The sequence below is a fragment of the Streptomyces sp. NPDC005151 genome (assembly GCF_053599875.1).
This window is the reverse complement of the sequence record NZ_JBSFYR010000041.1, coordinates 1-54,990: the sequence shown is the minus strand read 5'-3', so window position 1 is coordinate 54,990 and position 54,990 is coordinate 1. Positions and strand designations below refer to the sequence as shown.

56 protein-coding genes, 2 tRNA genes, 1 pseudogene and 1 riboswitch (1 of these 60 only partly in view) are annotated in these 54,990 nt (G+C 69.4%); of the genes and pseudogenes, 22 read left to right on the top strand and 37 right to left on the bottom strand.

Features of this window, described 5'->3' with window-relative positions; genetic code table 11:
• On the bottom strand, window positions 1-609 hold the 5' portion of the coding sequence (locus ACWD6R_RS22280; protein ID WP_451820282.1) for an ABC transporter permease. It extends 192 nt beyond the left edge of the window; 609 of the gene's 801 nt are visible here — the first part of the coding sequence; it begins with the start codon at window positions 607-609; its stop codon lies beyond the left edge, outside the window.
• Between the two features lie 212 nt (window positions 610-821).
• On the opposite strand from ACWD6R_RS22280, the gene ACWD6R_RS22275 reads away from it, so the two are divergent.
• A complete protein-coding gene (locus ACWD6R_RS22275) occupies window positions 822-3,149 on the top strand; it encodes a transglycosylase domain-containing protein (RefSeq protein ID WP_451820281.1) in 2,328 nt (775 codons plus the stop codon).
• Window positions 3,150-3,159: 10 nt separating this feature from the next.
• On the opposite strand, the gene ACWD6R_RS22270 is transcribed toward ACWD6R_RS22275, so the two are convergent.
• The 3 genes from ACWD6R_RS22270 to ACWD6R_RS22260 all read right to left on the bottom strand — a co-directional run bounded on the left by ACWD6R_RS22270 (window position 3,160) and on the right by ACWD6R_RS22260 (window position 4,372).
• Entirely contained in the window at window positions 3,160-3,480 is a 321-nt protein-coding gene (locus tag ACWD6R_RS22270; RefSeq protein ID WP_451820280.1) for a DMT family transporter, read from the bottom strand.
• A 39-nt stretch (window positions 3,481-3,519) separates the two neighbouring features.
• Window positions 3,520-3,585, bottom strand: a riboswitch (guanidine-III (ykkC-III) riboswitch).
• A 73-nt stretch (window positions 3,586-3,658) separates the two neighbouring features.
• Window positions 3,659-3,997, bottom strand: coding sequence for a GroES family chaperonin (locus ACWD6R_RS22265; protein ID WP_030923137.1), 339 nt, complete (start codon window positions 3,995-3,997; stop codon window positions 3,659-3,661).
• Window positions 3,998-4,051: 54 nt separating this feature from the next.
• The gene (locus ACWD6R_RS22260; protein ID WP_406419861.1) at window positions 4,052-4,372 is read right to left on the bottom strand and encodes a DUF3618 domain-containing protein; all 321 of its coding nucleotides are present in this window, start codon (window positions 4,370-4,372) and stop codon (window positions 4,052-4,054) included.
• 127 nt (window positions 4,373-4,499) lie between these two features.
• Here ACWD6R_RS22260 and bcp point away from each other — a divergent pair, with 127 nt between their 5' ends.
• From bcp to ACWD6R_RS22240, 4 genes are all read left to right on the top strand, one after another.
• On the top strand, window positions 4,500-4,967 hold the full coding sequence (gene bcp, locus ACWD6R_RS22255; protein WP_451820279.1) for a thioredoxin-dependent thiol peroxidase: 468 nt from the start codon (window positions 4,500-4,502) through the stop codon (window positions 4,965-4,967).
• Window positions 4,968-5,190: 223 nt separating this feature from the next.
• Window positions 5,191-5,811, top strand: coding sequence for an HNH endonuclease (locus tag ACWD6R_RS22250; RefSeq protein WP_451820278.1), 621 nt, complete (start codon window positions 5,191-5,193; stop codon window positions 5,809-5,811).
• A gap of 56 nt (window positions 5,812-5,867) precedes the next feature.
• Window positions 5,868-6,653, top strand: coding sequence for an HNH endonuclease signature motif containing protein (locus ACWD6R_RS22245; protein WP_451820293.1), 786 nt, complete (start codon window positions 5,868-5,870; stop codon window positions 6,651-6,653).
• 14 nt (window positions 6,654-6,667) lie between these two features.
• A tRNA-Leu gene (locus tag ACWD6R_RS22240) sits at window positions 6,668-6,746 on the top strand.
• Between the two features lie 47 nt (window positions 6,747-6,793).
• Here the strand turns inward: ACWD6R_RS22240 and rdgB are convergent.
• The 4 genes from rdgB to ACWD6R_RS22220 form a co-directional block, all read right to left on the bottom strand.
• Window positions 6,794-7,396 (bottom strand): RdgB/HAM1 family non-canonical purine NTP pyrophosphatase, encoded by a 603-nt coding sequence (rdgB, locus tag ACWD6R_RS22235; RefSeq protein ID WP_451820277.1) that lies wholly within the window; start codon window positions 7,394-7,396, stop codon window positions 6,794-6,796.
• A 34-nt stretch (window positions 7,397-7,430) separates the two neighbouring features.
• A complete protein-coding gene (locus tag ACWD6R_RS22230; protein WP_451820276.1) occupies window positions 7,431-7,823 on the bottom strand; it encodes a hypothetical protein in 393 nt (130 codons plus the stop codon).
• Window positions 7,824-7,925: 102 nt separating this feature from the next.
• Window positions 7,926-8,663 carry a ribonuclease PH gene (gene rph / locus ACWD6R_RS22225; RefSeq protein ID WP_451820275.1) on the bottom strand — a complete coding sequence of 246 codons (738 nt, stop codon included), beginning with the start codon at window positions 8,661-8,663 and terminating at the stop codon, window positions 7,926-7,928.
• 157 nt (window positions 8,664-8,820) lie between these two features.
• On the bottom strand, window positions 8,821-9,096 hold the full coding sequence (locus ACWD6R_RS22220; protein ID WP_451820274.1) for a glucose PTS transporter subunit EIIB: 276 nt from the start codon (window positions 9,094-9,096) through the stop codon (window positions 8,821-8,823).
• A gap of 179 nt (window positions 9,097-9,275) precedes the next feature.
• On the opposite strand from ACWD6R_RS22220, the gene ACWD6R_RS22215 reads away from it, so the two are divergent.
• The gene (locus tag ACWD6R_RS22215) at window positions 9,276-10,586 is read left to right on the top strand and encodes a PTS transporter subunit EIIC (protein ID WP_451820273.1); all 1,311 of its coding nucleotides are present in this window, start codon (window positions 9,276-9,278) and stop codon (window positions 10,584-10,586) included.
• A gap of 74 nt (window positions 10,587-10,660) precedes the next feature.
• Here the strand turns inward: ACWD6R_RS22215 and ACWD6R_RS22210 are convergent, their stop codons facing one another.
• Window positions 10,661-11,413, bottom strand: a complete 753-nt coding sequence (locus tag ACWD6R_RS22210; protein WP_451820272.1) for an MBL fold metallo-hydrolase — start codon at window positions 11,411-11,413, stop codon at window positions 10,661-10,663.
• A gap of 261 nt (window positions 11,414-11,674) precedes the next feature.
• Between ACWD6R_RS22210 and ACWD6R_RS22205 the strand changes: the two genes are divergently transcribed.
• Window positions 11,675-12,154 (top strand): type II toxin-antitoxin system PemK/MazF family toxin, encoded by a 480-nt coding sequence (locus ACWD6R_RS22205; RefSeq protein ID WP_451820271.1) that lies wholly within the window; start codon window positions 11,675-11,677, stop codon window positions 12,152-12,154.
• A gap of 88 nt (window positions 12,155-12,242) precedes the next feature.
• Here ACWD6R_RS22205 and ACWD6R_RS22200 read toward each other — a convergent pair whose 3' ends face one another.
• The 7 genes from ACWD6R_RS22200 to clpS all read right to left on the bottom strand — a co-directional run bounded on the left by ACWD6R_RS22200 (window position 12,243) and on the right by clpS (window position 17,446).
• Window positions 12,243-13,193: a PLP-dependent cysteine synthase family protein gene (locus tag ACWD6R_RS22200; protein ID WP_451820270.1), complete on the bottom strand. Its 951-nt coding sequence runs from the start codon at window positions 13,191-13,193 to the stop codon at window positions 12,243-12,245.
• On the bottom strand, window positions 13,193-13,471 hold the full coding sequence (locus tag ACWD6R_RS22195) for a MoaD/ThiS family protein (protein ID WP_037692508.1): 279 nt from the start codon (window positions 13,469-13,471) through the stop codon (window positions 13,193-13,195). Before ACWD6R_RS22195 ends, ACWD6R_RS22200 begins: the two co-directional genes overlap by 1 nt.
• A 98-nt stretch (window positions 13,472-13,569) precedes the next feature.
• On the bottom strand, window positions 13,570-13,695 hold the full coding sequence (locus ACWD6R_RS22190) for a putative leader peptide (RefSeq protein ID WP_268250412.1): 126 nt from the start codon (window positions 13,693-13,695) through the stop codon (window positions 13,570-13,572).
• Window positions 13,696-13,837: 142 nt separating this feature from the next.
• Window positions 13,838-14,269 (bottom strand): Mov34/MPN/PAD-1 family protein, encoded by a 432-nt coding sequence (locus ACWD6R_RS22185; protein ID WP_451820269.1) that lies wholly within the window; start codon window positions 14,267-14,269, stop codon window positions 13,838-13,840.
• A gap of 78 nt (window positions 14,270-14,347) precedes the next feature.
• Window positions 14,348-15,790 carry an amino acid permease gene (locus ACWD6R_RS22180; RefSeq protein WP_451820268.1) on the bottom strand — a complete coding sequence of 481 codons (1,443 nt, stop codon included), beginning with the start codon at window positions 15,788-15,790 and terminating at the stop codon, window positions 14,348-14,350.
• Window positions 15,791-16,516: 726 nt separating this feature from the next.
• Window positions 16,517-17,098, bottom strand: a complete 582-nt coding sequence (locus tag ACWD6R_RS22175; RefSeq protein WP_451820267.1) for a DUF2017 domain-containing protein — start codon at window positions 17,096-17,098, stop codon at window positions 16,517-16,519.
• A 42-nt stretch (window positions 17,099-17,140) separates the two neighbouring features.
• Complete coding sequence (clpS, locus tag ACWD6R_RS22170; protein WP_451820266.1) at window positions 17,141-17,446, bottom strand: ATP-dependent Clp protease adapter ClpS; 306 nt, start codon at window positions 17,444-17,446, stop codon at window positions 17,141-17,143.
• An 86-nt stretch (window positions 17,447-17,532) separates the two neighbouring features.
• Between clpS and ACWD6R_RS22165 the strand changes: the two genes are divergently transcribed.
• Together ACWD6R_RS22165 and ACWD6R_RS22160 are read left to right on the top strand one after the other, a co-directional pair.
• Window positions 17,533-18,861, top strand: a complete 1,329-nt coding sequence (locus ACWD6R_RS22165) for a nicotinate phosphoribosyltransferase (RefSeq protein WP_451820265.1) — start codon at window positions 17,533-17,535, stop codon at window positions 18,859-18,861.
• 153 nt (window positions 18,862-19,014) lie between these two features.
• Entirely contained in the window at window positions 19,015-19,599 is a 585-nt protein-coding gene (locus ACWD6R_RS22160; protein WP_451820264.1) for an isochorismatase family protein, read from the top strand.
• A 168-nt stretch (window positions 19,600-19,767) separates the two neighbouring features.
• Here ACWD6R_RS22160 and ACWD6R_RS22155 read toward each other — a convergent pair whose 3' ends face one another.
• Window positions 19,768-20,100: a hypothetical protein gene (locus tag ACWD6R_RS22155; protein WP_451820263.1), complete on the bottom strand. Its 333-nt coding sequence runs from the start codon at window positions 20,098-20,100 to the stop codon at window positions 19,768-19,770.
• Between the two features lie 124 nt (window positions 20,101-20,224).
• Window positions 20,225-22,624 (bottom strand): immune inhibitor A domain-containing protein, encoded by a 2,400-nt coding sequence (locus ACWD6R_RS22150; RefSeq protein WP_451820262.1) that lies wholly within the window; start codon window positions 22,622-22,624, stop codon window positions 20,225-20,227.
• Between the two features lie 370 nt (window positions 22,625-22,994).
• Here ACWD6R_RS22150 and ACWD6R_RS22145 point away from each other — a divergent pair, with 370 nt between their 5' ends.
• Complete coding sequence (locus ACWD6R_RS22145) at window positions 22,995-23,345, top strand: hypothetical protein (protein WP_451820261.1); 351 nt, start codon at window positions 22,995-22,997, stop codon at window positions 23,343-23,345.
• A gap of 49 nt (window positions 23,346-23,394) precedes the next feature.
• Here the strand turns inward: ACWD6R_RS22145 and ACWD6R_RS22140 are convergent, their stop codons facing one another.
• From ACWD6R_RS22140 to ACWD6R_RS22130, 3 genes are all read right to left on the bottom strand, one after another.
• Window positions 23,395-24,063, bottom strand: a complete 669-nt coding sequence (locus ACWD6R_RS22140; protein WP_451820260.1) for an RDD family protein — start codon at window positions 24,061-24,063, stop codon at window positions 23,395-23,397.
• A gap of 342 nt (window positions 24,064-24,405) precedes the next feature.
• Window positions 24,406-25,998 (bottom strand): RDD family protein, encoded by a 1,593-nt coding sequence (locus tag ACWD6R_RS22135; protein WP_451820259.1) that lies wholly within the window; start codon window positions 25,996-25,998, stop codon window positions 24,406-24,408.
• 645 nt (window positions 25,999-26,643) lie between these two features.
• Window positions 26,644-28,011, bottom strand: a complete 1,368-nt coding sequence (locus ACWD6R_RS22130) for an FAD-binding oxidoreductase (RefSeq protein ID WP_451820258.1) — start codon at window positions 28,009-28,011, stop codon at window positions 26,644-26,646.
• A 97-nt stretch (window positions 28,012-28,108) separates the two neighbouring features.
• Between ACWD6R_RS22130 and ACWD6R_RS22125 the strand changes: the two genes are divergently transcribed.
• A complete protein-coding gene (locus ACWD6R_RS22125) occupies window positions 28,109-29,737 on the top strand; it encodes a tetratricopeptide repeat protein (RefSeq protein WP_451820257.1) in 1,629 nt (542 codons plus the stop codon).
• Between the two features lie 366 nt (window positions 29,738-30,103).
• On the opposite strand, the gene hppD is transcribed toward ACWD6R_RS22125, so the two are convergent.
• Window positions 30,104-31,249 (bottom strand): 4-hydroxyphenylpyruvate dioxygenase, encoded by a 1,146-nt coding sequence (gene hppD / locus ACWD6R_RS22120; RefSeq protein WP_451820256.1) that lies wholly within the window; start codon window positions 31,247-31,249, stop codon window positions 30,104-30,106.
• A gap of 121 nt (window positions 31,250-31,370) precedes the next feature.
• On the opposite strand from hppD, the gene ACWD6R_RS22115 reads away from it, so the two are divergent.
• From ACWD6R_RS22115 to ACWD6R_RS22080, 8 genes are all read left to right on the top strand, one after another.
• On the top strand, window positions 31,371-31,844 hold the full coding sequence (locus tag ACWD6R_RS22115; protein ID WP_266985129.1) for an Lrp/AsnC family transcriptional regulator: 474 nt from the start codon (window positions 31,371-31,373) through the stop codon (window positions 31,842-31,844).
• Window positions 31,845-31,859: 15 nt separating this feature from the next.
• Window positions 31,860-32,507, top strand: a complete 648-nt coding sequence (locus ACWD6R_RS22110; protein ID WP_451820255.1) for an ABC transporter permease — start codon at window positions 31,860-31,862, stop codon at window positions 32,505-32,507.
• Window positions 32,500-33,756, top strand: coding sequence for an ABC transporter ATP-binding protein (locus tag ACWD6R_RS22105; RefSeq protein WP_451820254.1), 1,257 nt, complete (start codon window positions 32,500-32,502; stop codon window positions 33,754-33,756). Before ACWD6R_RS22110 ends, ACWD6R_RS22105 begins: the two co-directional genes overlap by 8 nt.
• On the top strand, window positions 33,753-34,631 hold the full coding sequence (locus ACWD6R_RS22100; RefSeq protein WP_451820253.1) for an ABC transporter permease: 879 nt from the start codon (window positions 33,753-33,755) through the stop codon (window positions 34,629-34,631). The genes ACWD6R_RS22105 and ACWD6R_RS22100 overlap by 4 nt, the downstream gene beginning before the upstream one ends.
• 53 nt (window positions 34,632-34,684) lie before the next feature.
• Complete coding sequence (locus ACWD6R_RS22095; protein ID WP_451820292.1) at window positions 34,685-35,629, top strand: glycine betaine ABC transporter substrate-binding protein; 945 nt, start codon at window positions 34,685-34,687, stop codon at window positions 35,627-35,629.
• Window positions 35,630-35,720: 91 nt separating this feature from the next.
• Window positions 35,721-36,329 carry an ArsR/SmtB family transcription factor gene (locus ACWD6R_RS22090; RefSeq protein WP_451820252.1) on the top strand — a complete coding sequence of 203 codons (609 nt, stop codon included), beginning with the start codon at window positions 35,721-35,723 and terminating at the stop codon, window positions 36,327-36,329.
• 11 nt (window positions 36,330-36,340) lie between these two features.
• A complete protein-coding gene (locus ACWD6R_RS22085) occupies window positions 36,341-36,562 on the top strand; it encodes a hypothetical protein (RefSeq protein ID WP_451820251.1) in 222 nt (73 codons plus the stop codon).
• A gap of 2 nt (window positions 36,563-36,564) precedes the next feature.
• Window positions 36,565-37,842: an MFS transporter gene (locus ACWD6R_RS22080; protein WP_451820250.1), complete on the top strand. Its 1,278-nt coding sequence runs from the start codon at window positions 36,565-36,567 to the stop codon at window positions 37,840-37,842.
• 111 nt (window positions 37,843-37,953) lie between these two features.
• Here the strand turns inward: ACWD6R_RS22080 and ACWD6R_RS22075 are convergent, their stop codons facing one another.
• The 7 genes from ACWD6R_RS22075 to ACWD6R_RS22045 all read right to left on the bottom strand — a co-directional run bounded on the left by ACWD6R_RS22075 (window position 37,954) and on the right by ACWD6R_RS22045 (window position 44,306).
• Entirely contained in the window at window positions 37,954-38,742 is a 789-nt protein-coding gene (locus ACWD6R_RS22075; RefSeq protein WP_451820249.1) for a S16 family serine protease, read from the bottom strand.
• Window positions 38,743-38,970: 228 nt separating this feature from the next.
• A complete protein-coding gene (locus tag ACWD6R_RS22070) occupies window positions 38,971-39,612 on the bottom strand; it encodes an IclR family transcriptional regulator (protein ID WP_451820248.1) in 642 nt (213 codons plus the stop codon).
• Window positions 39,613-39,982: 370 nt separating this feature from the next.
• Window positions 39,983-40,171: a hypothetical protein gene (locus ACWD6R_RS22065; RefSeq protein ID WP_451820247.1), complete on the bottom strand. Its 189-nt coding sequence runs from the start codon at window positions 40,169-40,171 to the stop codon at window positions 39,983-39,985.
• A gap of 115 nt (window positions 40,172-40,286) precedes the next feature.
• The gene (locus ACWD6R_RS22060; RefSeq protein ID WP_451820246.1) at window positions 40,287-42,068 is read right to left on the bottom strand and encodes a DEAD/DEAH box helicase; all 1,782 of its coding nucleotides are present in this window, start codon (window positions 42,066-42,068) and stop codon (window positions 40,287-40,289) included.
• A gap of 151 nt (window positions 42,069-42,219) precedes the next feature.
• Window positions 42,220-42,609: a type II toxin-antitoxin system death-on-curing family toxin gene (locus tag ACWD6R_RS22055; protein WP_451820245.1), complete on the bottom strand. Its 390-nt coding sequence runs from the start codon at window positions 42,607-42,609 to the stop codon at window positions 42,220-42,222.
• Window positions 42,606-42,806 (bottom strand): ribbon-helix-helix protein, CopG family, encoded by a 201-nt coding sequence (locus ACWD6R_RS22050; protein WP_026290595.1) that lies wholly within the window; start codon window positions 42,804-42,806, stop codon window positions 42,606-42,608. The genes ACWD6R_RS22055 and ACWD6R_RS22050 overlap by 4 nt, the downstream gene beginning before the upstream one ends.
• A gap of 36 nt (window positions 42,807-42,842) precedes the next feature.
• On the bottom strand, window positions 42,843-44,306 hold the full coding sequence (locus ACWD6R_RS22045; protein ID WP_451820244.1) for an MFS transporter: 1,464 nt from the start codon (window positions 44,304-44,306) through the stop codon (window positions 42,843-42,845).
• A gap of 191 nt (window positions 44,307-44,497) precedes the next feature.
• Here ACWD6R_RS22045 and ACWD6R_RS22040 point away from each other — a divergent pair.
• Window positions 44,498-44,569 (top strand) — tRNA-Cys (locus tag ACWD6R_RS22040).
• 144 nt (window positions 44,570-44,713) lie between these two features.
• On the opposite strand, the gene ACWD6R_RS22035 is transcribed toward ACWD6R_RS22040, so the two are convergent.
• Window positions 44,714-44,962 (bottom strand): DUF397 domain-containing protein, encoded by a 249-nt coding sequence (locus tag ACWD6R_RS22035; protein ID WP_451820243.1) that lies wholly within the window; start codon window positions 44,960-44,962, stop codon window positions 44,714-44,716.
• Window positions 44,959-45,735: a helix-turn-helix domain-containing protein gene (locus ACWD6R_RS22030; protein WP_451820242.1), complete on the bottom strand. Its 777-nt coding sequence runs from the start codon at window positions 45,733-45,735 to the stop codon at window positions 44,959-44,961. Before ACWD6R_RS22030 ends, ACWD6R_RS22035 begins: the two co-directional genes overlap by 4 nt.
• 123 nt (window positions 45,736-45,858) lie before the next feature.
• Between ACWD6R_RS22030 and ACWD6R_RS22025 the strand changes: the two genes are divergently transcribed.
• A complete protein-coding gene (locus ACWD6R_RS22025) occupies window positions 45,859-46,266 on the top strand; it encodes a hypothetical protein (RefSeq protein ID WP_451820241.1) in 408 nt (135 codons plus the stop codon).
• A gap of 184 nt (window positions 46,267-46,450) precedes the next feature.
• Here the strand turns inward: ACWD6R_RS22025 and ACWD6R_RS22020 are convergent, their stop codons facing one another.
• The 6 genes and pseudogenes from ACWD6R_RS22020 to ACWD6R_RS21995 all read right to left on the bottom strand — a co-directional run bounded on the left by ACWD6R_RS22020 (window position 46,451) and on the right by ACWD6R_RS21995 (window position 53,256).
• Window positions 46,451-48,778 carry a xanthine dehydrogenase family protein molybdopterin-binding subunit gene (locus tag ACWD6R_RS22020; protein WP_451820240.1) on the bottom strand — a complete coding sequence of 776 codons (2,328 nt, stop codon included), beginning with the start codon at window positions 48,776-48,778 and terminating at the stop codon, window positions 46,451-46,453.
• Window positions 48,775-50,256: a 2Fe-2S iron-sulfur cluster-binding protein gene (locus ACWD6R_RS22015; RefSeq protein ID WP_451820239.1), complete on the bottom strand. Its 1,482-nt coding sequence runs from the start codon at window positions 50,254-50,256 to the stop codon at window positions 48,775-48,777. Before ACWD6R_RS22015 ends, ACWD6R_RS22020 begins: the two co-directional genes overlap by 4 nt.
• Complete coding sequence (locus tag ACWD6R_RS22010) at window positions 50,253-51,149, bottom strand: FAD binding domain-containing protein (RefSeq protein WP_451820238.1); 897 nt, start codon at window positions 51,147-51,149, stop codon at window positions 50,253-50,255. Before ACWD6R_RS22010 ends, ACWD6R_RS22015 begins: the two co-directional genes overlap by 4 nt.
• Before the next feature lie 318 nt (window positions 51,150-51,467).
• Window positions 51,468-51,949, bottom strand: a pseudogene (locus ACWD6R_RS22005) (family 20 glycosylhydrolase); the annotation flags it as partial.
• A gap of 423 nt (window positions 51,950-52,372) precedes the next feature.
• Window positions 52,373-52,666 carry a DUF3039 domain-containing protein gene (locus tag ACWD6R_RS22000; protein ID WP_063756076.1) on the bottom strand — a complete coding sequence of 98 codons (294 nt, stop codon included), beginning with the start codon at window positions 52,664-52,666 and terminating at the stop codon, window positions 52,373-52,375.
• Between the two features lie 29 nt (window positions 52,667-52,695).
• Window positions 52,696-53,256, bottom strand: a complete 561-nt coding sequence (locus tag ACWD6R_RS21995) for a YqgE/AlgH family protein (protein ID WP_037692425.1) — start codon at window positions 53,254-53,256, stop codon at window positions 52,696-52,698.
• Window positions 53,257-53,533: 277 nt separating this feature from the next.
• Between ACWD6R_RS21995 and murA the strand changes: the two genes are divergently transcribed.
• Entirely contained in the window at window positions 53,534-54,874 is a 1,341-nt protein-coding gene (murA, locus tag ACWD6R_RS21990) for a UDP-N-acetylglucosamine 1-carboxyvinyltransferase (RefSeq protein ID WP_037692423.1), read from the top strand.
• Window positions 54,875-54,990: the final 116 nt, after the last annotated feature.

Sequence of the window (54,990 nt, the reverse complement as noted above, 5' to 3'; positions counted from 1 at the left end):
CAGCACCCCCGGGAACAACGTCAGCGGAAGCAGCAGCCCCGAGAAGAACAGCCCCGCCAGGAACGCGATCTGCGCCGCACCCGCCCCGTCCATCAGCCAGAACGCGGAGAGCGCCACCAGATAGCGCAGAGCGAAACTGACCACGACCCCGAGCGTCACCGAAACCAGGAACGCCAACCAGACCCCCGGCGAGCCGGGCAGAGCCAGTGGGAACGCCAGCGCCCCCAGCACCATCGGCACGACGCCGCGCGCCAGCAGCTGGAACACAGCCCGCCCCAAGTCACCGGCCAGCCACCACAGTTGAAGATCGACCGGCCGGTAGAGGTCGACCGCCACATCACCGGTACGGATCCGCTCGACCAACTCGTCCTCGAAACCGCCGCCCATCATCGCGGAGGTCGCCAGCAGCGCCTGCCCCAGCCACACATACGTGAGCGCCTGGGACATGTCGTAGCCGCCGAGCTGCGGACGCTCGTCCCACAGCGCCGTATAGGTGTACGCCAGGATGAAACCGAAGACGGTGTTGGTGAACACCCCCGCCGCCGTCGCGATTCGATAGGTGGCATGGCGCCGGAACCCGCCCGCCGCAACCACCGCGTACAACCGCATCCCCATCACCCTCGCGCTCGTTCGCACTCGTGCACCCAACCGCGTTGGACACCAAAGCGCACGACCTTAGTGCAGCGGGAACAGCCACCGCGACCGCTTTTCGGCGGCCGATCCGGGAGCGATCACAGGTCGGCCCGGGGTCGATCCGGGGCTTATTCCACAGAAAAGGGCACTATGGGGGAATTGACCGCAGTCGAGGAGTCTCCACTGATATGAGCGACGAGCCACAGCAGCAGAGCGGGGGGCCCGGCAACGGGAACTGGGCCCCGAGGGACCCCTCTGCCGGCACCGGCGCCCCCGCAGGCCCAGCCGCCCCCGGCGGGAAGAAAAAGGGAAGCAGGAACCGCCCCGGACGCACCGGCCGGCGCCGGGCCGTCCCCACCTGGCGGGTGACGCTCGCCACGCTCCTCGTCATCGCCCTGGTCCTGATCGGCGGATTCATCGCCGGATACCAGCTCGTCGGCATTCCGCCCGCCAACCCCACCGCCACCGCGCAGTCCAACGTCTACCTCTACAAGGACGGCAGCTTCATCGCCCGCGACGGCGAGATCAACCGGCAGAACATCCAGCTCGCCCAGGTCCCCCTCAGCGTCCAGCACGCCGTCCTCGCCGCCGAGGACCGGAACTTCTACTCCGAACGCGCCGTCGACATCAAGGCAATGGCCCGCGCCGGCTGGAACACCCTCACCGGCAAGGGCAAACAGGGCGGCTCCACCATCACCCAGCAGTTCGTGAAGAACTACTACCTCGGCCAGGAACAGACCGTCATGCGCAAGGCCAAGGAGTTCTTCATCGCGATCAAACTCAACCGCGAAGTGAGCAAGGACCAGATCTTCGAGGGCTACCTCAACACCAGCTACTTCGGCCGCAACGCCTACGGCATCCAGGCTGCGGCCCAGGCGTACTACGGCAAGGACATCGGCGACATCACCACCGCCGAAGGCGCGTACCTCGCCTCCCTGCTCAACGCCCCCAGCGTGTACGACGTCGTCGTCCACCCCGAGAACAAGGCCGCGGCCGTCGCCCGCTGGAACTACGTACTCGACGGCATGGTCAAGAAGAACTGGCTCGGCGCATCCGAACGCGCCACCATGCGGTTCCCCGTGCCCGACAAGGTGAAGCCCGCCACCGGACTCTCCGGACAGCGCGGCTACATCGTCCAGGCCGTCAAGGACTACCTCACCACCCACAAGATCATCGACGAGAACACGCTCGCCACCGGCGGCTACCGCATCACCACCACACTGGAGAAGAAGAAACAGAACGCCCTGGTCAAAGCCGTCAACGACAACGTGATGTCGATGACGAGCAAGGAGCGCCCGGCCGACCGCAACGTCCGCGTCGGCGGCGCCTCCATCGACCCCTCGAACGGCCGGGTCGTCGCCATGTACGGCGGCATCGACTACACCAAGCAGTACGTCAACAACGCCACCCGCCGCGACTACCAGGTCGGCTCCACCTTCAAACCGTTCGTCTTCACCTCCGCCGTCGCCAACCGGTCCACCACCCAGGACGGCCGGCGCATCACCCCCAACACCCTCTACGACGGCACCAACAGACGCATGGTGCAGGGCCCGAACGGACCTACCGGATACGCCCCCGCCAACGAGGACGACAACAGCTACGGACCCATCACCGTCCGAGAGGCCACCGACAAGTCCGTCAACGCCGTCTACGCGCAGATGGCCGAGGACGTCGGCCCCGGCAACGTCGAAGACACCGCCATCTCCCTCGGCATCCCCAAGAACACCCCCGACCTGACCGCCTCGCCGTCCATCGCACTCGGCACCGCCACCGCCAGCGTCCTCGACATGACCCAGGCGTACGCGACACTCGCCAACCACGGCAGGCACGGCACCTACACCCTCGTCGACAAGATCAGCAAGGACGCCGAGGAACTCGCACTCCCCGGCCGTGACACCAAGCGAACCGTCAGCCGCGAAGCCGCCGACACCACCACCTCGATCCTGCAGAGCGTCGTCGAAAACGGATCGGGAACCGCCGCCCAGGGCGCCGGCCGCCCCGCCGCCGGCAAGACCGGCACCGCCGAGGAGGACAAGGCCGCCTGGTTCGCCGGCTACACCCCGAACCTCGCGACCGTCATCGCCGTCATGGGCCAGGACCCCGACACCGGCGTACAGAAACCGCTCTACGGAGCACTCGGCCTGTCCCGCGTCAACGGCGGCGGCGCCCCCGCCCAGACCTGGGCCCAGTACACCGGCGCCGCACTCAGCGGCAGCAGCATCGAAGAATTCGCCCTCGAACTCGAAAGGGGCGCCGAGGAATCCGCCCTGCCCACCGACGAAGGCACCGGCCCCACCGACACCGGTACCCCGTCCGAGACACCGTCCGGCCAACCGCCGAGCAGCCCGCCCAGCACCCCGCCCACCAGCCCCGCCAGCAGCGGCGCCGCCACCTCGGCACCGCCCACCGGCCCCCCGCTCGGCGGCAGCGCGGACATCCTCGGCAGCGACAACGGCGGCATCGAAGAACTCTTGCCCCAGGACGCCGACGGCGCCCGCCCGACCCCGGACGAGTGACCTACGGGGCTCAGTGCCCCGACGTCGCCTTCAGCCCCACCACAGCCACCAGCAACAGAGACACGAAGAATATCCGGGCGGCGGTCACCGGCTCATGCAGTACCACCATGCCGAGCACCGCCGCCCCCGCCGCACCGATACCGACCCACACGCCGTACGCCGTACCGATCGGCAACGACTTCGCCGCCTGCGACAACAGCACCATGCTGGCCACGATCCCGAACCCGGTGAACACACTCGGCCACAACCGGGTGAACCCATCCGTGTACTTCATCCCGATCGACCAGCCCACTTCCAGCAGACCGGCAACAACCAGCAGAACCCACGCCACGACGGCACCTCCGAACACCACAGACACACGGACATCACGGGTGCGTCGTCTTTGCGGAAACCCGGTACGGCGCGTCTCGTCGGGGTCCCACCAACATAGCAAAGAGCATGCGTAAGGCCTGGTGACACCGGTCACCAGGCCTTACGCCACACATCTCGCAGACAACAGAGCTACAGGGCTACAGATACAGCCCGGTCGAATCCACCGAACCCTCGAACCGGTCCGCCGCCACCGCATGCAGATCCCGCTCCCGCATCAGCACGTACGCCACACCCCGCACCTCGACCTCGGCACGGTCCTCCGGGTCATACAGCACCCGGTCGCCCGGCTCCACCGTCCGCACATTCTGGCCGACCGCAACCACCACGGCCCAGGCCAGCCGGCGCCCCACCGCAGCAGTCGCCGGAATCAGAATGCCGCCGCCCGAACGCCGCTCGCCCTCAGGCGTATCGGACCGGACCAGCACGCGGTCATGCAGCATGCGAATGGGCAGCTTGTCGTCGGTGTTCTCGCTCACGACCCGAAACCTACCTGCCCGCAGCCGTCCCGCACGCCCCCGGGGTCAGTCTTCTCAGCGCTTCTTGCGCCGCACCGACACCACAAGCAGCCCCACCACGCCGACCGCCAGCAACGCCGCCGGAACCACCCGCTCCAGACGCGGCGCGCCATCCTCCGACACAAACTGCGCCTTCACGTCCGACACCGTCCGATTCACCGCGACGAACGCCCGCCCGGCCGTCCGGTCCACGGCCTCGGCAGCCTTGGCCTTCGCATCACCGATGATCGTCTTCGGGTGCACCCGCACCCCGATCTCATCGAGCACCACCGCAAGCTGCTCACGCCTGCTGATGATGTCCGCCTCGATCTGCGCAGGGGTCCTGGCATCCGACACTGCGCCGCCTCCGTGGTCCTCGTCCGGTCAACCTTCATCGCCAGTCTGTCAGCTCAGCCGCCCGCATACCCGACGGCACCCCTATTACGCTCGGTCCCGTACACCCCACACGCCCCTGAGGAGAACCATGAGCGAGCGACTCCAGCCCGGTGACACCGCCCCCGCCTTCACCCTCCCCGACGCCGACGGCAACGACATCTCGCTCGCCGACCACAAGGGACGCAAGGTCATCGTCTACTTCTACCCGGCCGCCCTCACCCCCGGCTGCACCAAGCAGGCCTGCGACTTCACCGACAACCTGGAACTCCTGGCCGGCGCCGGATACGAAGTCATCGGCATCTCCCCCGACAAGCCCGAGAAGCTCGCCAAGTTCCGCGAGAAGGAAAACCTCAAGGTCACGCTCGTCGGCGACCCCTCCAAGGAAACCCTCGAGGCATACGGCGCGTACGGCGAGAAGAACTCCTACGGCAAAACCGTGACGGGCGTCATCCGCTCCACCGTCGTCGTCGACGAAGAAGGCAAGGTCGAGCACGCCCTCTACAACGTCAGGGCCACCGGCCACGTCGCCAAAATCATCAAGGACCTCGGCATCTGACCGACGCCACGCCCCTGTGACGGGCGTCGCACTTTCACTCCCCATCGGTCTGCGACCGCCATGACCGCACAGAAGCCCCGTCCCCCGGGAACGGCCCGCACCGCTTCAGCCGAAGTGGTGCGGGCCGTTCCACATCTCGCCGCATATCGGACGTGACCATCCGATAAACGGTTCGTTGCTCCGTACAAGGCCGCGAACGCGCGGTCGGATACGGAGGGGATCGATGGCGGTTCGATACACGCGAGAGCTGCTTGAAGAGGCGGCATGCGAGACGACCAACTACGACGACGCGGTCCGCTGGTGCGGGGGCACGCCGACGGCGGGCAGCAGGCGCTACCTGCGCCAGAAGCTGGCAGAGGCGAACATCGATACCTCCCACTTCCCGAAGAAGTGGGTGCGGTACTCGGAGGAATCTTTGCGGGAATCGGTTGCAGCGTCCGCATCGGTGAGAGAGGTCTTGCAACGGCTGGGGATCAACCCTGTCGGCGGCAGCCACGCGCACATCAGCAGGCGGATCGCGTCACTGGGCATCGACATATCCCACTTCACGATGCGCCGAGGCCGCGCGAAAGGTTCACGCGGCAACCTACTCGTTCTGGGCTCTCCGCAGGACGGGCGGATCCAACGCTCACGACTCTGCCGAGAACTCCTTCGGCTCGGAATACCGGAGCGCTGCGCCGAATGCGGGACAGGCGCCGTATGGAACGGCAAACCACTGCGACTTGAGGTGGATCACAAGAACGCCGACTGGTGGGACAACCGACCGGAGAACCTGCAGTTCCTCTGCCCCAACTGCCACTCGGTGACCGACACTTACCGCGGGCGGAAGCGGAAGGCGGTGTGAAAAGTCCCCAGTACACGCGCGAGCGGCTGGCGGCGGCTGCAGCCGAGTCATCCGGCATGGTGGATCTGATGCGCAGACTCGGCGCCACGCTCGGCAGCGGAGCGCGCTCCTACCTGAACCGGCGCCTGCGGCACTACGGCATAGACACATCCCATTTCCGCGAGGAACTGCTGCCGGAGCGAGAACGTCGCTCGTACTCGGAAGCACTCCTCGCCGAGGCCGCGGCGCGCTCCTACAGCATCCGGGAAGTGCTGGAGTACATGGGCCTCCCACCACAAGACAGCCCGTACAGCCATATCCGCAAGAAACTCGATCAGTACGGCATCGACACCTCACATTTCACGCGCGGGCGCCGATACGGAGCAGGCATCCTGAACCGAGACGAGCTGGTGGCGGCCGTGGAGGCCTCGTTCAGCTTCGCAGGCATACTCAAGCTTCTGGGTCGTGCCGACAACGGCGCCGGTCGCGCTCTCGTGAAGCGCAGCATCGAAGCACACAGCATCTCAACCGAACACTTCACAGGGCAGGGCCATTTCCTCGGAGCCTCCTCTCCCTATCGCAAACCTGCGGGGGAGATCCTGAGGCGGCTCGACCCGCCCTCGCCCCGGACGAGGACCGCTCATCTGCGACGCGCGCTTGATGACCTGAACGTTCCGCACGAGTGTGCAGCGTGTGGCATTGGCGATGTCTGGCGGGGCAAGCGCCTGGTGCTGGAGATCGACCACATCAATGGCGACCGGCTGGACAATCGCCGCGAGAACCTGCGGTACCTCTGTCCGTCCTGCCACAGCCAGACGGATACATTCGCCAATCGCTCCCGTTCATCCCCCAGGAAGCAGTAACATTGCTTTGGTTTGCGCCCGTACGCCAACTGGTGAGCGGCGACTTTTAGGTAGTCGTGTTTTGTGTCGGTTCGAGTCCGACCGGGCGCACCATACGAAGCCGATGCCGGGCTCCTCCGAGGAGACCCGGCATCGTGCTGTCACCCCACCAGCTCCCGCACCACCGGCACCAGCGCCCGGAACGCCTTGCCGCGGTGGCTGATCGCGTTCTTCTCCGCCGGGGTCAGTTCCGCGCAGGTCCGGGTCATGCCCTCCGGCTGCAGGATAGGGTCGTAGCCGAAGCCGTTCGTGCCGGACGGGGTGTGGCGGAGGGTGCCCAGGAGGCGGCCCTCGACCACGCGTTCCGTGCCGTCCGGGAGGGCGAGAGCTGCCGCGCAGGCGAAGTGGGCGGCGCGGTGGGTGTCGTCGATGTCGGAGAGCTGGGCCAGCAGCAGGTCCAGGTTGGCGCGGTCGTTGCCGTGGGTGCCGGCCCAGCGGGCCGAGAAGATGCCGGGGGCGCCGCCGAGTACGTCGACACAGAGGCCGGAGTCGTCGGCGATCGCGGGGTGGCCGGTGGCCTGGGCCAGGGCGTGCGCCTTGAGGAGGGCGTTCTCGGCGAAGGTGACGCCGGTCTCCTTGACGTCGGGGATCTCGGGGTACGCGTCCGCGCCGACGAGTTCGTGGCTGAGCCCTGCGTCGGCGAGGATCGCGTGGAGTTCGGTGATTTTCCCGGCGTTGCGGGTGGCGAGGATCAGGCGGGTCATGTGCCGATTATCGCGGGGTGCCGGGTGCGGTCCGCTATGAGGTGCAGACGTTGCCGATCTCCTTGGCGGCGTCGGTGACCGGAGTGATGTCCGGGGTGGCGTCGCCCTTGTCGACGGCGTCGCGGACGTTCTTGACGCCGGCCTGGAGGTCGTCGACGGCCTTGGAGAGGTCGGCGTTGTCCGTCTTGTCGCCGAGGTTGCCGAGTTCCTTGTCTATCTCGTCGAGGGCCTCGGATGCCTGGGTGGGGTCGTTCGAGGCGTTGGAGACGGCCTGCTGGAGGTTGTCGACGCTGGTGGCTATGGCGTCGGCGGTACGGACGCAGTCGAGGGCCTTGTCGACGGCGCCGCAGCCGACCGCGGCGGTGAGGGTGAGAGCGGTCAGGGTCAGCGCGACGGTGATGCGGCGGTGGCGGGTGGCCTTGGCCATGGTGCGGTTCCTCCCCGGGTGCGGATACGCGGACGGACGCACGGTTCGACCCGTGCGTCCGTACTCGTAATGACGCTGTGTGGTGCGTACTTGGTTGCTTCTTTACTCGCCGAGCGTGCGGGCGAGGGCCGCCTGCTGGATGGCACTGAGGTCGACGCAGCCGCTGGTGGCGAGGTCGAGGAGCGCGTTCAGTTCCTTGCGGTCGAAGGGCTCGGCCTCGGCGGTGCCCTGGACCTCGACGAAGCGGCCGTCGCCGGTGCAGACGACGTTCATGTCGGTCTCGGCGCGGACATCCTCCTCGTAGCAGAGGTCGAGGAGCGGCGCGCCGTCGACGATGCCGACGCTGACGGCGGAGACGGTGCCGGTCAGCGGCTTGCGGCCGTGCTTGATGAGCTTCTTGCCCTGGGCCCAGGTGATGGCGTCGGCGAGGGCGACGTACGCGCCGGTGATGGCGGCGGTGCGGGTGCCGCCGTCGGCCTGGAGGACGTCGCAGTCGAGGACGACGGTGTTCTCGCCGAGCGCCTTGTAGTCGATCACGGCGCGCAGGGACCGGCCGATGAGGCGGCTGATTTCGTGGGTACGGCCACCGATCTTGCCGCGTACGGCTTCGCGGTCGCCGCGGGTGTTGGTGGAGCGGGGCAGCATGGAGTATTCGGCGGTGACCCAGCCTTCGCCGCTGCCCTTGCGCCAGCGCGGGACGCCTTCGGTGAAGGAGGCGGTGCAGAAGACCTTGGTGTCGCCGAAGGAGATGAGGACTGAGCCTTCGGCGTGCTTGCTCCATCCGCGTTCGATGGTGATGGGGCGGAGCTCTTCGGGGGTGCGGCCGTCGATACGAGACATGGCGTCGAGCCTATCGGCTGGGCCGTGGGCGCCGGTCGGGGTGTGCCGGGGAGCGGGTGAGGGTGCAGCGGGGGGCGGTGGCGGTGTGCCGCAGGCCCCGTTCTGGCGGGATCGGGGCCTGTGGGGTGCGGAGCCGGGCCCGCTCAGCGAGTGGTCGTCACATCATGTCTTCGATGTCGGCGGCGATGGGGTCGGCGTCGGTGCCGATGACGACCTGGATCGCGGTGCCCATCTTGACGACGCCGTGGGCCCCGGCGGCCTTGAGCGCGGCTTCGTCGACCTTGCTCGGGTCGATGACCTCGGTGCGGAGGCGGGTGATGCAGCCTTCGATTTCTTCGATGTTGTCGATCCCGCCGAGCCCGGCGACGATCTTCTCAGCCTTGCTGGCCATGTGGTTCTCCCTGGTTCTTCTCGTCCGGCGCCGGCCCACCATGGGTCCGTTTCGTCACGGTAACGCACGGTTGGCCCAACTTCGCGAGCGAGCAACCTGATCATCACCAATGATGACGATCACCGGTGCTCTGTCCTCCGGGCGGGTTGCGCACCGCACCGCAACTGGTCTGCACCACTTTGCGACGACCGCCAGACGTGGCCTGTTCCGGGAGGATGCCGATGAGCTCAAGCAGCGCCACAGCACCACGGAAGGTGTGGTGGCACGGCTTCTTCCAGGGCCTCCAGAAGATGGGACGCAGCCTCCAGCTCCCGATCGCGGTGCTGCCGGCGGCCGGCATTCTCAACCGGCTCGGTCAGCCGGACGTGTTCGGCAACGAGGGTCTCGGCTGGGACAACGTCGCGAAGGTCTTCGCCGCTGCCGGTGGAGCGCTCCTCGACTCCGGTCTCGGCCTGCCCTTGTTGTTCTGCGTCGGGGTCGCGATCGGCATGGCGAAGAAGTCGGACGGTTCGACGGCGCTCGCGGCGGTGACCGGCTTCCTCGTCTACTACGCGGTGCTGCACGCCTTCCCGGTGGACTGCGCACCGGGCTCCACCTTCACGGCGGGCGGCACCTGGTTCGGCACCTGCGTCACCGGCAACGCGAAGGTGACGGCCGCCCAGTACCAGAACCCCGGGGTGTTCGGCGGCATCGTGATGGGGCTGATGTCGGCGTGGTTCTGGCAGCGGTACCACCGGGTCAAGCTGGTCGACTGGCTGGGCTTCTTCAACGGCCGCCGGCTCGTGCCGATCATCATGGCGTTCGTCGGTCTGGCCTTCGCCGCCCTGTGCGCCTGGCTGTGGGCGCCGATCGGTGACGGTCTGACCAGTTTCTCCAAGTGGCTGGTGGACCTGAACTGGCTGGGCTCCGGCATCTTCGGCATCGCCAACCGCGCGTTGCTGGTAGTCGGCCTGCACCAGTTCCTGAACACGTTCGTCTGGTTCCAGTTCGGCGACTTCACCAAACCGGACGGGACGGTCGTGCACGGTGACATCAACCGGTTCCTGGCGGGCGATCCGACGGCCGGGCAGTTCACCACGGGCTTCTTCCCGATCATGATGTTCGCGCTCCCGGCTGCGGCGCTGGCGATCTACCACTGCGCCAAGCCGCATCGCCGGAAGGCGGTCGGCGGCATGATGCTCTCGGTCGGTCTGACGTCGTTCGTGACGGGCATCACCGAGCCGATCGAGTACTCGTTCCTCTTCGTCGCCCCGCTTCTGTATGTGATCCACGCCGTGCTCACCGGTGTCTCGATGGCGGTGAGCTGGGGGCTCGGCGTGAAGGACGGCTTCAGTTTCTCGGCGGGTCTGATCGACTACGTCATCAACTGGAGCCTGGCCACGAAGCCCTGGATGATCATTCCGATCGGCTTCTGCTTCGCAGTGGCGTATTACGTGATCTTCCGGTTCGCCATCACCAGGTTCGACCTCCAGACTCCCGGGCGCGAGCCCGACGAACTGGAGGCACAGATCGAGAAAGACCTCGTCAAGTAGGTCTTCGGCCGCCGACGACGGAGCTCCCGCCTTCCGGGCGGAAGGTGGGGGCTCCGTCGTACGTACCCGAGACCCTAGATCTCGTAGACCGCGCCCGGAACCGCCAGCTCCGCCGGTCCGCGGTAGATCGTGCGGGCATCGGCCAGGTTGCGGTCCGCGTCCGTCCACGGCGGGATGTGGGTGAGGACGAGCCGTCCCACCTTCGCGCGTGCGGCGATCTCGCCTGCTTCGCGGCCGTTGAGGTGGAGGTCCGGGATGTCTTCCTTGCCGTAGACGAACGATGCTTCGCAGAGGAACAGATCGGCGCCCTCCGCGAGTTCGTCCAGCGCCTCGCAGATGCCGGTGTCGCCCGAGTACGCGAGGGTGCGGCCGCCGTGCTCGATGCGGATACCGAAGGCGTCGACGGGGTGACAGACCTTCTCCGTGCGGACCGAGAAGGGGCCGATGTCGAACGAGCCGGGCTTCAGCGTGTGGAAGTCGAAGACCTCGCCCATGGACCGGTCGGACGGGGTGTCGGCGTGGGCGGTGGTCAGTCGCTGTTCGGTGCCGTCGGGGCCGTAGACCGGGATGGACGCGGGGCGTCCGCCGTCGTGCCGGTAGTAGCGGACGACGAAGTACGCGCACATGTCAATGCAGTGATCGGCATGGAGATGGCTGAGGAAGATGGCGTCGAGGTCATAGAGACCGACGTGGCGCTGCAGCTCACCGAGGGCGCCGTTGCCCATGTCGAGGAGCAGCCTGAAGCCGTCGGCCTCTACGAGGTAGCTCGAACATGCCGAACCCGTGGACGGGAACGAGCCCGAGCAGCCGACGACGGTGAGCTTCATGGAGCGTGAACCTCCGAGACGTGGGAACGGGGAGGGTTCGTGCGATTTGTTGAGCGTAAGGCGCGAAACACCTGGTCGCTCCTCTGGGGCCTGCCGTTGTGGGCGAACTCACCTGCTCTGTCACCGGTTCGATGGAAGCGGGTGCGGAGGGCGGGTGCGGAGGGCGGGTGCGGAGAGCGCGTGCGGAGAGCGGGTGCGGAGAGCGGGTGCGGAGGGCGGGTGCGGAGGGCGGGCCGGCGGGGGCGCCGGTACCGTCGGGGCATGGACATGTCCTGGTGGCCGGCTCTGGCCGTGGTCGTACTGCTCGCTCTCATTGCCGCGATTGCCGACGGGCGGGGGCGGCTCGGGCGGGGGCGTCAGCGCCCTGGTGGGCGTTCTGCCCGGCAGACGCGTCCGCCGGGCAGGCGGGAAGGGCCGCGGGGGCAGCCGGAGCGGGCGCCGCGGCCGGGTGAGATCTGGTGGGCGGAGGTTCCGTACGAGGACGGGCCCGGGACGAAGGACCGGCCCTGTCTGGTGCTGTCGGTGCGGGGCGGTGCGGCGCTCGTCGCGAAGATCACCAGCAAGCATCACGAGGAGCGGCCCGGGGTGATCGCGCTGCCGCCTGGTTCGGTGGGGGATACGCAGGGGCGCGCGAGTTTCCTGGAGACGGACGAGCTGCGGGATGTGGCGGTGCGGGGGTTCCGGCGGCGGGTGGGGACGGTGGACCCGGCGGTGTGGGAGCGGGTGCACGGGATCGGCTGACGGTCGAAAAAAGTCCTCGGCCGCCGGACGGGCTGGAATTCCAGCGGGTCCGGCGGCCGAGGGCGGGACGGCGCACAGCGGCTTGGTGTTACGCCCAGAGCTGGCCGTGCAGCGTTTCGATGGCCGCTTCCGTCGTGGGGGCCGTGTAGACGCCCGTCGACAGGTACTTCCAGCCGCCGTCGGCGACGACGAAGACGATGTCTGCCGTCTCCCCCGCCTTGACCGCCTTGGTGCCGACTCCGATCGCCGCGTGGAGTGCGGCACCGGTGGAGACGCCCGCGAAGATGCCCTCCTGCTGGAGGAGTTCGCGGGTGCGGGTGACGGCGTCGGCGGAGCCGACGGAGTAGCGGGTGGTGAGGACCGAGGCGTCGTAGAGCTCGGGGACGAAGCCCTCGTCGAGGTTGCGGAGTCCGTAGACGAGGTCGTCGTAGCGCGGCTCGGCGGCGACGATCTTGATGTCGGGCTTCTGTTCGCGCAGGTATCGGCCCACACCCATGAGCGTGCCGGTGGTGCCGAGGCCCGCCACGAAGTGGGTGATGGAGGGCAGGTCGGCGAAGATTTCGGGACCGGTGGTGGCGTAGTGGGCGCCCGCGTTGTCCGGGTTGCCGTACTGGTAGAGCATCACCCAGTCCGGGTGCTCGGCGGCCAGTTCCTTGGCGACGCGGACGGCTGTGTTGGAGCCGCCGGCCGCCGGGGAGGAGATGATCTCGGCGCCCCACATGGTGAGCAGGTCGCGCCGTTCCTGCGAGGTGTTCTCCGGCATGACGCAGACGATGCGGTAGCCCTTGAGCTTGGCCGCCATGGCGAGCGAGATGCCGGTGTTGCCGCTGGTGGGCTCCAGGATGGTGCAGCCGGGGGTCAACCGGCCGTCCTTCTCGGCCTGTTCGACCATGTGGAGCGCGGGGCGGTCCTTGATCGAGCCGGTGGGGTTGCGGTCCTCCAGCTTGGCCCAGATGCGGACGTCGTCCGACGGTGACAGCCGCGGCAGGCGGACGAGCGGGGTGTTGCCCACCGCGGCGAGCGGGCTGTCGTACCGCATCAGTTCATGCCGCCTGCGACGGCCGGGAGGATGGTGACGCTGTCGCCGTCGCTGAGCTTGGTGGAGATTCCGTCGAGGAAGCGGACGTCCTCGTCGTTGAGGTAGACGTTCACGAAGCGACGGAGCTGGTCGCCGTCGACGATGCGCTCACGGATGCCGTTGTGGCGGCTGTCGAGGTCCGTGAAGAGGTCGGCGAGGGTCTCTCCGTTGCCCTCGACGGCCTTGGCGCCGTCGGTGTAGGTGCGGAGGATGGTCGGGATGCGGACCTCGATGGCCATGGCGTGGGCTCCTGTCGAAGCGGAGTGGTGGCGTGGGGCGCGCGGCTCTGCCCCCGCGCAGGGGTGTGTCTGGACGTCGCTCGGGGCCGCGGCCCGGCTCAGGCCTTGCGGCCGGCGGGCAGGCGGCTCGTACAGATCGCGCTGGAGAGCCTGCACAGGTCGACGTGCAGGCGCGCGACGAGCAGCATGCCCGGCGTCTTGTCGCTCACGTCATGGGGAACCATGGGTTCATCGTATCGATTCCCGGTCCGGACCCCGGCATGTGATCTCACCTGGTGGATGGTGAGTGTTCGCCTGGTGGACGGTCGAAGGCCGGGCGGGGAGCCGCGGCGGGCCGGGACGGGGATTCGCCCCGGCCGCTGGAGGTCAGGCGGGTTCGTACGCCTCGACGACCTTGACGTCCTCCTCGGTGATCACGCCGTCCACGATGCGGTACGAGCGGAACTGGAAGGGGCCCGCGTCGTCGGTGTCGGCGGTGGAGACGAGCACGTAGTGGGCGCCGGGCTCATTGGCGTACGTGATGTCGGTGCGCGAGGGGTACGCCTCGGTCGCCGTGTGCGAGTGGTAGACGATCACCGGCTCCTCGTCGCGGTCGTCCATCTCGCGGTAGAGCTTCAGCAGGTCCGCGGAGTCGAACTCGTAGAACGTGGGCGAGCGGGCGGCGTTGAGCATGGGGATGAAGCGTTCGGCGCGGCCGGTTCCGGCCGGGCCCGCGACCACGCCGCACGCCTCGTCGGGGTGGTCCGCGCGGGAGTGCGCGACGATCTGGTCGTACAGCTCCTGGGTGATGGTCAGCATGGCGTCAGGATAAGCAGAGGGCCCCCGCGTACCGAGGAGTGGTACGCGGGGGCCCGTATGCCGGACGGCCGGGTCGGGTCAGCGCTTGGCGAAGGCCGTGCTCTCGGGGTTACGGGCCTTGAGGACCAGGTACGAGACGCCGAGGATCAGGGCCCAGAGCGGGGCACAGTACAGCGAGATCCTGGCGTCCTTGTCGATGCCCATCATCACGATCACCATGCCGATGAAGGCGAGGGCGAAGACGCTGGTGTACGGGGCGCCGGGGGCCCGGAAGGTGGACTGCGGGAGCACTCCGCGGTCGGCCAGGCGGCGGTAGCGGATCTGGCAGACGAGGATCATGATCCAGGCCCACATGCCGGAGATGGTGGCGAAGGAGACGACGTAGGTGAAGGCGTCTCCGGGCCACTGGTAGTTGATCCAGACGCCGACGAGCATGAGAGCGGCGGAGAAGGTGGTGCCGACGAGCGGGGTGCCGCTCTTGGTCAGCCGGGTGAAGAACGTCGGGCCCTGTCCGTTGAGCGCGAGGTCGCGCAGCATGCGGCCGGTGGAGTACATGCCGGAGTTGCAGGAGGAGAGGGCCGCGGTCAGGACGACGAAGTTGACGATGCCTGCGCCGATGCCGAGACCCATCTTCTGGAAGGCGGCGACGAACGGCGAGATGCCGGGCTGGAATTCCGTCCACGGGACGACGGCGAGGATCATGACGAGGGCGCCGACGTAGAAGACGGCGATGCGCCACGGCACGGTGTTGATGGCCTTGGGCAGGACGGTCTTCGGGTCCTTGGACTCGCCTGCGGTGACGCCGACGAGTTCGACGGCGAGGAAGGCGAACATCACGATCTGCAGAGTCATCAAGGTGCCCTTGATGCCGTGCGGGAAGAAGCCGCCGTCGGCCCACAGGTGGGAGACGGACGCGGTGTCGCCGGCGTCGGAGAAGCCGAGGGTGAGAATTCCGGCACAGATGAGGATCATGCCGACGATGGCGGTGACCTTGACCATCGAGAACCAGAATTCGAGTTCCCCGAAGAGCTTCACGGAGATCAGGTTCACGACGTACAGGATGACCGTGAAGATCAGTGCGGACACCCATTGGGGAATGTCGAACCAGAACGTCATGTACTGGGCTGCCGCGGTGACTTCGGTGATTCCGGTGACGACCCAGAACAGCCAGTAGGTCCAGCCGGTGACAAATCCTGCGAAGGGGCCGACGAATTCGCGGGCGTACTCCGAGAATGAGCCCGAGACCGGGCGGTACATGAGGAGTTCGCCCAGGGCCCGCATGATGAAGAAGATCACCAGGCCTGCGATGGCATAGGCCAGGATGAGGCTGGGTCCCGCCTTGGCGATGGCCTTGCCCGCGCCGAGGAAGAGGCCGGTTCCGATGGCCCCGCCGATCGCGATCATCTGGATCTGGCGGGCACCGAGGGCGCGCTGATAGCCCTCGCCCGAGGTGGTGGCATCTGCGGCTTCCGCGGCCTGCTGCGAGCCGCCTTGTCCCTTGTCGACCTGCGCCGATGTCATGTGTTGCGCCTTTCTCCACGCCGATCCGCGCCTGACGGCTGCGGATCGGGTCCTGATCCCCCCGGATATGAATGGAGTGCGACCGGCGGTCCGCCGGTGGTAGCGCCCCCGGGTACAGGGATGGCGTCCCCGGGTGGTCGTGAAGATTTATCACGGAGCCACCGGTGGCCCACCGGACATTGTGTGGTGCACACCACAGGAAAAAGCGGACAAGAGTTTCCAGCCGCCACAAAAAAGGCCATTCAGGTGACGGGATCGTTATTTGGATTTGAATGTCCGTTGAGCGAACACTCCGACCCGGCCCCAAGGGGAGGTAAAACCCGATCAAGGAAAGGCGGGTGAGTCACGGCGTTCGGTGCGGTGCATCGCCACGGGGCGGCCCTTGGGCGTCGGAGCGTCCTCACAGCGGAGCCGTGCGGGCGTTTGGGCAACGCCGCGAGTGAGGCCTCCCCCATTCGGGCGAAGCCGAGCACGTGGGGAAGTGCTAAGAGCCCGCCGGGTGACCTTCGATCGGAAAGCGGACGTGCTCTGGTGCATGCGATTCCAAGGCGCCGGAAGGCCCTCGGATGGGGTCTCCCCTGCTCGAACGAAGCTGAGAGCTTGGGGAAGGAGCTACTAGGGCATTTCGGCAACGCGGGAAGCGTGCGTGCCAGGGCGTGGCCGCCCGATCAGAGGTCACCCGACAGGCTCTAAGGGCTGTCCCGGCCACGATCCGCCGGACAGCCCCTACGGCATCAGGGTCTCGACGAGCGTCTCCTGGAGCGCGCCCAGCCAGAGGTAGGCCATGACCATCGGCTTGCGCGGGTCGCTGTCGGGCAGCCGGTAGAGCGAGCCCTCACCGCCCTCGTCCTCGTCGGAGACCTCCAGGCGGGCACCGATGGTGAGGCGGAGGTCGTTGAGGGCACCGAGCCAGTTGCGGCATTCGTCGGCGGTGAGCGTGAGGACTGCGCCTTGCTCGCCGGACGGGAGTGCGTCGAGGGTGCGTACGACGGTGAGCGCGTCGCCGCGCTTGCGGGTGCGCAGGTCGTTCTCGGTGAAGCGGCGGAACTCGGCGGACGCGGCGCGCAGTTCGCTGTCCTCGTCGCCGTACGCCTCCGGGAAGAGGCGAGCCAGGGCCGGGTCGGTCGGCGGCTCGCTGGGCCCTTCGGCGAACAGGGCGGCGAGTGGGTCCTCACCGTCGGCCGGTTCGTCGCCGGGTCCGATCAGTTCCAGCAGCTGGACGGCGAGGGAGCGCAGGATCGCGATCTCCACCTCGTCGAGCGCGACGGCCGCGCCGCCGCCGGGGGTGGCCTCGAAGTGGCCGGCCATGGGTTTTCTCCGATGGTGGGTCGGGCGGGGCAGAGATGGAGGCTATTTGCGGTCCTGGGTCAGGGTGGCCCAGAGCCCGTAACCGTGCATGGCCTGGACATCGCGCTCCATCTCCTCGCGGCTGCCGCTGGAGACGACGGCGCGGCCCTTCTGGTGGACGTCGAGCATCAGCTTGTGGGCCTTGTCCTTGGAGTAGCCGAAGTAGGCCTGGAAGACATAGGTCACGTAGCTCATCAGGTTGACCGGGTCGTTGTGGACCAGCGTCACCCAGGGCACGTCGGGCTCGGGGACAACGAGGTTCTCCTCGGCCGATTCGGGGCGCTCGATCTCTACAGGGGCGACACTCACCTACCCCATGCTGCCACCCGGGAGGGGGCATCGCACAAACGGCTTAGATCTCGTCACTCTGACGAAATAGGGGTAGCATCCGAGCCATGAACTCTGCGGACCTTGGGCGACGGGTCGGCGTGCCGTCGACAGCGCTCTTCACCGACCAGTACGAGCTCACGATGGTGCAGGCGGCACTGAAGGCGGGCACCGCCGACCGGCGCTCGGTCTTCGAGGTGTTCACCCGCCGACTGCCCGAGGGGCGGCGCTACGGCGTCGTCGCGGGCATCGGACGCGTCCTGGACGCGGTGGAGAACTTCCGCTTCGACGACGAGATGCTCACCTTCCTGCGCGACCGGAACATCGTCGACGGGCCGACGCTCGCCTGGCTGGCGGACTACCGCTTCAGCGGCGACATCTGGGGCTACCCGGAGGGCGAGGTGTACTTCCCGGGCTCGCCGATCCTGCGGGTCGAGGGCTCCTTCGCCGAATGCGTGCTGTTGGAGACGGTGATCCTGTCGATCCTCAACCACGACTCGGCGGTCGCCGCGGCGGCGTCCCGGATGTCGGCGGCGGCGGGCGGTCGCAGGCTGATCGAGATGGGTGCACGACGCACCCATGAACTGTCCGCGGTGGCGTCGGCGCGGGCCGCGTACATCGGCGGCTTCGACGCGACATCCGATCTGGCGGCCGGGTTCCGCTACAACATCCCGACGGTCGGGACGAGCGCGCACGCGTTCACGCTGCTGCACGACAGCGAGCGCGACGCGTTCCGGGCGCAGGTCGACTCGCTGGGCCGGAAGACGACGCTGCTGGTCGACACGTACGACGTCGCCGAGGCGGTCCGTACGGCGGTCGAGTTCGCCGGCACCGAGCTGGGGGCCGTCCGGATCGACTCCGGGGACCTGCTGCTCCTCGCGCACCGGGTGCGGCAGCAGCTGGACGAGCTGGGCGCCACCGGGACGAAGATCGTGGTGACGTCGGACCTGGACGAATACGCGATCGCGTCGCTGGCCGTGGCACCGGTCGACGCGTACGGCGTGGGCACGCAGCTGGTCACCGGCAGCGGGCAGCCGACCTGCTCCATGGTCTACAAGCTGGTCGCCCGGGCGAGCTCCGCCGATCCCGCGGAACCGCTGCGGCCGGTTGCGAAGAAGTCGCTGGGGGCGAAGTCCTCGGTGGGCGGTCGCAAGTGGGCCGCGCGGCAGCTGGACGAGAACGGAGTGGCCGAGGCCGAGGTGGTCGGCACCGGTCCGGTGCCCGACGGGCTGGCCGACCGCCAGCTGCTGGTCGAGCTGGTCAGGGGTGGTGAGGTGATCGCGCGCGAGTCGCTGGACACGGCGCGGGAGCGGCATATAGCGGCGCGGCGGGGGCTGCCGATGTCGGCGATCCAGCTGTCCAAGGGGGAGCCGGTGATTCCGACGGAGTTCGTCTGAACGTGCCGCGGCAAGGAAGGCGACGGTCGTTGCCAGCAGCGATACGCCCCCTCCCGCAAGGCGGTCTTTGTCTCTAGGCTCGATTTGCAGCCCCCGAACTTCACCGTTCCGTTCTCCTCCCCCGCTTCTCTCCTCCATCGAAGGACACCCGCCATGCACCGCGCGTTGATCGTCGTGGACGTTCAGAACGACTTCTGCGAGGGCGGCAGCCTCGCGGTGACGGGGGGCGCGGATGTCGCCGCCGCCATCACCGACCTGATCGGTGAGGCCCAGGCCGGATACCGCCATGTGGTCGCCACCCGTGACCACCATGTCGACCCGGGCAGCCACTTCTCCGCACAGCCCGACTTCGAGCACTCCTGGCCTGCGCACTGTGTCGCCGGCACGGAGGGGGTGGGCTTCCACCCCAATTTCGCCCCGGCGGTCGCTTCCGGCGCGATCGATGCGGTGTTCGACAAGGGGGCGTACGCGGCGGCGTACAGCGGCTTCGAGGGGGTCGACGAGAACGGGGTGGGGCTCGCGCAGTGGCTGCGGGACCGGAGGGTCACCGAGGTCGACGTCATCGGCATCGCCACGGATCACTGTGTGCGGGCGACGGCGCTGGATGCGGTCCGGGAAGGGTTCGCGACGCATGTACTGCTGGACCTGACCGCGGGGGTCGCCGCCGCGAGCACGGGGCGGGCGCTGGAGGAGCTCCGGGAGGCCGGGGTGGAGCTCTCCGGCAAGCCGGTGGTGTAGGGCGGCGGGGGGCGGTTGCCGGGGTCGTCCGGCGGCCGCGTTGTCCTCCATCGCCGGACGGGCTTGTCTTTGCCGGCGTGGCGCTCGATGTGCGGGCCGGTTTGCGGCCCGGGTCTTGTTCTCAAGCGCCGGACGGGCTCGACGTGGCCGGGCGGGACGCAGGCGCCCTCAGGACTGGTGGGCCGGTACCGGTGTGCGCAGGAGTGCCCGGATGGGGTGCCAGAGTTCCTGGGCGTTCTCCGGTCTCGCTCGCCAGAGCAGGCCGTCCGGGTGGTGCAGCACCGCCGTGATCTCGTCGGGCGTGGGCGGTTCCGCGTTGCCGCGGAGGTAGACCGCCCGGAGGCCCACATTGCGCAGGCGGGTCAGTGCGCGGGCCCGGTTCGCCGCGTGCACCAGGACCCGGACCGGGGTTCCCGGGTCCGTCCCGTCCGCCGGGCCGTTCAGGGTGATCGCGATCACCACACTGCCGTTCGGCAACTTGCTGAATCCTCCGCCTGCCATGCTCCGCGCTCCCCCGTGAGACATCGCGTCAATAGGAATCCGAACAAGAGGCACCTAAACACGATCGGCCGCCGCCCGCTAGAGGGCGACGGCCGATCATGCTTTGACCTGCGGTGATGCGGAATTACTTGTGCGAGGTGCCAACCTTGACCGTGATCGTCGAGCCGCTGAGCGGCTCGCTGACGATCGTGATCCGGGTGTTGGTGTCAGTGACCTGCACGCTTCCGGTCTTGTTCTCCGCGTACCAGTAGGTGCCCTTGTGGTCGTCGAAGACCGGGACGCCCGGCTGGGACTTGATCTTGGTCGCCACGTCGGCCTTGTGCAGCGTGAAGGCGTCGGTCGGCCGCCAGCTGAACGGCGCGTCGAAGGGCTGGATCTTGTTGCGCATGACGGTGCCGTCAGCCCACTTCAGCGGCTTGGCGTGCGCGTCGATCGGCAGGATCAGACCCTTGCCCGGGTGGACGAAGACGTTGTTGTCCTTCTGGGACTGGTCCCAGAGCCAGATCAGCAGACCGTTCTGGTACGGGTAGTGCTCGACCCAGTCCGGACGGGTGTTGAGGAAGCCGAAGTTGTACGGGCCGACCTTGAGGGTCTTGTCGTACGAGACGTACTGGCGGTTCTCCGCGATGTAGTACTGCGGGTAGTCCTTGGTGAACGACGCACCGACCCGGGAGAAGCCCTTGGCGGTCCAGCCGTTGTCGTCGCCCTCCGCGTTGTCCGAGAAGAGCACGGCACCGTCGGCGTTGACCGCGATGGTGTCGGCCGCGAAGCCCAGGCCGCCCGCGCCGCCGTCGGTGGTGTAACGGAAGCGGATGTCGATCTTCTTGCCCGCGTAGGCGTCCAGCGAGTACGACAGCTTCTGGTACTTGCCGGAGACGGCGGTCAGGGCCGGCTTGTCACTGGCGTCGCGCGGGATGGCCTGGCCGTCGGCCGTGCCGTCGATCGCGGTCCAGCTGCCGCCGCCGTTCGTAGACACCTCGGTGTAGAGGTAGTCGTAGTCCTTCTCGATGTCCCACCAGCCCGAAAGGTCCAGGGACGCCTTGGACTTACCGGTCAGGTCGACCGAGCGGGACAGGGTGTTGTTGAGGTCGTCACCCATGTCGCTCCACCACTGCTTGGCGCCCTCCGCGGGCGTCGTGACAGCGGTGGTGACGGGCTTGTCCGGCAGCGAGACGACGAGCGCCTGCTTGTCCTTGGTGTTGTACTCCGAGACACCCAGCTTGTGGACCGAGTTCGTCGCGGCCTTGGCCGAGGCGTAGTTGAGCCAGCCCAGCTGCAGCTTGTCCCAGGCGGTCATGTCGCCGGGCATGTCACCGATGGCGTTCTTGCCGGTGCCGAGCCAGGAGCCGGCCGACATCAGGGACCAGAAACCGACCGAGTTCTCGGCGCGGTTGGTGGTGTCGTAGAGGTCCGGCAGACCGAGGTCGTGGCCGTACTCGTGGGCGAAGACGCCCAGGCCGCCGTTCTCGGGCTGCGCGGTGTAGTCGCCGACCCAGATGCCGGTGTCACCGATCTGGGTGCCGCCGGCCTTGTTGTCGGCCGGGCCGGTCGCACCGGCGTTGGTGCCGTACGCGTACCAGCGGTGCGCCCAGATGGCGTTCGGGCCCTCGACGCCGCCGCCCGCGGACTCGTCCTCACCCGCGTGCACGACCTGGAAGTGGTCGATGTAGCCGTCGGGCTCGTTGAAGTTGCCGTCGTTGTCGTGGTCGTAACGGTCCCACTGGTCGTACTGCGCCAGGTCCGCCTTGATCTGCTCCGGCGTGCGGCCCTTGGCCTTCTGGTCGGCGGCCCAGGCGTTCACGCCGTCCCTGACCATGTCCCAGGCGTTGGCGCAGTTGGACGAGCCGCAGTAGTTGGAACCGTAACGGGCCTCGTTGTACGGGACCTTGACCCAGTCGGAGACATTGCCGTCGACCGAGTAGCGTCCGGAGGACGTCTTCTCGTAGTACGTCTTCAGCGAGTTCTTGCCGGCGCCCTCACCGAAGTAGAGGTCCTGGAAGTGGGCCTGGTTGTAGTCGGCCTGCCAGGCGGTGCTGTTGTCCTTCGCCGGGTCCGGCTTGGCTATCTTGTTGTGCAGCGGTCCGGGCGTGCCGCCGTACTTCTTGACGGGCGGCTCGGGGCCGTCGCCGTCCGGGTCGAACATGGTCGTGTCGTCGACCTTGTCGCCGAACTCCGCCAGGATCGTGAAGATCTTGTCCGTCTTCTCGCGGCCGAGCTCGACGTACTTCTTGTCGTCGAGCTTGACGACGTTGGAGCCGTCGCGGTTCGACACCTTCTTGGCGCCGGATACGACCTGCTCCAGGGCGGCCTGACGCTGTGCGTCCTGCTGCTCGCTGAAGGGGCCCTTCAGGTTGTGCGCATTGCCCTCGGCCGACCCCGGATCGCGGCGGTCGATGCTGGATGCGCCGACGTCTGACGCCTTGTCATCGGCCTGTGCGGTGGCGAAGGTCGACGCCGTGGCAGCGGTGGCGGCCATGGCCACGACAACCGCCGCGGCGCGGAGCGTCCGTCTCTTAGTGGTCACTTGATGCAGTCCTCCCCGGCGCCCGCGGCTGCGGCCCAGGAGTGATGAGAGGCCGCGCGCGGTTACGCGTCACAAGTGACGCCATTCGACCGGAGTTACACGAGAAAAGACAGACCTTGACTTGAACAGGCCAAGTGCATTATGTGGGAGTGCGGTTCCGTTATGCGGACGTTCACCGAACGGGCGACCGGCGCGCCAATGCCCCCCTTTGACGCACTGGATGACTCAGTGCGCCCCCCATGCACCGGCACCGTGGGTTAGGTCACGCTTACTACCGGTTCCTCCAGGGCATCCACCGTCGTAGAGTCGCTTCACAGTGCGACCGCGTTGAGAGACTGCCCCTTCCGATGCCCCGAGGACGGATACCGCCATGCCGCGTCCCACTGCTGCACAGCTCTCCTACGGATCGGTCACCGTCGTCTTCTCGACGCTCGCCATGCTCCTGCTGTCCCGCACGAGTTCGGGCATCGGCATCGCCGTCATCGGCACGGCGGCGCTGGCGCTCGGTCTGCTGGTGGCCGTCACCGTACCCCTGCCGCTGCGGATGAAAACAGGGAAAGCGGCGAAGACGGCAAAGACGGCGACCGCGGTTCGTACGAACCACGGCGCCGTCTCCACCGTCGGCGCAGCCGAGGACATCGAGCTCGACGACGTCCAGCCGGCCAGGATCCCGGCCGCCCGCGCCGCCGAGCGCGTGGGTGAGCACTCCCTGCGCCACTGACCTGGCAACCGGCGGCGTGCCGCTCGGGCGGACCGTCTGCGTACGTCGGCTATGCGGTCGAGACCACCACCGTCTTGGCCGCCTTGTCCTGCAGCCCCTGCCGGTACGGCTTGTCCGTGAACATCAGCACGATGTTGATCAGCCACCACAGGCACGGGCAGCACAGCAGCGCCGGCAGCCACAGCACCACGGCCCGCAGGAACGCGGCACTGGTGTCCGGCACCCGGCCGTCATTGAGCATCGCGACCCGCAGCTTCAGCAGCCGCTTGCCGATGGTGCGGCCGTCCTTGTGCGTGAAGTACGTGTCGTACGCCACGTAGGCCACGAGCCCGATCAGCGACCAGAGCAGCTGATGGCCGCTGTAGGTCTGGTTGAAGGCGTTACTGAAGTTGCCGTTGTTGCCGTTGTTGTTCGACGACGCCTCGACCGGGCCGCCGAACGGCAGCGAGATCAGATACAGCGGGATCGAGATGATCAGGAAGTCGATCAGCCGGGCCAGGATCCGCTTGCCGGGCTCGCCGAGCGGCGGCATGCCCGCCAGCGGGTCCGGGCTGCCGTACGGGCCACCGCCGTAGGCACCGGAATCGTACGGCGGCGGAGGAGGCGGCGGAGCGCTGTCGTAGGGCGAACCCGACGACGGCGGCTGCGGCTCCTGCGGCTTCTTGAGGAACGGGTCGTCCTCGGGAGGCTGGCCGGACGTCGGCTGATCGTTGCTCATGGGGGCAGTGCACCCCGGCCCACGGGTGCCCGCAACGGCTCAGGTGCGTTCGGGGGAACAGGGCACCGAGCAGCCGCCCCTCACCCGATGAGCCGTCAGAGCCTGTCGAGTGACCTTCGATCGGAAAGCGGACGCGGTCTGGTGCGTGCGATTCCAAGGCGCCGGAAGGCCCTCGGATGGGGCCTCCCCTGCTCGAACGAAGCTGAGAGCGTAGGGAGGGAGCTACTAGGGCATTTCGGCAACGCGGGAAGCGTGCGTGCCAGGGCGTGGCCGCCCGATCAGAGGTCACCCGACAGGCTCTCAGCCGCGCGGGTCGCCCGCGCGGCGTCGTCGTGCTCGTCGTCAGCCCGCCACGAAGGTGTGTGCCGCCTTGTCGTGCCAGCACTGCCGCCACGGGCGGTCGAACAGGCACCACAGGACATTGACCACGCCGATGACCAGCAGACCGAGCACGCCGTAGACCAGCCAGCGGCGGAGCGCGGCACCGAAGGAGGGCGCCCCGTGGGACTCGATGTCCCATACCTCCAGACCGCAGAGCTTCTTGCCGAGCGTACGGCCCCACTTCGCGGTCGGCAGGACCTCCAACAGCACGCCGAGCACCAGGAACGCACCGAGCACCCCGCCGAACAGCCCGGCCGTGGTGGAGTCCACCAGCCAGACGGTGACGGTCCGGCCGGACAGCTTCGCCGCGTCGATCTTGTCGCCGATGTGGTCCATCGCCCGCGAGACGAGCGGGAACCCGATCGCGCCGACGAGCGCGCCCAGCACGACCGTGTCGACGAGCCGGGCGGCGAACCGCTTGCCGAGCCCGGCCGGGCGGGCGGCCGCCTGCGCCTGTGCGAGCTGCTGGAAGTGGTCGTTGACCGGGGGCTTCCAGGGCACGACAGGGCCGTCCGGCTGAGCCGCCTGCGCACCGACACGCTGCTGGGGTGGCACGGCCTGCTGGGACTGCTTGGGCCCGAATTGCTGCTGTCGCGGGGGCTGGGGCTGCGGGTGGGCGGCCTGCTGGGGCGCGGCGAGCCGGTGGGCCTGCTGCGCCCAGGAGGTGGCGCCGCCGCCGGGGCCCTGGGTGAGCGGATTGGCCGGGGCGGGCGCGGGTGCGGGCGCCGGGGCCGGCGCGGCGGCCTGAGCGGGCGCGAGGGCCGGAGCAGGTGCCGCTGCGGAGGGCTGCGGGGCGCTTGTGCCGGGGGGAACCGCGCGGATCGACATCGTCCCGTCGGCCGGTTCCTGTTCCGCGTTGCGGGGACGGGGCGACCGGCCCCCCTGTCCCACGGGGCGGATCGTGACCGTACCGTCGGCAGGCGGACGCCCCGCCTCACCGCTGCCGCCTCCGGGCTCGGCAGGGCGGTCGGCCCGGATCGCGACCGTTCGCTCGGGGACCTGGCTGTTGCCGCCCCGCATGCCCGGCAGCGCACCGCCCGTGGGGTCCTGCGGCGCGGGCAGGCGCGGGTCCGCGGGGGCCCGGTCGGCGGGAGCTTCGCTTCCTGGTGCCCGGTCCGCAGGGACCTGGCCCGCTGCTCCGGCCCCGCCCGGCTGCCCCGTACCGCCTGTGCCGCCCCAGGACACCCGCCGGTCGCGTTCCCCGCCGAAGCCGGTCTGCCGGGAGGCGTCGGCCTGCCAGGCGGACGAGGGTTCGGGGCGGTTGCTGTCGTTCGGCTCCTCGTCGAGGAAGACCGGACCGGTTTCGTCCACCGGCGCGTAGGTCGGACCGGACGCCTGGGCGGGCATCGGTGCCGAAGGCTGCGGCTGCGGTTCGGGCGTTGCCCCCTCGGAGGGCGTCGCGGCCATCGGTTCGCCCTGCTGGGGCGCAGGACGGCTCGTACCGGGAACCCACGAAGCGCCGTTCCAGTACCGGACATATCCGGGAATGGACGGGTCGGGGTAATACCCCTCGCGGGGCCTGTCGTCACCGGGTGCCGGGGTTGGGGCGCTCATCACCGTGGTCCCGTATCTCTTCGAAGCCTCAAGTCAACGGACCACATCTATCAGACAGCCGCGTACCGTTCCTTGGCAGTGAGCGGAAGTGAGTCCGCGCACTGGCGCGCCCCGAACGGTCTTGGGCGCACTGGTCGTCCGCTTTCACCTCCGGGCGGCGACACGGATCCTGTCCGTGGTCCGGTCCCGGAAGGGCGGAGTCCCTCACGACCTGGCCAGATGGGTGCGGTCAGTGGCGACGGGGAGGCCCTGAACCATCTCGCTGGTGGAGCAGGGGCCCCGCACGCCGGCACCGCACCCGGTGTCCCAGCTCGCCCGGTCAGGCTAGCGCGGTCTTCCCGGCCCACCGCAAGCCCATCAACCGACCGTCACACGATCGAGCTAAAACGACCTCGTGCATGCTCCCAGCCACGCAGCTGTCAACCCCCGGGCCGGTCCCCGCGTTTGGGGCCCTTTCCGGTCAGGGTGAAGTTCTTTCCGGAAGTCGCGTCATAGGCGGCGGGGAGGGTGCTCTCTCCACGTGCGGGCCGGTCAGCCGGGAGGGGCACCGGCGCCGTTGCCGGCCGACGACCTGTGGCTGAGCGACCCGTGGCCGGCGGACGAGCCGACGGACGGCGAGGTCTGATGCGCGGTCCGTCGGCGGCGTCAGAAGACCTTGCCGGGGTTGAGCAGCCCCAGCGGGTCGAACGCCGCCTTGATGCCCCGGTGCATCTCGACGCTCACCTCGCCGAGTTCGCGGGCCAGCCATTCCTTTTTCAGGACGCCGACGCCGTGTTCGCCGGTGATGGTGCCGCCGAGTTCGAGGCCCAGCGCCATGATCTCGTCGAAGGATTCGCGGGCCCGGCGCGACTCGTCGGCGTCGGTGTGGTCGAAGCAGACGACGGGGTGGGTGTTGCCGTCGCCCGCGTGGGCGCAGACGCCGATGGTGAGGTCGTACTTCTGCGCGATGGCCGCGGTCCCCTCGATCATGGCGCCGAGCCTGGAGCGCGGTACGCACACGTCGTCGATCATCGTGGCCGACTTGACGGCCTCCAGGGCGGTCAGCGACATCCGTCGGGCCTGGAGGAGGAGTTCGGACTCGGCGGCGTCGGCCGCGGGGACCACTTCGGTGGCACCGGCGGTGGTGCAGAGTTCGGCGACAGCGGCGAGGTCGGCGGTGGGGTCCGGGGTGTCGAAGGCGGCGAGGAGCAGCGCTTCGGTGGAGTCGGGGAGACCCATGTGGGCCATCGTGTTGACGGCTTGGACCGTTGTACGGTCCATCAGTTCGAGGAGTGACGGAGTGTGGCCGCGCTCCATGATCCGGCAGACGGCGTCGCAGGCGGCTGTCGCGGACGGGAATTCGGCGGCGAGGACGAGCTGCTGCGGCGGCTGCGGCTTCAGGGCGAGCACGGCGCGGACGACGATGCCGAGGCTGCCCTCGGAGCCGACGAAGAGCCGGGTGAGGTCGTATCCGGCGACGCCCTTCGCGGTCCGGCGGCCGGTTGTCAGGAGGCGCCCGTCGGCGAGGACGACCTCGAGGCCGAGTACGTACTCGGCGGTGACGCCGTACTTCACGCAGCACAGCCCGCCGGACGCGGTGCCGATGTTGCCGCCGATGGTGCACATTTCCCAGCTGGACGGGTCCGGCGGGTAGTACAGGCCGTGTTCGTTGACCGCGCGGGACAGCACGGCGTTGATGACGCCCGGTTCGACGACGGCGATCCGGTCGACCGGGTTGATCTCCAGGATCCGGTCCATCTTCACCAGGGACAGCACGATGCAGCCGTCGGAGGCGTTGGCCGCGCCCGACAGGCCGGTACGGGCACCCTGCGGGACGACCGGCACACGCAGCGCGGTCGCCGTGCGCATGACGTGCTGGACCTGCTCGACCGTGCGCGGCAGGACCACGACGGCCGGAGCGCCCGCGTCGCAGAAGCTCGCCATGTCGTGGGCGTAGGAGGCCGTGACGTCCGGATCGGTGATCAGGGCCTCGGCAGGAAGGCCCGCGCGCAGTCGTTCGAGAAGATCGTCCATGATCCAAGCGTGACACCCGGGGCCAATGGTGTGAACCCGTCTGCGGCAGCGTTCGCGCAACACGGTGCGATCTTCATACTGACGCAGAGTGATCGGCATGGATGTCATGCCGCAGCAGCCTCCGGAGTCCCCCCAGTCGGATCACGCGCCCCCTTCATCCGATCCGTACGATTGCCCACCGCAGACGTCGTCGCTCCCCGGCTCCGAACCGCCGGCCGAACCCCCGCCGGTCTCGTTGCACTCGACGCTGCGCCGGGCCGCGGTCGGTGCGGTGGCGGCTGCCGTGCTGGTCGCGGGTGCGGTCGTGTCCGTACCGGACGAGGAGAAGGAAGCCGCGCCGCCGCCCGTGCCGGGACCGGTCATGCGCGCCCTGACGGCGACGAACGCGGGCGCCCCCGCCTCCCTCGCCGATCTGACGGCGCTGATCGGGGACCGGCAGAGCTGGGTGGGCACGCATCCGTCCGACGCGCGGTCGTGGGCGGTGCTCGGATCGGCGTACGTGGAGTGGGGGCGGCGTTCCGCGGACGCGGCGTACTACGGGCGGGCCGAGCAGGCGCTGAGGCGCTCGCTGGACGCACAGCCGGGTGACCGGGGGAACACGGCGGCCTGGGTGGGACTGGCGGCGCTCGCCAACGCGCGGCACGACTTCGTCACGGCGAAGAAGTGGGGCGAGACGGTACGGGCCCTGCAGCCGAAGGACTGGACGGCGTACCCGGTCCTGATCGACGCGTACAACGGGCTCGGCCAGTACACGGCGGCGGGCCGGGCGGTGGAGAAGTTCACGGCGCTCCGCTCGGGCGTACCGGCGCTCTCGTGGACGGCGCAGATGTACCGGAACGAGGGCCGGCGCGAGGACGCCCTGGCGATCGCGCAGGATGCGGCGAACCGGGCCACCACGCCCGCCGAGAAGACGGACTGCCTGTTCCGGCTGGGCGAACTGGCCTGGGAGCGGGGCGAGCCCGAGGAGGCGGTGGCGCAGTACAGCGCGGCCCTGCGGACGGACCGCGCCCACCCTCCGTCGCTCGCGGGCCGGGCGCGGGCGCTGGCGGCCCTGGGCCGTACGCACGAGGCGCAGCGCGACTACCGGGCGGCGCTGTCCCGGCTCCCGAGCCCCGCATACATGCTCGAACTCGGCGAGTTGTACGAGTCGCTGGGGCTGGACGACGACTCCCGAGGCCAGTACACGAAGCTTCGCAGAACCCTGACCCAGGAGAGCGGCCACGGGGTCGACGAGTCCCTCCTCCTCGGCCGCTTCGAGGCCGACCACGGTGATGTGTCGCGGGCGGAGTGGGGCCGACAGCACCACAGTGCGGCAGTGGCGGACGCGCTGGGCTGGGCGCTGTACAGATCGGGCGACTCGCAGAGTGCGCTGACATACGCGCAGCAGGCGGCGGACACGGGTGGTGGGACGGCCCTGTACGCGTACCACCTGGGCATGATCGAACGGAGGCTGGGGAACGGTGGCCCGGCCCGCCGCCACCTGGAGGCGGCGCTGCGCACGAACCCCCACTTCAGCCCTCTGGACGCCCCATCGGCCCAGGAGGCCCTGGACCAGCTGGGCCGGACCCCGGCGGGCGACCCGCAGGAAGTGCCCGCGGCACCCGAACCGACGCCTCCCACAGAACCCGCTCAGCAGTCCCCGCAACCGTCCAAGGCCCCGCCCGCGCAGCAGGCGGCACCGGCCGGAACGACGGGGACCACGGACGCTCCCGCGCCCCTGGCCTGAAATGCGCCGGGCTACCGCTGACGGGGGCGCTGCGGTTCTTCGCACGGTTCCGGCGCCGGTTCGATCGCCGGACGGCCAGGATCCCGGGCGTCCTGCCGGCGTTGCCGGGATCGCCCTGCTACCGGATCCACGGCCTCCCCGGCCCGAGTCCGGCGGCCAGGAACTTCTGTGCCGCGTTCGGTGCCGCCGCACCGACGGCGGCGGGGGCCAGACGTGCGAGTGATGCGCCCGTGGCCACGACTGCGGCGGAGACGGACGCGGCGGGGAGCAAGAGCGACGGGGCCTCCGGATCCGTCGGAGACCCCGCCTTCACGTAAGGGCTGTCCCGCCAGGGATGACGGGACAGCCCTTAGGAAACGCCTGGGCTCAGAGGTTGCCGCGCTTCTCCTGCTCGCGCTCGATCGCCTCGAACAGGGCCTTGAAGTTGCCCTTGCCGAAGCCCATCGAGCCGTGGCGTTCGATCATCTCGAAGAAGACCGTCGGGCGGTCCTGGACCGGCTTGGTGAAGATCTGCAGCAGGTATCCGTCCTCGTCGCGGTCGACGAGGATCTTCAGCTCGCGCAGCGTCTCGACCGGTACGCGGGTCTCGCCCGCCCATTCGCCGAGGGTGTCGTAGTACGAGTCGGGGGTGTCCAGGAACTGGATGCCGGCCGCGCGCATCGTGCGGACCGACGCGACGATGTCGTTGGTGGCGAGGGCGATGTGCTGGACGCCCGCGCCGCCGTAGAACTCCAGGTACTCGTCGATCTGCGACTTCTTCTTCGCGATCGCCGGTTCGTTGATCGGGAACTTCACCTTCAGGGTGCCGTCGGCGACGACCTTCGACATGAGGGCGGAGTACTCGGTGGCGATGTCGTCGCCCACGAACTCCTTCATGTTGGTGAAGCCCATGACCTTGTTGTAGAAGCCGACCCACTCGTTCATCCGGCCGAGTTCCACATTGCCGACGCAGTGGTCGATGGCCTGGAAGGTGCGCTTGGCGGGCGGTTCGACGATCGGGGCCACGGCCACGAAGCCGGGGAGGTACGGGCCGTCGTAGCCGGAGCGCTCGACGAGCGTGTGGCGGGTCTTGCCGTACGTGGCGATCGCGGCGAGCACCACCGTGCCGTGCTCGTCCTTGACCTCGTGCGGCTCGGTGAGACCCAGGGCGCCGTGCTCGACGGCGTACGCGTATGCCGCCCGTGCGTCCGGGACCTCGATGGCCAGGTCGACCACGCCGTCGCCGTGCTCGGCGACATGGTCGGCCAGGAAGCGGCCGTGGTCGGTGGATGCCTTGATGACGGAGGTGAGGACAAAGCGTGCCGAACCGTTGGTCAGCACGTAACTGGCGGTCTCGCGGCTGCCGTTCTCCGGTCCGGAGTAGGCGACGAGCTTCATGCCGAAGGCGGTCGAGTAGTAGTGCGCGGCCTGCTTGGCATTGCCCACGGCGAAGACGACCGCGTCCATTCCCTTGACCGGGAAGGGGTCGGCCTGCCGGACGGTGTCAGGGGTGTTGTGCAGCGTCTCAGTCATAAGGGAAGGCTCTCCCCGCATCGCAAGGTGCGCAATAGTTCGCGATTTCGCTGAGCAAGCTGTACACAGGTTTGCTTGAATGGGCGGACTATCTGTACATGGTGACCATGGGGGGTCCCGTATGGCGATCGATCATCTGGACGGGCGGCTCATCGTGCTGCTTGCGCGCGAGCCCCGGATCGGGGTGCTGGAAGCGTCGCGCCGGCTCGGGGTGGCCCGCGGCACCGCGCAGGCGCGCCTCGACCGGCTTCAGTCGAATGGAGTCATCCGCGGATTCGGCCCCGATGTCGATCCGGCGGCCCTCGGCTACCCCGTCACCGCCTTCGCCACCCTGGAGATCAAACAGGGCCAAGGCGCCGATGTGCGGGCCCATTTGGACGGCGTCCCGGAAGTTCTGGAGCTGCACACCACCACCGGGCACGGCGACATGCTGTGCCGGCTCGTCGCCCGGTCCAACGCCGACCTTCAGCGGGTGATCGACCGGGTTGTCGGTTTTGATGGCATTGTCCGGGCCTCCACCGCGATCGTCATGGAGAACCCGGTGCCTCTGCGCATCATCCCGCTCGTCGAGCAGGCCGCGGAGGACAGCGACTGAGCCGAGGAGTGACGTGTGAGCTTCTGGGAGTATCTGGGCAATCAGCACCAGCAGCTGCTCACCGACGCGTACCAGCACGTCAGCGCGGTGTTCCAGTGCATGGTCATCGCCACCGCGCTCGGCATCCTGATCGGGATCGTCACCTATCACAGCAGCTGGGGCGGTTCGCTGGCCATCACCACCACGGCCACCATCCTCACCATCCCGTCCCTCGCCGCGATCGGCCTGCTGATCCCGCTGGTCGGGCTCGGCGTCCCGCCCACCGTGATCACTCTGACGATGTACGGGCTCCTGCCGATCGTACGCAACTCCATCGTCGGGCTGCGCGGCGTCGACCCGTCCCTCGTCGACGCGGCGAAGGGCATCGGGATGTCACGGATCGCCCGGCTCTGCAGGGTCGAGCTGCCGCTCGCCTGGCCGCCGATCCTCACCGGCATCCGGGTCTCCACGCAGATGCTGATGGGGATCGCCGCCATTGCCGCGTACGCCTCCGGGCCCGGACTCGGCAACGAGATCTTCCGCGGCATCGCCTCACTTGGCAGCGCCAACGCGCTCAATCAGGTCCTCGCAGGCACACTCGGCATCGTCATCCTCGCTCTGCTCTTCGACGCCGCGTACGTCCTGCTCGGGCGGCTGACCATTCCCAGGGGGATCCGTGCCTGAGACCGATACCGGGGCAGCCGGGACGCCCACCGCCACCTCCGGTGCCACCATCCAGCTGGAGGACCTGACCAAGCTCTACCCGGGCAATCCGAGCCCGGCCGTGGACAACGTCTCGATGGACATCAAGGCCGGCGAGACGGTGATCTTCGTCGGGCCGTCCGGCTGCGGGAAGTCCACCACCCTGAAGATGATCAACCGGCTGATCGAGCCGACGTCCGGCCGGATCAGGATCAACGACGAGGATGTCACCGGCATCGACCCGGTGAAGCTGCGCCGCAAGGTCGGGTACGCGATCCAGTCGTCCGGGCTGTTCCCGCACATGACGGTCGCCGAGAACATCGCCCTCGTACCGAAGATGGTCGGCTGGTCGAAGTCGAAGGTGAAGGACCGGGTCGAGGAGATGCTCGATCTGGTCGGTCTCGACCCGAGGGAGTTCCACGGGCGCTATCCGCGGCAGCTGTCCGGCGGTCAGCAGCAGCGGGTGGGCGTGGCGCGGGCGCTGGCTGCCGATCCTCCGGTGCTGCTGATGGACGAGCCGTTCGGCGCCGTCGACCCGATCACCCGCGACCACCTCCAGGACGAGCTGATCCGGCTGCAGCACGAGCTGCACAAGACGATCGTGTTCGTCACCCACGACTTCGACGAGGCGATCAAGCTGGGCGACCGGATCGCCGTACTGCGGGAGCAATCGCACATCGCGCAGTTCGACACCCCGGAGGCAATCCTCACCAACCCGGCGGACGATTTCGTCTCCGGATTCGTTGGCGCGGGCGCGGCGCTGAAGCGGCTCAATCTGACCCGCGTACGGGATGTGGGGATCGCCGAATTCCCCACGGTGACGGTCGACGACCCGCTTCAGTCCATCTTCAACAAGCTGCGCAGCGGCCCGCACAACGAGCTCCTGATGCTGGACCGCAGGAACCGCCCGTACAAGTGGCTGCGGCGCGGCGACCTGATGCGGGCCCGGGGCTCGCTGGCGCGCGCCGGGCAGCTGGTCCACGACACGGTGACCCTGGACGCCACACTGCACGACGCGCTGGAGGCCGTACTGATCGACAGCGGCGGACGGGTCGCGGCGACGGGGCGGCGCGGCGAGTTCATCGGGGTCGTCGACATGGAGACCCTGATGAACTCCGTTCATGAGCTCCTGGAGGCCGACCGGCTCACCGCCATCGAGCACCAGCACGATCTGGAGGAGCTGCGCGCCCATCAGGCCGAGCAGGAGCTGGAGGGCGGTGCGGACGCATGAGTCCCAACCGGGCCTTGTCCCCCGAGCCCGATGAGCAGCCGCCGCCGGTCCGGCCGCCCGGCGAGCTCGACGTCAGGGGCCATGCCTACCGCGACGAGGAGGAGGAACCCCCGCCGCCGCCGCCCGCGCGGCCGCGGCGCCGGATCACCTGGCGCAAGCTGGTGCTGATGCCGGCCGCCCTGGCGGTCGTCCTCGCCATCACCTATCTGTGGATCACCAACGTCCACCTCGACTCGATCGCGAAGAACTCGCTGACCGGCGGCAATGTGCAGCTGCGCTGGTGGCAGCACGTCAAGCTGACCGCGATCTCCACCTTCTCGGTGCTGATCATCGCCATTCCGCTCGGGATCGCGCTGACCCGGCGCAGGCTGCGCCGGGGCGCCCCGCTGGTCACGGCCCTCGCCAACGTCGGCCAGGCGACCCCGGCGATCGGCCTGCTGGCACTGCTGGTGATCTGGCTGGGCATCGGCCCGTCGACCGCGATCATCGGCATGGTGATCTACGCGGTGCTGCCGGTGTTCTCCAACACCGTGGCCGGTCTCAGGGCGATCGAGCCGAATCTGGTCGAGGCCTCGCGCGGCATCGGCATGTCGGCGATGGGGACGCTCACGAAGGTCGAACTGCCGCTCGCCGTCCCGCTGATCCTGGCGGGGGTACGGACGGCGCTGGTCCTCAATGTCGGCACGGCGACGCTGGCGACGTTCGTCGGCGGCGGCGGGCTGGGTGACCTGATCACGTCGGGCATCCAGACGCAGCGGATGCCGGTGCTGGTGCTCGGTTCCGTGCTGACGGTGGTGCTGGCGCTGCTGGTGGACTGGCTGGCCTCCCTGGTCGAGGTGGCATTGATGCCGCGCGGGCTGGAGGTGGAGGCGTGAGTACGGGGAAGGGGACGGTACGGGGGCTCAGGGCGGCCGGCCTCCTCGGCACTCTGGTGCTGCTCGGGGTGACGCTCGCCGGGTGCGGACTGAAGAGCGGTTCGCCGATGGTGGACGACGTGGTGCCGGGCTCGGTCGGCCGGGGGCGGCCGCTGGACGGCGCCTCGCTGACCGTCACCTCGAAGAACTTCAGCGAGAACATCATCCTCGGCCAGATGATCGGCCTGGTCTTCAAGGCCGCCGGTGCCGAGGTCCTCGACCGGACGAACCTGCCGGGTTCGATCAGCGCGCGCGAGGCCATCATCAAGGGCGGCGCCGACGCGATGTACGAGTACACGGGCACCGCCTGGATCACCTACCTCGGCCATGCGAAACCGATCGCCAGCCCGCTGAAGCAGTGGGAGGCGGTCCGGGACGAGGACCGGAAGAACGGGGTGACCTGGCTTCCGCCGTCCACCCTCAACAACACCTACGCGCTGGCCATCAGCAAGAAGAACAACGCGGAGCACCACCTGAAGACGCTCTCCGACGTCGCCGCACTGTCGAAGATGGACCCGGCGGCGGTGACGGTCTGCGTGGAAAACGAGTTCGCCTCGCGCGACGACGGACTGCCGGGGATGGAGAAGGCCTACGGGATGTCGCTCCCGGCCGCCAACATCAAGAAGATGGACGCCGGGATCATCTACACCCAGATCTCGAAGTCCGACTCCTGCCTGCTGGGTGAGGTGTTCACCACGGACGGCCGGATCAAGGCGATGGACCTCGACGTCCTCGTGGACGACAAGCACTTCTTCCCCAACTACAACGCCGCGCCCGTCATCCACACCGCGACCTTCGACAAGTACCCGGAGATCGCCGACCTGTTGGACCCGGTCAGCAGACGGCTGACGACCGAGGTCGCGCAGCAGCTGAACGCGAAGGTGGATGTGGACGGGGAGGACCCGCACGAGGTGGCGAAGGACTGGCTGATCGCGGAGGGCTTCATCAAGAAGAGGTAGCGGACTGCCGGGACTTGACCCTCCCGAAGTTACAAAGAAGATGTTGCAAAGAGGCGTTGCAAAGGAGCCTTTGCAAGTCTACAGTCGAGACATGGCAGCGAACGAAGCCGACGGCGAGAAGCCGCTCGACCCGAACATCCACCGCGTCGACGTCCGCACCCTGCGCGTGCTGGCCCACCCCCTCCGGATCCGCCTGCTCAGCGCCCTCCGGGAGTTCGGCCCCGCCACCGCGTCGGGGCTCGCTGACCGGCTCGGCGAGTCCAGCGGCGCCACCAGCTACCACCTGCGGCAACTGGCCGCGCACGGCTTCGTCGAGGACGACCCGACGCTCGGCAAGGGACGCGAACGGTGGTGGCGGGCCGTGCACATGGGCACCGCATTCGACCGCAGTGCGGACTTCCTCCGCGACCCCGACCCGGAGGTGCGCGGCGCCATCGGAGTCGTCCTGCACGAGCTCGCCACCACGCACACCCAGGAGCTCAACACCTGGCTCGGCACCATGCACGAATGGCCCGAGGAGTGGCTGCGCGGCTGGGACGTCAGCAACTTCAAGGTGCGGCTCACCCCGGAGCTCTCACTGGAGCTGGCCGAGAAGATCCACGACCTGGTCGACAGCTACCGCGACCGGGTCCCCGAAGGCACCGAGGGTTCGGCCGTCGTCCGCACCCATCTGCACATGTTCCCGCGCCCCACCGACTGAGAGGAATCCACATGCACCCCGACACGCATCTGACGCTGCAGCAGCTCCGCAACACCGAACTGCGTCGGCAGGCCGACGAGTTCCACCTGGCGCGTACGGCCCGGGCACCGCGGGCACCGCGGGCACCGCACCGGACCCTGCGCACACAGCTGGGCTGGGGAATGGTCGAGCTGGGCCTGCGCATCCTGCCGGACCGGCACGCCCTCTCCGCGTCCTACCCTCGCGCGGTTTAGCCATGGACGGGGGGAACCGCAAGCCGCTCGCCACGCTTCTCGCGGCCAACTGCATATCCACCGCAGGCACTTCGCTCACCCTGATCGGGGTCCCGTGGTTCGTCCTGCAGACCACGGGCAGCGCCGGCCGGGCCGGTGTCGTCGCCTTCTGCGCCACACTGCCGATCATCATCTCCGCGGTCATCGGCGGGCCCGTCATCGACCGGATCGGACGGCGCCGGATCTCCGTCGCCTCCGACACCGTCTGCGCACTCGCCATCGCCACCATTCCACTGCTCCACTACGCCGGGGCGCTCGAATTCTGGATGCTCTGCGCCCTGATGGCACTGAACGGACTCGTCCACACCCCCGGCAACACCGCGCGCTACGTCCTGCTGCCGGACCTCGCCGAACACGCCGGGACCACGGTCACCCGCGCCGCCAGCCTCTTCGACGCCACCTCGCGCGGCGCCAGGATGACCGGCGCGGCACTGGCCGGGGTGCTGATCGCGCTCGTCGGCGCGGAGACCGTGCTGCTGCTGGACGCGGCGACCTTCGGCGCGTCCGCGCTGCTCATCGCGGCAGGCGTACGAGGGGTACGGGCGGCCGAGCCGCGAAAGGCGGCGGCACCGGCCTCGCTGCGCACGTACAGCCACGAACTGCGCGAGGGATACGCCTACTTGTTCTCCAACCGGCTGCTGCTGGCCGTCGTGGTGATGGTGCTCTTCATGAACGGCACCGATCAGGGCTGGAACGCCGTACTGCTCCCGGTGCACGCCGAGCGTGAACTGGGTGGCGCACCCCAACTCGGGCTGCTCACCGCACTGTTCGGGGCTGGCGGGCTGACGGGCGCGCTGGTGTACGGGGCGGTGGGACACCGATTCTCGCGGCGTGCGGTGTTCACGGTGTGCGTGGTGCTGTGCGGCGGACCGAGGTTCGTGGTTGCCGCGCTGACGGACACGACGCTGCCGCTCGCGGTGACGATGCTGCTGGGCGGCCTCGCGGGCGGGGTCCTGAACCCGATCCTGACGACGATGACGTACGAACGCGTACCGCAGCAGCTGCGCAGCCGGGTATCCGGGGCGCTCACCGCAGGCTGCGAGCTGGCGATGCCGGTGGGCGGGCTGCTGGCGGGGCTGCTCGTGGAGAGCATCGGGGCGGACGGCGCGCTCCTGGCGCTGGGCGCGGTCTACACGCTGGCGACGGTGAGCCCGATGATCTTCCCGGTATGGCGCACGATGGACGACCGGCCGTCCGTGGAGGAGCGCGCGGACGCGAAGGCCGACGCCGCCTGCTTCTAGGGTCTTCCGTTTGGATCAGGGAGCGGCCCGCCGTAGATGTGCGTGCCCAACCCCCACGAGCCCGGCCTGATCCGAACGAGAGGCCCCAGGGCGTGTCCGGCTCGCCCTGCGTCAGCAGCTCGGAACCTTGGCCCCCTTGTCCAGGGCCGTGAGCGAGGACACCGCGCTCTTCAGTGTGGTGACCGGGATCAGCTTGAGCCCCTTGGGGAGTTCGGCGCCCGCCTCCTTGCACTCGGCCTTCGGTACGAGGAAGACAGTGGCACCGTCGCGCCGGGCGGCCTGGGTCTTCAGCGATACGCCACCGACCGCGCCGACCGTACCGTCCGCCTCGATCGTGCCCGTGCCGGCAACGGTGCGGCCACCGGTGAGATCTCCGCCGGAACCGTTGCCGTCGAGCTTGTCGACGATGCCGAGCGCGAAGAAGAGACCGGCACTGGGCCCGCCCACATCGGCGAGGTGCAGGGTCACGTCCACCGATCCGGGCGCCTTGCCGAGGTGCCGCAGGGCCGCGTCCACGGCGGAGTTCTGCGACTTCTTCATGTCCTCGAGGTTGTGCTTCTCGATCTCCTTCTCGGAGCCGCCGGTCGGGTAGACCGAGCCGCGGGGCATGACCGCCCGGTCGGTCCGGAACCAGCCGTCGATCACGTCGCCGATGCCGACGTCGGCGGTCGGCCCGGTCGCGATGATGGTCGTCATCCGCAGCTGACCTCTGGTGGGGCGGGTCGGCGCGCCCTCGATGCTGATCACGGGCGTGCCTCGGACGTCCCCGAGTACGTTCGCGGTCGTGCCCGGTTGCGCCACGGTGAACGGCAACGGCGCGAAGGCGGCGACGCCGAAGAGGGCGACGACGGGCAGGGCGCACAGGGCGAGGGCGCGGGGGCGCGAGAGACGAGTGAGCACCCGCCCAATCTAACCTGGCCGGGTTCATCCGCCCGGCCGGTCCGGGGAGGGGCGGGCCCGTCCTTCCGGCCGGTGGTCCGCCCCCGGCCGGTTCGCCCGCCCGGCCGGTTCGCCCTCGGGCTCCGGACAGGTTCGACAGGCCCGCCCGGAGCACGGACCCAGCCCGCCCGAACACGATCCAGCCCGTCCGGCGGCGGAGGACGAAGCGGCCACCGGACGGCCCCGGTACTACCGCAACGCGTCCGCGACCTCGCGCGCCGCGTCGACGACTCGCGGGCCGACTCGTTCCGGTACCGCGTCCGTCAGCATCACGACGCCCACGCTGCCCTCCACGCCCGTGACTCCCAGCAGGGCCGCCGCCGCGCCACTCGCGCCCGCTTCCAGCTCGCCGTGCGTGAGCGTGAACACGGGCTCGGACCCCGGCTTCGCCCGTGCGGCCAGGATCGCCCGGCCCGCGGCGCCCTTGTCGAGCGGATGACGGAAGCCGGCCCGGTAGGCCACGTGATAATCGGTCCAGGTCGGTTCGACGACAGCAACCGCCAGCGCATCGCTGCCGTCGACCAGCGTCAGGTGGGCGGTGGCTCCGATGTCCTCGGCCAGGGACCGAAGCGCGGGCAGCGCAGCCTCCCGTACCAGCGGATGCACCTGGCGGCCCAGGCGCAGCACGCCGAGTCCCACCCTGGCCCTGCCGCCCAGGTCCCGGCGCACCAGGGCATGTTGTTCCAGTGTGGCCAGCAGCCGGTAGACGACGGTGCGGTTGACGCCGAGTTTGTTGGACAACTCGGTGACGGTCAGCCCGTGGTCGGTGTCGGCGAGCAGCTTGAGGACGCGCAGTCCCCGGTCGAGCGTCTGGGAGGTCTCCGCGGTCACGACGCCCTCTCCTCTTCGGTGAGTGGCGGCACCCTCACGGAGGTTGCGTCGCCGGTCCCAGCGGCGACGCACGGAGAGTCCGCCGGCGGCCAAGGCACCGGCTGCGCTCCGCGGCGGCGCTGCCACAGAGCGTTCACTTTTCGGGGACAGTAGCGAGCCAGTCCGCTCAGCGGAAGACCTTGTCCAGAATCCGGGCGCATGTGGAAGAGCGGCTGTGCCGCAGAAACATAAGCGCCGGCCAGCGCGGCGCCGGCCGGATCCGGAATATCTACGCGCGTTCAGGTCGACCGACGCCAGTGCGACACTCCATTCACAGAAGTGAACCACCGTCAACTCACGGTGAACGAATGTTGGATAATTTTTCCGTCTGTCAGGACCTCGCCGGCCCGTGGCGCCTTCGTGTCCGGGTCCCGGGGGCGGTGAAGTCGAGGGCGAACGCGGCGGCCTCGACCCGCGGGTCGACGAGATCCTCCTCGACCCCGATCGCGACGGTGTCCACCGCGTCGACGGTGAAGGTCTGCGAGAACGCCCCGTCGAGCCCGACGACCTCGGTCCTCACCGGGCCGGAGGTCTGTGAGTCGACGGCCCCACGACGGTGACGGCCGCACGGACGACGCCGACCCGGCACGAGGATCTCTGTCCCCGTACCGGGCCGGCACCTGACACGAGCGGACTCACCTCATCCGGGTGGCCCACTCCTGCACCTTCTTGATCCGCTGCTGGATCTGCCCCGCCGTCGCCTCCGCGCTCGGCGGCCCTCCGCAGACCCGCCGCAGCTCGGTGTGGATCACCCCGTGCGGTTTGCCGCTCTGGTGCGTGTACGCCGACACCATCGTGTTGAGCTGCTTGCGCAGTCCCAGCAGCTGCTTGTGCGTGACCACCGGCCGGGCCTCCGCCGGCTTCTCCAGCAGATCGGCCTCCCCGGCCGGCTTCTGGCGGCTGTGCGCGATCTGCCGGGTCTGCCGCTTCTGGAGCAGCAACTGCACCTGGTCGGGTTCCAGGAGCCCCGGAATCCCCAGGTAGTCCTGCTCCTCCTCGCTCCCGGGGTGCGCCTGCATGCCGAATTCGGCACCGTCGTACAGCACCCGGTCGAAGACCGCGTCGGATTCGAGGGCCTCGAAGGGCAGCTGCTCCTCGGTCTCCTCGTCCTCCAGCTTCTCGGCGTCGGCGAGGAGCCTGTCCTCCTCCGCGAACGGGTTCTCCTCGTCGCTGCCCTTCTTGGGCTTGTCGAGGACGTGGTCCCGTTCGACCTCCATCTCGTTGGCGAAGTCGAGGAGCATCGGAATGGTCGGTACGAAGACGGAAGCGGTCTCGCCGCGCCTGCGCGAGCGCACGAAACGGCCGACGGCCTGCGCGAAGAAGAGCGGCGTGGAGATGGTGGTGGCGTACACGCCCACGGCGAGACGCGGGACGTCGACGCCCTCCGACACCATCCGTACCGCGACCATCCAGCGCGATTCGTCCTGGCTGAACTTGTCGATCTTCTTCGACGCCGCCTTCTCGTCGGAGAGGACCACAGCCGGGGACTCGCCCGTCACCTTCTTCAGGATCTTGGCGTACTCGCGCGCCGACTCCTGATCGGTGGCGATGACGAGCCCACCGGCATCCGGAATGCCCTTGCGTACTTCGGTCAGCCGCTTGTCGGCGGCGGACAGCACATTGGGGATCCAGTCGCCCGTGGGCGAGAGCGCGGTGCGCCAGGCCTGCCCGATGGCGTCCTTGGTCATCGGCTCGCCGAGCCTGGCGGCGATCTCGTCACCGGCCTTGGTGCGCCAGCGCATGTTGCCGCTGTAGCTGAGGAAGATCACAGGGCGGACGACGCCGTCGGCGAGCGCGTTCCCGTAGCCGTAGGTGTAGTCGGCCGAGGAGCGCCGGATGCCGTCGTTGCCCTCCTCGTACGCGACGAAGGGGATCGGGTTGGTGTCGGACCGGAACGGCGTACCGGTGAGCGCGAGCCGCCGGGTGGCCGGGTCGAACGCCTCCTGACACGCCTCGCCCCAGGACTTCGAGTCACCGGCGTGGTGGATCTCGTCGAGGATCACGAGGGTCTTGCGCTGCTCGCACCGGTTGCGGTGCAGCATCGGGCGGACACCGACACCCGCGTAGGTGATCGCGACCCCGTGGTACTCCTTGCTCACGGGGCCCGCGCTGTACTCGGGGTCGAGCTTGATCCCTATCCGGGCGGCCGCCTCCGCCCACTGCTTCTTCAGGTGCTCGGTCGGCGCGACGACGGTGATCTGCTGCACGACGTGGTGGTGCAGCAGCCATGACGCGAGGGTCAGCGCGAAGGTGGTCTTCCCTGCGCCGGGGGTGGCGACCGCGAGGAAGTCACGCGGCTGCTCCTGGATGTACTTCTCCATGGCGCCCTGCTGCCAGGCTCGCAGCTTGCCGGCCGTGCCCCAGGGGGCGCGGCCGGGATAGGCGGGTGAGAGGTGGTGGGAGGCGGTAGTAGTCACGGTCTCCGGTTCGGGGCTCTCGGGTACGTGGGGTGCTGTCCGTACGGGCCGGGAGGGGCTCGTACGCGATACGACAACCGGGCCACCTTACCGGGGGGCCGGGTGTGAACCGCCTCGAACTGCGTCGCCCCGCACGGAATTGCGATGGCTGTCACACGTCGTCGACGACCAGCTCGCGCAGCCCCTGAGAGATGACTTTCACCTCGTCCATTTCCCCTGTGGCCACCGCGATGACCAGGCGTTCCGCGGCATCGATGTCCGGGCGCAGATCGATCCCGTTCATCGCGAGGAAGGTCACGCACGACAGCCAGGCCGTACGTTTGTTGCCGTCGAAGAACGGGTGGTTGATCGCCAAGGACTGCAGGAGCGCGGCGGCCTTGTCGATCGGATCCGGGTATGCCTCCTCGCCGTACATGGCCGCGGAGGGGCGGTGGGCCGCCGATTCGAGGAGCCCGGCGTCGCGCACGACGACGTGCATGTCCGCGCAGGCGTGCTCGGCGATGACGAGGATGTCCTCGGAGGTCAGGTAGACGCAGGTCACTTGAGCCGCTCCATGAGCTCGCTCCACTTGGCCGCCTGCTCCTTGGCCGTCTTGCGGACGATGGCCTGCTGAGCGGTCCTGGCCAGGTAGTCGTCCACGGCCTGCAGCAGTATGGCGTGCATGCTGGTCCCCTCCTGCTCCGCACGCTGCTTGAGGGCTTCGGTCTGATCGTCACGAAGACGCAGGTTCATAGCCATACCAAAACGGTACCATCGAGTGGGGCCAGAGTGGTACTACGCCTTTTCCCGCACCCGGCCCGCCACCCACGCCCCCACCAGTGCCACCCCCGCCATCGGCAGGAACACCACCGCGAACGCCCCCGGATGCGCCCCCGACGCGCCCGCCTCCACTGAGTCGTGCACCGCCCCCACCGAGCCGCCGCCGAGCGCGGCGAACGCCGCCCCGCCCGCGGCCAGCAGCAGCACGTTCGACAGCCCGTCGGAGATCTGGAGCGCCGCGGAGTTGGCACCCGCCTCCTCCGGCGCCGACAGCTTCAGCAGCAGCACGCTCGTCGAAGCGAGCACCATGCCCATGCCGAAGCACCCGAAGGCCCAGGCCACGGCCACGGTCCAGACCGGCACCGAGTCGATCAGCACGGACGGCGCGGCCGCGATCGCAGCGGCGACCAGCACCATGCCGCCCACCATCAGACGCTCCCGGTACGGCTCAAGGCGCGGCCGGGACTGTACGTACGAACCGAGCGCCCAGGTCCCGCCCCCGGCCGCGAGCGAGAGCCCGGCCATCGTCGGGCTCAGCCCGCGCTGGGTCACCAGCATCAGCGGTACGAACGACTCGGCGGCGATGAACGACCCGGCCGCCACCCCGCGCAGCAGCACCACCGAGGGCAGCCCGCGCGCCGCCCTGCCGGTCCCCGGGGGCAGCAGTCCGCGCACGGCGGGGACGAGCAGGGCAACCCCCGCGACGGCCGGAAGCAGCGCGAACCAGTTCCGCTCCTGCCCGGCGTACTGGAGCAGCCCCGCCCCCACCGAGATCCCGAGCGCGAGCACGATGCGGCGCCGGTCGTACGGCTCCACGGGTGCCGCCGGATCGGCCGGCCCCGACGCCCGGTGCCGTATCGCGGGCAGCGCGAGCGCCAGCGGGAACACCACGAGCACGGGGATGCCGATGAAAACCCACCGCCACCCCAGGTGCTCGGTCACGCTCCCGGCGGCGAGCGGCCCGACGACGGACGGGATCACCCAGCTCGCCGCGAACGCGGCCATGATCGACGGCCGCAGACGCTCCGGATACGCCCGGCTGATCACCACGTACAACGCCACGATCACCAGCCCGCCACCGAGCCCCTGCACGGCCCGCCCGGAGATGAACATCCACATGCTGCCCGCCGTCCCCGACAGCAGCAGACCGGCCCCGAAGGCACCGATCCCGGTGGCGAGCGGCGCCAGCGGCCCGCGCCGGTCCGCCCACTGCCCCGAGAGCACCATGGCGAACAGGCTGGTGGTGAAGTACGCGGAGAACGCGAACGCGTAGAGCGGAATGCCGTGCAGCTCCCGGGCGGCGACCGGCATCGCGGTCCCCACTGCCGTCGCCTCGAAGGCGATCAGGAACACGACGGAGACGATGCCGATACTCAGCGCCCGATAGGTCCGCCCGAGCACCCCTCCGGATTCGGCGGCGACAGGGGCGTCCACGGCAAGGGGCGAGACATCGACGTCGTCACGCGGTTCCACACTCATGAGCCCAAGAGTAAGGGGCAAGATCCGCTTTCGGCCCTGTCGTGAGGTGGTCGTCCACTCCTCCCTTGGTCGTAGGACCGGGCGCCGAGCATGAACGGGGTATGGCAGTCGCATTGCCGCGCGGCCCGCACCCTTGAGCCCACCTCCCGTGCCCCCTACGGTCGACACATCAGCAAGAAACACCAGCACACGGCCGTGTGCCCGAGTGGTTCAGGGGCTCGACTGCAACTCGAGTTACACCGGTTCGAATCCGGTCACGGCCTCGCAGACGAAGCCGCCCACCCTGGGGAAGTTCCGGGGCAGGCGGCTTTCCCGGGTCCAGGGCGCGCGCCACGGCGTCCCGGACAGCGTCCTCCGCCGTGAACCCGGCCTGCGCTGCGCGCCCCCGCCGGCGCCGACGCTCGCGATCAGCCCGCGACGGCACCCGCCAGGAAGGCGGTCCAGGCGGCGGGGGCGACGGCGAAGGTGGGGCCGTCGGTGACCTTGGAGTCGCGGACATGGACGGTGCGGGGGCAGGTGGCAACCTCCACGCAGGCTTCGCCCTCGTTGCCGCTGTAGCTGGACTTGCGCCAGTCATAGGCGACTTCGACGCAGGCGCCGCCTTCGTTGTTGCTGTAGCTGGACTTGAACCAGGAGAGCTCGGGCCCGGTGGTCACAGTTGCCTCGCCTTCGTTTCGATGATCTCCGCCGACTTCCAGGGATTGAGCGCCTGGGCCCGCAGGATGCCGAAGAGGTCGAACATGTCACCCACCTGCTCCGGCCTGGAGATCAACCTATCGCCGCCCTGGCTCTCCGCGAAGACCAGATTGCGGCCTTCCGCCGTGCACATCAACTGCATCGGCCCGTTCAATCCCGCGTGTGTGTGCTGGTCCGAGGGCATCACCTGCACCGTGAGGTGATTCATCCGCCCCATGCACTCCAGCAGATGCAGCAACTGCTCCTTCAGCACCTCCGCACCGCCGAGCGTCCGGTCCAGGATCGACTCCTCGATGACGAACCCGACGTACGGCGGAGGCGTGCGCATCAGCACCGCCTGCCGTTCCAGCCGCGCCTCGACATGCCGGACGATCTCGTCCTCGGTGTACGCGGGTTTGCGTGCCCGGTAGAGGGCGTATGCGTACGCCTCCGTCTGGAGCAGCCCCGGAATCAGCATCGTCTCGTACGCGCTGATGACCCGCGCCTGCCGTTCCAGCCGTGCCCAGTCCAGGAACTTCGCCGGGTACTTCTCCTCGTCGATCAGCTCGATGCACGCCTTCAGCGCACCGCCCGCGACGAAGACCGCGTCCGCGTCGGCCAGCAACTCCAGCGTCGGGATGCGCTCCGCCCGCTCGACCGCCCCCATCAGCGACTCCGAGATCAACAGCTTGTCCGCAGCGTCCTTCTGAGTGAACCCCGCCCGTATCCGATGGATACGTATCAGGTCCCCCACAAGCCTCCGCACCTGCGACAGCTCACCCCTGGTCCCCACAGCCACCACCACCCTCCCTACAACCCGTCGATGTGGATCGCGCCCTTCCGGTCACGCTACGCAGCCAAGGGAATCCTCATAGTCATGACGAGCAAGAAGCACCCCGATTGGGTACCGTCCGCCGGACTCCACATCCACCTGACCGGCATCCACTTCGACGCCATCCGGCTGCGCGGCGTACGGGGTGAGGCAGTGCTGCACCACCTCGGAACCCTCACCGAGGGCGAACCGGGCCCGGTCGTACGGGAGATCGCGGGCGGCCGGTGGATGTACTTCCTGATCCCGCCCGGGTCGAGCAAGGAGTACGACTGGCCGCCGGGTGCCAGGTGCTTCGGGCCGGCCGCCCGTGACCAGTACGTGGGAATCCCCGCACCCGACGGCAACACGTATCCGCTGAGCTGGCGGTACGGGCCGCCGAGGGAAGGGGAGTTCGTGGACGTGGAACTGCTGTACGGGCTGGTGATGGCGCAGTTGGCCCCGGAGGAGCGGTGAGGCGGGCGCGGGTAGGGCCGCACGACCGATCACGCCCTCATCAATAGACAGCGCCGTCGGACGTGTGCCCCGGCTTGTCCGACGTGGCCGAAGGCTTGTGTTCCTTCGCCGCCGCAGCTTCCGCCGCGGCCTGTTCCACCTCCGGGTTGCATCTGCGACCCGGATCACATCATCGGTGCAGGGCTCAGGACTTGGGGGCCGCCACCGCCGCCTGGGGTCGAATCGGAAGGCGGTTGATCGGGCGGCCGGTGGCGGCTCGTACTGCTGCGGCCACTGCTGCGGGGGAGGTCACCACGGGGATCGCGGAAGCCGGCTTGGCGCCGAAGGGGGCTACCACGTCGCGTTCTTCGACAAGTTTGACGATGCGAATGTCGGGGGCGTCAAGGGAAGTAGGGAGGGCGTAACCCGTGAGGTCGGGGTGGCGGATCACACCGCGGGTCGTACGGAGGTTCTCCGTCAGGGCTGCGCCGATGCCCTGGGTGACGCCTGCTTCGATACGGGTCGCCAGTTGGGACGGGTTGAGGATCCGGCCCACGTCCTGGGCCACGGCCATCTCGACCACGCGGATCGACCCGAGTTCGATGTCGACGTCCACGACCGCGCGGATCGCGCAGAAGGCGAGGCCGACGAACGCGTCGCCCTGGCCGGACTCGTCGAGCGGCTCGGTCGGGTGGGGGCGGCACTGGGCGGTGGCCCAGAGTTCCTTGCCGTCCATCGCCTCCGTGACCGTCGTGGACAGCACGCCGTCGTACGAGGTGATCTTGCCGTCCGTGATCTGGAGCAGCTCGGTGGACATGCCGAACTGGTGGGCCAGGGGCTGGAGGAGCTGGGTGCGGACCATCTTGGCGGCGCGTTCCACCGCTCCGGCGGAGACCCAGGTGTGGCGGCCGTGTGTGGACGGGCCCGCCGGGGGCTGGTCGGTGTCGACCGCGGCCACATGGACCTCTTCGATGCCCAGGGTCTCCTGGACGACCTGGCGGGCCAGGGTGCTGAAGCCCTGGCCGGTTTCGACCGCGGCGCAGATGACCGTGGCGACGCCGTCGTGGACCCTGACCGTGGCGGTGGAGACCTCGTCCGCGCCTTCGGCTCCGAGCATGTGGACCATGCCGAGTGCGTAGCCGACGCCGCGGCGTACGGCACCGGGTTCGCCTGCGCCCTCCGGGCCGCCGGGGAGCAGCCAGTCATCCTCCGGGGAGTCCATGGGGAGCGCGGGAAGCGGGAAGTCCCGCACCGCACGCAGGAGTTCGGCCACGGGGGCGGGGCATGTCACTGTCTGGCCGGTCGGGAGGATGTCGCCGGTGGAGAGCGAGTTACGGAGGCGGAGTTCGGCCGGGTCGATGCCGAGCTTGACGGCCAGCTTGTCCATCTGGCCCTCGTACGCCGCGCAGACCTGCATGGCGCCCTCGCCGCGCACATGGCCGGACGGCGGGTTGTTCGTACGGACCGCCCAGCCCTCGATGAAGGCGTGCGGGACGACGTACGGACCGCAGGCGAACGCGACCGCCGCGGCCAGGGACTCGGACGAGGCGTCGGCGTACGCGCCCGCGTCGAGGAGGATCTGCGCCTCGACCTTGACCAGCCTGCCTTCTGCGTCCGCGTGGTGGCGGTAGCGGAGCAGCGTCGGGTGGCGGTGGGCGTGGCCGAGGAAGGACTCCTCGCGGGTGGCGGCCAGTTTGACCGGGCAGCCGGTGCGCAGGGCGAGCAGGCCGAGCGGGAGCTGGAAGCCCGGGTCCTCGCGGTCGCCGGTCGCTCCGGGAACGCCGGTGACGACGATCTTCACCCGGTCCGGTTCGAGGCCGAAGCAGGCGGCGGCGAGGTCGCGGTCGGTGTGCGGGTCGGTGGAGGCGGTGTAGATCTCCACACCGCCGTCGGGGCGCGGCACGGCGAGGCCGGCCTCGGCGCCGATCGGGGCGGGGTCCTGGCGGCCGATGCGGTACAGGCCCTCGACGATGACGTCGCCCGTCACGTCCGGGTCGCCGTAGCGCAGCGGGATGTGGCGGATGAGGTTGCCGTCGGGGTGCAGGGGCTCCGCGGCGAACGCCTTCTCCGGGTCGGTGACCGGTTCGAGGACCTCGTACTCGACGACGATCGCCGCCGCGGCGAGGCGGGCCGTGTCGGGGTGGTCGGCAGCGACCGCGGCGATCGATTCGCCGTGGTGGCGGACCAGTTCGGAGGCGAAGACGGGGCGGTCGACGACCCGGCGTCCGTACGCCCCGTCGCCGGGGACGTCCTCGTGGGTGACGACCGCACGTACGCCGGGCATCTCCGCGGCGCCCGTGGTGTCGATGGACAGGATGCGGGCGTGCGAGTGCGGGGAACGGAGCACGGCCGCCCAGAGCAGTCCCTCGGCCCAGAGGTCGGCCGCGTACGGGAACGTGCCCTCGGTCTTGGCACGGGTGTCGGCGGGCGGCAGCGAGGCGCCGATGCCGAGTACGGGCGGCTCGGCGCCGGGGCCGTCCACCAGCGGAATGGTGAGCGCCGTGTGGGTTGCGGTGGCTGCGTCGTTGCTCACGCCATGCCTCCGTCCTGCAGATGGGGCTGGACACTACCGGCACCGGGCGCCGCCTGGTGCGGGATGCGGGCCCCGGTGGAATGCGCATCCGCGGACGCGGTGGCGGCGCCGGGCTCCGTGGCGGCCTCGGTGCTCGCCTCGCGGCCCGCGATGACCTCGTTCACGGCGTCCAGGACGCCGCGGTAGCCGGAGCAGCGGCAGAGGTTGCCGCAGAGCGCCTGGCGGGTCTCCAGTTCGCTGGGGGCGTGGTTGCCCTCCAGCAGGTCGTGGATGGTCATGGCCATGCCGGGGATGCAGAAGCCGCACTGGACGGCGCCGCAGTCGGCCAGGGCGCGCTGCACGTCGGACGGCTCGCCGTCGACGGCCAGGCCCTCGACCGTACGGACCTCGCTGCCCGCCGCGGTGGCCGCGGGGACCAGGCAGGAGGCGACGAGGCGGCCGTCGACCTGGACGTTGCAGGCACCGCACTCGCCCTGCGAGCAGCCGTCCTTGGCTCCGGCGAGGCCGAGACGCTCGCGGAGCACGTAGAGCAGGGACTCGCCGATCCAGGCGTCCGTGACGGGGCGGTCGGCGCCGTTCACATGCAGGACGTAGGAGGCGGACGGGTGCTCGCTGGGGGTGTCGGGGGGCGTGTCGGGGGGCGTGTCGAGGGGGGCGTCGAAGGTGGTGTCGTGAGGGGGGTCGGTGGGGAGGGCCTGCTGGGGGGTGGCCATGGTGTCGGCCACGGGCTCCGTCAGCGGCTCGCCCGTTTCCGACGCGGTGGCGTCCGGGGTGGCGTCCGGGGCCGGGACCTGCGTGAGGTCCGTGCCCGGCGCCGGGGTGTCCGCCGTGCCCTCCGCGGCCGTCTCGACCGTCTCGGAAACCTCGGGAGCCTCCGGCTGCGTCGCCCACGGCGCGGGCGCGCCACCCGGCAGCGTGGCCGGTGGCGTCCGGTCCGCGTACCACTGGGACGCCGGCGCCGAGGCCGCGAACTCGCCGGATTCCTCCGGCAGGTCGCCATCGGCGCCCGGGATCGTCCACTGGCCGGCGTGGCCGGAAGTCTCGGCGGCCGTCGCCTCGGCGAAGTTCCACTGGCCGGTCGAGGCCGACGCCTCGCCCCGCTGCGGGTACTGCTCGTGCTGCGGGTACTCCGGAAGCTGCTGGTGCTGCTGGTGCTGCTGTTCGTTCGGGTCCGGCCAGTGCACCGCGCCCGTCGCCTGCTGCTCCGTCTCCTGGCCCTGCGTGCTCTGCGCCTGCACGACCCAGCTGCCCGTCGCCGCCGGGTCGAGCCCGGCCGCGGGGGTCAGCGGCACGATCATCGGCGGTACGTAGCCCTGTCCGGGAGCGGCCAGCGGGATGTTCGCCAGGTCCTCCGGGGGCAGCTGGACGAAGGCGGTCGCCTCGGCGTCGTACTCGCCGCCCTGCGCGGTCGGCTGCCAGCCGCCGTGCTGGTCGGCGGGGCCCTCGTTGTTCCCGTTGTCGGCGTTGCCGTTGCTCACGACAGTGCCCTCCCCAGCGCGCGACGGGCGAGCGCGGCGACCGTGCGCCGCAGATGCAGTACGGCGGGGGGCAGCGGTGGCGCCTCTCCCCCGTCGGCGGGCGGCGGCTGGTCCGGGATGCAGGCGGCAGCGACGTACTCGCCGAAGGCGGCCAGCGCGTCGGGCGCCAGGCCCCGTTCGCCGTCCCAGTCGATCAGCGAGGCGATCCAGCGCTCGGCCTCCAGCGGACGCAGCGGCATCGGTGCGATCGCGCCGACCGCGCAGCGCACCCCGCGCCGGGCCGGGTCGAGGACGATCGCGACGGATGCGGTGGCCCGGCCGGGGCCGGTGCGGCCGGTCGCCTTGAAGAAGACCTGGGGGGCGTGCAGCAGCGGTACGCGGATGAAGGCGATCAGCTCCGCGGGTTCGAGCATCTCCCGGCCGGCCAGCAGGTGCGAGACGGGGATCTCGCGGCGGGCGCCGCCGGGGCCCGCGATGACGAGCTCCGCCTCCAGGGCGGCAAGCACGGGAAGGGCGTCGCCGGTCGGGGCCGCGGTGGCGATGTTGCCGCCGAGCGTCCCGGCGTTACGGATCTGGGGCGGGCCCGCGGCGCGCGCGGACGCGGCCAGGGCGGGGATCAGTGCGGCGAAGTCGGGCCGGCCCATGCGTGCGTGGGTGAGTCCGGCGCCGAGCAGGGCGTGACCGTCCTGGTAGTGCCAGCCGCGGAGCTCGCTGATGCGGCCGAGGCCGACGAGTCCGGAGGGGCGCAGCAGCCCCTTGTTGACGGCCGACATCAGGTCCGTGCCGCCGGCCACGGGAACGGCGGCCGGCATGGCGCCGAGTGCCGCCACGGCCTCGTCGAGCGAGGCGGGCAGCGTCACCGTCTGCGTCGCCTGCGGTGCGTGCGTGGTCAACCCAGCTGCCCCTTCCCGGTGTCCCGGCATCCCGCTTGTTTCGCCGTACGGTACGTGCTCAAAGCCCGGACGTGGCAACTCTGGCACATCTTCCGATCGGACCGACGCGAGGGTCCGCGAAGGGCGCATCCGCCCCTGACCTGGGGGATGCTCCCGTTTCGCGCCTCTTATGCACAGAGTGCGAATTACCACCCTTTGGTAAGCCTTGTACGACTTATTCCCTTCCAGGGAAGCCTGGTTCCGGCAGGCCGGCGAGAGCGCTTCCGGCCACCACGGTCCCAGGAACCGCGGTGGCCGTGCCCCGGTCCGCGAGCGGGATCACACGTTCGGGGGCGCACCTTCGATCGGACGTCCGAGGATGCCGGGGCGCTTCTGCCACGGCAACGGGCCGCCCTGCGGGCGGTAAATCGACGCCGAGCGCGTCAAGCCGGGCGTAGTGCGCGGTCATCCGGCGCTCGAAGTCGGCGAAGTCCCGGTCGGCGGAGGCGGGCAGTGCCGACCAGGCGACCGGCGACGCCCCAGGTGTCCCAGACGGAGAGGGCGGTGGTGTCGATGATGTCGGTGTTGCCCAGTTCCGGGTAGGCGCTGATGGCAGCCTGCGAGTGGCCCGGAATGTCGATCTCGGGGACGACACGGATATGCCGCTCGGCGGCGTACGCGACGATCTCGCGGATGTCGTCCTGCGTGTAGTGGCCGCCGTGCGGGGTCTCGTCCCACAGCTCCAAGGCCCGGTGTCCGTGCTTGGTACGGGTGCGCCAGGAACCGATCTCGGTGAGCTTCGGGAAGCGCTTGATCTCCACGCCCCCGACGCAGGCCCGTGGCAAAGGCCGCACCCTCGACCCACGGCTCTCGCACGGTACGCGGACGACACCTCGACCGGGCCCGTCGGCTCAGAGCCTGTCGGGTGACCTTCGACCGGAAAGCGGACGCGGTCTGGTGCGTGCGATTCCAAGGCGCCGGAAGGCCCTCGGATGGGGTCTCCCCTACTCGAACGAAGCTGAGAGCTTGGGGAAGGAGCTACCAGGGCATTTCGGCAACGCGGGAAGCGTGCGTGCCAGGGCGTGGCCGCCCGATCAGAGGTCACCCGACAGGCTCTCAGCCGTGCCGCGCGTGGGCGCCGGTACAGCCCGCGCCACGCACACGGGGATGACGGCTGTACGCAAAACCCCCGGGGCGCGCATCAGCGCGCTCCGGGGGCTCGGCCCGAACGGTCTGCGGACGGACTACTTCTTGTCCTTGCCGCCCTTGCCCTTGTCCTTGTCGCCACCGGCGCCCATGGACTCGTAGATCTCCTTGCACATGGGACAGACCGGATACTTCTTGGGGTCGCGCCCCGGCACCCAGACCTTTCCGCACAGTGCGACCACGGGGGTGCCCTCCAGGGCACTCGCCATGATCTTGTCCTTCTGGACGTAATGGGCGTAGCGCTCGTGGTCGCCGTCGCCGCTCGACACCTGCGGCGTCGGCTCTACGAGGGTCCCCGTACCTGCCCCGCGCTCGGGCTCAAGAGTGCTCATAACAGCCAGGGTACTGAAAGCCCCGCGGTTCAGTTGAGCGAAGGGTCGTCCGGGTAGGTGGCGATCATGGCGAGTTCACTGCGCTGACGGCGCAGGACCGCCCGCCACAGATGTTCCGGACGCGGCGAGGAGACGTCTCCGGGCTCCGACTCCACCACGTACCAGGCGCCCTCGGTCAGCTCCGTCTCCAGCTGCCCGGGGCCCCAGCCCGCATACCCTGCGAAGATCCGCAGCGAGCCGAGCGCCGCGGCCAGCAGTTCCGGCGGCGCCTCCAGGTCCACCAGGCCGATCGCCCCGTACACCCTGCGCCAGCCGAGCGGCCCCTCGTCGCCGGGGATCACCGCGACGCCGAGCGCCGAGTCGAGGGAGACCGGACCGCCCTGGAAGACGACGTCCGGTTCGCCGGTCAGGCCGGCCCAGGACTCGAGGATGTCACCGACGCCGACCGGGGTCGGGCGGTTCAGGACGACGCCGAGTGAGCCCTCCTCGTCGTGGTCGAGGAGCAGCACCACCGCGCGGTCGAAATTCGGGTCCGCGAGGGTGGGTGTGGCCACGAGCAGTCGCCCTGTGAGCGAGGACACCTCGGTCATGGCAGAAATGATCCCGCATCTTGGCCCTCCGTGGGGGCCAAGTGACGCGCCGGTCCGGCGAGGGAGCCCGAGCGCAGCTCAGGGCGCACGGGTGCGGTGGGGAGCGCGCAGCCCGGGGGCACATGTGGGCGGTGACCCTCCGCGAGGCGTGGCGAGCAGAGCGTGTTGTGGCTGATTCATGACGTTCATACACCCCCCGCCGCCTTATGGAACGGGGGTGGGGGGCCATTACCCTTTCGGTTGGCCCCCTGCCCGACCACTCCGGAACGCGAGATTCATGACCGGCACAGACGATGTCCTGCTTGTCCACGGCGGAACCCCGCTGGAGGGCGAGATCCGCGTCCGAGGCGCCAAGAACCTGGTGCCGAAGGCAATGGTCGCCGCGCTGCTCGGCAGCGGGCCCAGCCGGCTGCGCAATGTGCCCGACATCCGCGATGTGCGGGTCGTGCGGGGGCTGCTGCAGTTGCACGGTGTGACGGTCCGGCCCGGTGACGAGCCGGGCGAGCTGATCCTGGACCCCACCCATGTCGAGAGCGCCAACGTCGCTGACATCGATGCCCACGCGGGCTCGTCGCGCATCCCGATCCTGTTCTGCGGCCCGCTGCTGCACCGGCTGGGCCACGCCTTCATTCCGGGGCTCGGCGGCTGCGACATCGGCGGACGGCCGATCGACTTCCACTTCGACGTGCTGCGGCAGTTCGGCGCGACGATCGAGAAGCGGGCCGACGGCCAGTACCTGGAGGCCCCGCAGCGGCTGCGCGGCACGAAGATCCGGCTGCCGTACCCGTCGGTGGGCTCCACCGAGCAGGTGCTGCTGACGGCGGTGCTCGCCGAGGGTGTCACCGAGCTGTCCAACGCGGCCGTGGAGCCGGAGATCGAGGACCTCATCTGCGTACTGCAGAAGATGGGCGCGATCATCTCCATGGACACCGACCGGACCATCCGCATCACGGGCGTCGACCGGCTCGACGGGTACACGCACCGGGCGATCCCGGACCGCCTGGAGGCAGCCTCCTGGGCGTCCGCGGCGCTGGCGACCGAGGGCAACATCTACGTACGGGGCGCACAGCAGCGCTCGATGATGACGTTCCTCAACACCTTCCGCCGGGTCGGCGGCGCCTTCGAGATCGACGACGAGGGCATCCGCTTCTGGCACCCGGGCGGCGCGCTGAACGCCATTGCCCTGGAGACGGACGTGCACCCCGGCTTCCAGACGGACTGGCAGCAGCCGCTCGTCGTGGCGCTGACGCAGGCCACAGGGCTGTCCATCGTCCACGAGACGGTGTATGAGTCCCGGCTCGGGTTCACCTCCGCGCTCAACCAGATGGGCGCGCACATCCAGCTCTACCGCGAGTGCCTGGGCGGCTCCGACTGCCGCTTCGGCCAGCGGAACTTCCTGCACTCGGCGGTCGTCTCCGGCCCGACGAAGCTGCAGGGCGCCGATCTGGTCATTCCTGACCTGCGTGGCGGTTTCTCGTACCTGATCGCCGCGCTGGCGGCACAGGGAACGTCGCGGGTGCACGGGATCGACCTGATCAACCGTGGCTACGAGAACTTCATGGAGAAGCTGGAGAAGCTCGGAGCGAAGGTCGAGCTGCCGGGCGGCTCGCTGGTCTGACGGCCGAGAGCCGGATCGGGGGTTCGGGGGCGCCCGCCCCGATCATCAGCCACCGCCGGTCCAGCGGTCCACCGGGCGCGGTGAGCGTCGTCAGCGGCCCCAGGAGTACGGCTCCG

What these genes read in the sequence shown, in the direction of transcription:
- ACWD6R_RS22275 (WP_451820281.1), top strand. Translation starts at nt 822, where the DNA reads ATGAGCGACGAGCCACAGCAGCAGAGCGGGGGGCCCGGCAACGGGAAC.
- bcp (WP_451820279.1), top strand. Translation starts at nt 4,500, where the DNA reads ATGAGCGAGCGACTCCAGCCCGGTGACACCGCCCCCGCCTTCACCCTC.
- ACWD6R_RS22250 (WP_451820278.1), top strand. Translation starts at nt 5,191, where the DNA reads ATGGCGGTTCGATACACGCGAGAGCTGCTTGAAGAGGCGGCATGCGAG.
- ACWD6R_RS22245 (WP_451820293.1), top strand. Translation starts at nt 5,868, where the DNA reads ATGGTGGATCTGATGCGCAGACTCGGCGCCACGCTCGGCAGCGGAGCG.
- rdgB (WP_451820277.1), bottom strand. Translation starts at nt 7,396, where the DNA reads ATGACCCGCCTGATCCTCGCCACCCGCAACGCCGGGAAAATCACCGAA.
- ACWD6R_RS22230 (WP_451820276.1), bottom strand. Translation starts at nt 7,823, where the DNA reads ATGGCCAAGGCCACCCGCCACCGCCGCATCACCGTCGCGCTGACCCTG.
- rph (WP_451820275.1), bottom strand. Translation starts at nt 8,663, where the DNA reads ATGTCTCGTATCGACGGCCGCACCCCCGAAGAGCTCCGCCCCATCACC.
- ACWD6R_RS22220 (WP_451820274.1), bottom strand. Translation starts at nt 9,096, where the DNA reads ATGGTGGGCCGGCGCCGGACGAGAAGAACCAGGGAGAACCACATGGCC.
- ACWD6R_RS22215 (WP_451820273.1), top strand. Translation starts at nt 9,276, where the DNA reads ATGAGCTCAAGCAGCGCCACAGCACCACGGAAGGTGTGGTGGCACGGC.
- ACWD6R_RS22210 (WP_451820272.1), bottom strand. Translation starts at nt 11,413, where the DNA reads ATGAAGCTCACCGTCGTCGGCTGCTCGGGCTCGTTCCCGTCCACGGGT.
- ACWD6R_RS22205 (WP_451820271.1), top strand. Translation starts at nt 11,675, where the DNA reads ATGGACATGTCCTGGTGGCCGGCTCTGGCCGTGGTCGTACTGCTCGCT.
- ACWD6R_RS22200 (WP_451820270.1), bottom strand. Translation starts at nt 13,193, where the DNA reads ATGCGGTACGACAGCCCGCTCGCCGCGGTGGGCAACACCCCGCTCGTC.
- ACWD6R_RS22195 (WP_037692508.1), bottom strand. Translation starts at nt 13,471, where the DNA reads ATGGCCATCGAGGTCCGCATCCCGACCATCCTCCGCACCTACACCGAC.
- ACWD6R_RS22190 (WP_268250412.1), bottom strand. Translation starts at nt 13,695, where the DNA reads ATGGTTCCCCATGACGTGAGCGACAAGACGCCGGGCATGCTGCTCGTC.
- ACWD6R_RS22185 (WP_451820269.1), bottom strand. Translation starts at nt 14,269, where the DNA reads ATGCTGACCATCACCCAGGAGCTGTACGACCAGATCGTCGCGCACTCC.
- ACWD6R_RS22180 (WP_451820268.1), bottom strand. Translation starts at nt 15,790, where the DNA reads ATGACATCGGCGCAGGTCGACAAGGGACAAGGCGGCTCGCAGCAGGCC.
- ACWD6R_RS22175 (WP_451820267.1), bottom strand. Translation starts at nt 17,098, where the DNA reads ATGGCCGGCCACTTCGAGGCCACCCCCGGCGGCGGCGCGGCCGTCGCG.
- ACWD6R_RS22165 (WP_451820265.1), top strand. Translation starts at nt 17,533, where the DNA reads ATGAACTCTGCGGACCTTGGGCGACGGGTCGGCGTGCCGTCGACAGCG.
- ACWD6R_RS22160 (WP_451820264.1), top strand. Translation starts at nt 19,015, where the DNA reads ATGCACCGCGCGTTGATCGTCGTGGACGTTCAGAACGACTTCTGCGAG.
- ACWD6R_RS22155 (WP_451820263.1), bottom strand. Translation starts at nt 20,100, where the DNA reads ATGGCAGGCGGAGGATTCAGCAAGTTGCCGAACGGCAGTGTGGTGATC.
- ACWD6R_RS22145 (WP_451820261.1), top strand. Translation starts at nt 22,995, where the DNA reads ATGCCGCGTCCCACTGCTGCACAGCTCTCCTACGGATCGGTCACCGTC.
- ACWD6R_RS22140 (WP_451820260.1), bottom strand. Translation starts at nt 24,063, where the DNA reads ATGAGCAACGATCAGCCGACGTCCGGCCAGCCTCCCGAGGACGACCCG.
- ACWD6R_RS22135 (WP_451820259.1), bottom strand. Translation starts at nt 25,998, where the DNA reads ATGAGCGCCCCAACCCCGGCACCCGGTGACGACAGGCCCCGCGAGGGG.
- ACWD6R_RS22130 (WP_451820258.1), bottom strand. Translation starts at nt 28,011, where the DNA reads ATGGACGATCTTCTCGAACGACTGCGCGCGGGCCTTCCTGCCGAGGCC.
- ACWD6R_RS22125 (WP_451820257.1), top strand. Translation starts at nt 28,109, where the DNA reads ATGGATGTCATGCCGCAGCAGCCTCCGGAGTCCCCCCAGTCGGATCAC.
- hppD (WP_451820256.1), bottom strand. Translation starts at nt 31,249, where the DNA reads ATGACTGAGACGCTGCACAACACCCCTGACACCGTCCGGCAGGCCGAC.
- ACWD6R_RS22115 (WP_266985129.1), top strand. Translation starts at nt 31,371, where the DNA reads ATGGCGATCGATCATCTGGACGGGCGGCTCATCGTGCTGCTTGCGCGC.
- ACWD6R_RS22100 (WP_451820253.1), top strand. Translation starts at nt 33,753, where the DNA reads ATGAGTCCCAACCGGGCCTTGTCCCCCGAGCCCGATGAGCAGCCGCCG.
- ACWD6R_RS22090 (WP_451820252.1), top strand. Translation starts at nt 35,721, where the DNA reads ATGGCAGCGAACGAAGCCGACGGCGAGAAGCCGCTCGACCCGAACATC.
- ACWD6R_RS22085 (WP_451820251.1), top strand. Translation starts at nt 36,341, where the DNA reads ATGCACCCCGACACGCATCTGACGCTGCAGCAGCTCCGCAACACCGAA.
- ACWD6R_RS22080 (WP_451820250.1), top strand. Translation starts at nt 36,565, where the DNA reads ATGGACGGGGGGAACCGCAAGCCGCTCGCCACGCTTCTCGCGGCCAAC.
- ACWD6R_RS22050 (WP_026290595.1), bottom strand. Translation starts at nt 42,806, where the DNA reads ATGGCTATGAACCTGCGTCTTCGTGACGATCAGACCGAAGCCCTCAAG.
- ACWD6R_RS22045 (WP_451820244.1), bottom strand. Translation starts at nt 44,306, where the DNA reads ATGAGTGTGGAACCGCGTGACGACGTCGATGTCTCGCCCCTTGCCGTG.
- ACWD6R_RS22025 (WP_451820241.1), top strand. Translation starts at nt 45,859, where the DNA reads ATGACGAGCAAGAAGCACCCCGATTGGGTACCGTCCGCCGGACTCCAC.
- ACWD6R_RS22000 (WP_063756076.1), bottom strand. Translation starts at nt 52,666, where the DNA reads ATGAGCACTCTTGAGCCCGAGCGCGGGGCAGGTACGGGGACCCTCGTA.
- ACWD6R_RS21995 (WP_037692425.1), bottom strand. Translation starts at nt 53,256, where the DNA reads ATGACCGAGGTGTCCTCGCTCACAGGGCGACTGCTCGTGGCCACACCC.
- murA (WP_037692423.1), top strand. Translation starts at nt 53,534, where the DNA reads ATGACCGGCACAGACGATGTCCTGCTTGTCCACGGCGGAACCCCGCTG.